Annotated in this window: 52 protein-coding genes, 4 tRNA genes and 1 other RNA gene (1 of these 57 running past the window's edge); 32 read left to right on the top strand and 25 right to left on the bottom strand. The window is 64.9% G+C overall.

Translation table 11 applies throughout. From position 1 onward, the window contains the following. Window positions 1-153, top strand: the end of a protein-coding gene (msrA, locus tag XpruCFBP8353_RS06760; protein ID WP_101362556.1) for a peptide-methionine (S)-S-oxide reductase MsrA. It extends 498 nt beyond the left edge of the window; 153 of the gene's 651 nt are visible here — the last part of the coding sequence; its start codon lies beyond the left edge, outside the window; the stop codon is at window positions 151-153. Window positions 154-572: 419 nt separating this feature from the next. Here msrA and XpruCFBP8353_RS06755 read toward each other — a convergent pair whose 3' ends face one another. The 7 genes from XpruCFBP8353_RS06755 to ahpC form a co-directional block, all read right to left on the bottom strand. Continuing rightward, a complete protein-coding gene (locus tag XpruCFBP8353_RS06755; RefSeq protein WP_101362555.1) occupies window positions 573-1,142 on the bottom strand; it encodes a type 1 glutamine amidotransferase family protein in 570 nt (189 codons plus the stop codon). A 424-nt stretch (window positions 1,143-1,566) separates the two neighbouring features. After that, window positions 1,567-2,535 carry a transaldolase gene (tal, locus tag XpruCFBP8353_RS06750; protein WP_101362554.1) on the bottom strand — a complete coding sequence of 323 codons (969 nt, stop codon included), beginning with the start codon at window positions 2,533-2,535 and terminating at the stop codon, window positions 1,567-1,569. 62 nt (window positions 2,536-2,597) lie between these two features. Next, window positions 2,598-3,029, bottom strand: a complete 432-nt coding sequence (gene rnk / locus XpruCFBP8353_RS06745; protein ID WP_101363059.1) for a nucleoside diphosphate kinase regulator — start codon at window positions 3,027-3,029, stop codon at window positions 2,598-2,600. 426 nt (window positions 3,030-3,455) lie between these two features. Then, a non-coding RNA gene (locus tag XpruCFBP8353_RS06740) (sX9 sRNA) lies at window positions 3,456-3,532 on the bottom strand. A 61-nt stretch (window positions 3,533-3,593) separates the two neighbouring features. Beyond that, window positions 3,594-4,535, bottom strand: coding sequence for a LysR substrate-binding domain-containing protein (locus XpruCFBP8353_RS06735; RefSeq protein WP_101362553.1), 942 nt, complete (start codon window positions 4,533-4,535; stop codon window positions 3,594-3,596). A gap of 91 nt (window positions 4,536-4,626) precedes the next feature. Next, a complete protein-coding gene (gene ahpF / locus XpruCFBP8353_RS06730) occupies window positions 4,627-6,219 on the bottom strand; it encodes an alkyl hydroperoxide reductase subunit F (RefSeq protein ID WP_101362552.1) in 1,593 nt (530 codons plus the stop codon). Window positions 6,220-6,409: 190 nt separating this feature from the next. Beyond that, complete coding sequence (gene ahpC / locus XpruCFBP8353_RS06725; RefSeq protein ID WP_010381556.1) at window positions 6,410-6,973, bottom strand: alkyl hydroperoxide reductase subunit C; 564 nt, start codon at window positions 6,971-6,973, stop codon at window positions 6,410-6,412. A gap of 201 nt (window positions 6,974-7,174) precedes the next feature. Here ahpC and prmC point away from each other — a divergent pair, with 201 nt between their 5' ends. The 4 genes from prmC (at window position 7,175) to pip (ending at window position 12,374) form a co-directional block, all read left to right on the top strand. Then, on the top strand, window positions 7,175-8,020 hold the full coding sequence (prmC, locus tag XpruCFBP8353_RS06720) for a peptide chain release factor N(5)-glutamine methyltransferase (protein WP_101362551.1): 846 nt from the start codon (window positions 7,175-7,177) through the stop codon (window positions 8,018-8,020). Between the two features lie 505 nt (window positions 8,021-8,525). Continuing rightward, window positions 8,526-9,140, top strand: a complete 615-nt coding sequence (locus XpruCFBP8353_RS23700; RefSeq protein ID WP_162300974.1) for a hypothetical protein — start codon at window positions 8,526-8,528, stop codon at window positions 9,138-9,140. Continuing rightward, the gene (locus tag XpruCFBP8353_RS23225) at window positions 9,137-11,332 is read left to right on the top strand and encodes a lipase family protein (RefSeq protein WP_165786153.1); all 2,196 of its coding nucleotides are present in this window, start codon (window positions 9,137-9,139) and stop codon (window positions 11,330-11,332) included. The genes XpruCFBP8353_RS23700 and XpruCFBP8353_RS23225 overlap by 4 nt, the downstream gene beginning before the upstream one ends. 100 nt (window positions 11,333-11,432) lie before the next feature. Continuing rightward, window positions 11,433-12,374 carry a prolyl aminopeptidase gene (gene pip, locus XpruCFBP8353_RS06685; protein ID WP_101362548.1) on the top strand — a complete coding sequence of 314 codons (942 nt, stop codon included), beginning with the start codon at window positions 11,433-11,435 and terminating at the stop codon, window positions 12,372-12,374. A gap of 208 nt (window positions 12,375-12,582) precedes the next feature. On the opposite strand, the gene XpruCFBP8353_RS06680 is transcribed toward pip, so the two are convergent. Genes XpruCFBP8353_RS06680 through XpruCFBP8353_RS06665 form a run of 4 tightly spaced genes read right to left on the bottom strand, consistent with a single transcriptional unit; the run spans window position 12,583 to window position 15,467 of the window. Continuing rightward, the gene (locus tag XpruCFBP8353_RS06680) at window positions 12,583-13,380 is read right to left on the bottom strand and encodes an N-formylglutamate amidohydrolase (RefSeq protein ID WP_101362547.1); all 798 of its coding nucleotides are present in this window, start codon (window positions 13,378-13,380) and stop codon (window positions 12,583-12,585) included. Further along, on the bottom strand, window positions 13,361-13,912 hold the full coding sequence (locus tag XpruCFBP8353_RS06675) for an NUDIX hydrolase (protein ID WP_162300973.1): 552 nt from the start codon (window positions 13,910-13,912) through the stop codon (window positions 13,361-13,363). The genes XpruCFBP8353_RS06680 and XpruCFBP8353_RS06675 overlap by 20 nt, the downstream gene beginning before the upstream one ends. Next, the gene (locus XpruCFBP8353_RS06670; protein WP_162300972.1) at window positions 13,909-14,895 is read right to left on the bottom strand and encodes a 5'-3' exonuclease; all 987 of its coding nucleotides are present in this window, start codon (window positions 14,893-14,895) and stop codon (window positions 13,909-13,911) included. Before XpruCFBP8353_RS06670 ends, XpruCFBP8353_RS06675 begins: the two co-directional genes overlap by 4 nt. After that, a complete protein-coding gene (locus XpruCFBP8353_RS06665) occupies window positions 14,892-15,467 on the bottom strand; it encodes a nitroreductase family protein (protein ID WP_101362545.1) in 576 nt (191 codons plus the stop codon). The genes XpruCFBP8353_RS06670 and XpruCFBP8353_RS06665 overlap by 4 nt, the downstream gene beginning before the upstream one ends. Window positions 15,468-15,834: 367 nt before the next feature. Here XpruCFBP8353_RS06665 and XpruCFBP8353_RS06660 point away from each other — a divergent pair, with 367 nt between their 5' ends. Then, the gene (locus XpruCFBP8353_RS06660; protein ID WP_101362544.1) at window positions 15,835-18,189 is read left to right on the top strand and encodes a DUF1631 domain-containing protein; all 2,355 of its coding nucleotides are present in this window, start codon (window positions 15,835-15,837) and stop codon (window positions 18,187-18,189) included. A gap of 368 nt (window positions 18,190-18,557) precedes the next feature. On the opposite strand, the gene XpruCFBP8353_RS06655 is transcribed toward XpruCFBP8353_RS06660, so the two are convergent. Further along, window positions 18,558-19,415, bottom strand: coding sequence for an alpha/beta hydrolase (locus tag XpruCFBP8353_RS06655; protein WP_101362543.1), 858 nt, complete (start codon window positions 19,413-19,415; stop codon window positions 18,558-18,560). 125 nt (window positions 19,416-19,540) lie between these two features. Here XpruCFBP8353_RS06655 and XpruCFBP8353_RS06650 point away from each other — a divergent pair, with 125 nt between their 5' ends. Beyond that, entirely contained in the window at window positions 19,541-20,140 is a 600-nt protein-coding gene (locus tag XpruCFBP8353_RS06650) for a TetR/AcrR family transcriptional regulator (RefSeq protein WP_101362542.1), read from the top strand. 621 nt (window positions 20,141-20,761) lie between these two features. Next, a complete protein-coding gene (locus XpruCFBP8353_RS06645) occupies window positions 20,762-21,859 on the top strand; it encodes an NAD(P) transhydrogenase subunit alpha (protein WP_101362541.1) in 1,098 nt (365 codons plus the stop codon). A gap of 505 nt (window positions 21,860-22,364) precedes the next feature. Here the strand turns inward: XpruCFBP8353_RS06645 and XpruCFBP8353_RS06640 are convergent. Genes XpruCFBP8353_RS06640 through XpruCFBP8353_RS06630 form a run of 3 tightly spaced genes read right to left on the bottom strand, consistent with a single transcriptional unit; the run spans window position 22,365 to window position 23,769 of the window. Beyond that, window positions 22,365-22,853 carry a DUF3106 domain-containing protein gene (locus tag XpruCFBP8353_RS06640; RefSeq protein WP_101363055.1) on the bottom strand — a complete coding sequence of 163 codons (489 nt, stop codon included), beginning with the start codon at window positions 22,851-22,853 and terminating at the stop codon, window positions 22,365-22,367. A 5-nt stretch (window positions 22,854-22,858) separates the two neighbouring features. Then, window positions 22,859-23,209, bottom strand: a complete 351-nt coding sequence (locus tag XpruCFBP8353_RS06635; protein ID WP_101362540.1) for a hypothetical protein — start codon at window positions 23,207-23,209, stop codon at window positions 22,859-22,861. Further along, a complete protein-coding gene (locus tag XpruCFBP8353_RS06630; RefSeq protein WP_162300971.1) occupies window positions 23,206-23,769 on the bottom strand; it encodes an RNA polymerase sigma factor in 564 nt (187 codons plus the stop codon). Before XpruCFBP8353_RS06630 ends, XpruCFBP8353_RS06635 begins: the two co-directional genes overlap by 4 nt. A 123-nt stretch (window positions 23,770-23,892) precedes the next feature. Here XpruCFBP8353_RS06630 and XpruCFBP8353_RS06625 point away from each other — a divergent pair, with 123 nt between their 5' ends. The 3 genes from XpruCFBP8353_RS06625 to XpruCFBP8353_RS06615 are packed head-to-tail and all read left to right on the top strand — an operon-like array spanning window position 23,893 to window position 26,112. Further along, window positions 23,893-24,198 carry an NAD(P) transhydrogenase subunit alpha gene (locus XpruCFBP8353_RS06625; protein WP_008578134.1) on the top strand — a complete coding sequence of 102 codons (306 nt, stop codon included), beginning with the start codon at window positions 23,893-23,895 and terminating at the stop codon, window positions 24,196-24,198. After that, a complete protein-coding gene (locus XpruCFBP8353_RS06620) occupies window positions 24,195-25,652 on the top strand; it encodes an NAD(P)(+) transhydrogenase (Re/Si-specific) subunit beta (RefSeq protein WP_101362538.1) in 1,458 nt (485 codons plus the stop codon). The genes XpruCFBP8353_RS06625 and XpruCFBP8353_RS06620 overlap by 4 nt, the downstream gene beginning before the upstream one ends. Before the next feature lie 49 nt (window positions 25,653-25,701). Continuing rightward, window positions 25,702-26,112, top strand: a complete 411-nt coding sequence (locus tag XpruCFBP8353_RS06615) for a DUF6714 family protein (RefSeq protein WP_133125627.1) — start codon at window positions 25,702-25,704, stop codon at window positions 26,110-26,112. A gap of 122 nt (window positions 26,113-26,234) precedes the next feature. On the opposite strand, the gene XpruCFBP8353_RS06610 is transcribed toward XpruCFBP8353_RS06615, so the two are convergent. Then, window positions 26,235-26,654: a hypothetical protein gene (locus XpruCFBP8353_RS06610; protein WP_010381522.1), complete on the bottom strand. Its 420-nt coding sequence runs from the start codon at window positions 26,652-26,654 to the stop codon at window positions 26,235-26,237. A gap of 186 nt (window positions 26,655-26,840) precedes the next feature. Here XpruCFBP8353_RS06610 and sufT point away from each other — a divergent pair, with 186 nt between their 5' ends. The 5 genes from sufT to XpruCFBP8353_RS06585 all read left to right on the top strand — a co-directional run bounded on the left by sufT (window position 26,841) and on the right by XpruCFBP8353_RS06585 (window position 34,276). Continuing rightward, a complete protein-coding gene (gene sufT, locus XpruCFBP8353_RS06605) occupies window positions 26,841-27,395 on the top strand; it encodes a putative Fe-S cluster assembly protein SufT (protein WP_064508622.1) in 555 nt (184 codons plus the stop codon). Window positions 27,396-27,460: 65 nt separating this feature from the next. Continuing rightward, on the top strand, window positions 27,461-28,546 hold the full coding sequence (locus XpruCFBP8353_RS06600; protein ID WP_101362536.1) for a branched-chain amino acid aminotransferase: 1,086 nt from the start codon (window positions 27,461-27,463) through the stop codon (window positions 28,544-28,546). A gap of 309 nt (window positions 28,547-28,855) precedes the next feature. Further along, window positions 28,856-30,589, top strand: a complete 1,734-nt coding sequence (locus XpruCFBP8353_RS06595) for a S8 family peptidase (protein ID WP_101362535.1) — start codon at window positions 28,856-28,858, stop codon at window positions 30,587-30,589. Between the two features lie 259 nt (window positions 30,590-30,848). Further along, the gene (locus XpruCFBP8353_RS06590) at window positions 30,849-32,258 is read left to right on the top strand and encodes a S8 family peptidase (protein ID WP_162300969.1); all 1,410 of its coding nucleotides are present in this window, start codon (window positions 30,849-30,851) and stop codon (window positions 32,256-32,258) included. Between the two features lie 320 nt (window positions 32,259-32,578). Then, window positions 32,579-34,276 carry a S8 family peptidase gene (locus tag XpruCFBP8353_RS06585; protein ID WP_101362534.1) on the top strand — a complete coding sequence of 566 codons (1,698 nt, stop codon included), beginning with the start codon at window positions 32,579-32,581 and terminating at the stop codon, window positions 34,274-34,276. A gap of 202 nt (window positions 34,277-34,478) precedes the next feature. Here XpruCFBP8353_RS06585 and ybaK read toward each other — a convergent pair whose 3' ends face one another. Together ybaK and XpruCFBP8353_RS06575 are read right to left on the bottom strand one after the other, a co-directional pair. Next, complete coding sequence (ybaK, locus tag XpruCFBP8353_RS06580; RefSeq protein ID WP_101362533.1) at window positions 34,479-34,952, bottom strand: Cys-tRNA(Pro) deacylase; 474 nt, start codon at window positions 34,950-34,952, stop codon at window positions 34,479-34,481. Between the two features lie 4 nt (window positions 34,953-34,956). After that, window positions 34,957-35,442 (bottom strand): asparaginase domain-containing protein, encoded by a 486-nt coding sequence (locus XpruCFBP8353_RS06575; RefSeq protein WP_101362532.1) that lies wholly within the window; start codon window positions 35,440-35,442, stop codon window positions 34,957-34,959. A 513-nt stretch (window positions 35,443-35,955) separates the two neighbouring features. On the opposite strand from XpruCFBP8353_RS06575, the gene XpruCFBP8353_RS06570 reads away from it, so the two are divergent. Then, complete coding sequence (locus XpruCFBP8353_RS06570; protein WP_101362531.1) at window positions 35,956-37,110, top strand: glycoside hydrolase family 30 beta sandwich domain-containing protein; 1,155 nt, start codon at window positions 35,956-35,958, stop codon at window positions 37,108-37,110. 224 nt (window positions 37,111-37,334) lie between these two features. Here XpruCFBP8353_RS06570 and XpruCFBP8353_RS06565 read toward each other — a convergent pair whose 3' ends face one another. After that, window positions 37,335-37,679, bottom strand: a complete 345-nt coding sequence (locus XpruCFBP8353_RS06565) for a DUF2069 domain-containing protein (protein WP_101362530.1) — start codon at window positions 37,677-37,679, stop codon at window positions 37,335-37,337. Further along, window positions 37,676-38,272: an NAD(P)H:quinone oxidoreductase gene (gene wrbA / locus XpruCFBP8353_RS06560; RefSeq protein WP_101362529.1), complete on the bottom strand. Its 597-nt coding sequence runs from the start codon at window positions 38,270-38,272 to the stop codon at window positions 37,676-37,678. Before wrbA ends, XpruCFBP8353_RS06565 begins: the two co-directional genes overlap by 4 nt. A 111-nt stretch (window positions 38,273-38,383) precedes the next feature. Here wrbA and XpruCFBP8353_RS06555 point away from each other — a divergent pair, with 111 nt between their 5' ends. The 4 genes from XpruCFBP8353_RS06555 to XpruCFBP8353_RS06540 all read left to right on the top strand — a co-directional run bounded on the left by XpruCFBP8353_RS06555 (window position 38,384) and on the right by XpruCFBP8353_RS06540 (window position 41,850). Further along, entirely contained in the window at window positions 38,384-39,661 is a 1,278-nt protein-coding gene (locus XpruCFBP8353_RS06555; RefSeq protein WP_101362528.1) for a YihY family inner membrane protein, read from the top strand. After that, the gene (locus XpruCFBP8353_RS06550; protein WP_101362527.1) at window positions 39,658-40,269 is read left to right on the top strand and encodes a TlpA family protein disulfide reductase; all 612 of its coding nucleotides are present in this window, start codon (window positions 39,658-39,660) and stop codon (window positions 40,267-40,269) included. The genes XpruCFBP8353_RS06555 and XpruCFBP8353_RS06550 overlap by 4 nt, the downstream gene beginning before the upstream one ends. Continuing rightward, complete coding sequence (locus XpruCFBP8353_RS06545) at window positions 40,269-40,535, top strand: acylphosphatase (RefSeq protein WP_101362526.1); 267 nt, start codon at window positions 40,269-40,271, stop codon at window positions 40,533-40,535. Before XpruCFBP8353_RS06550 ends, XpruCFBP8353_RS06545 begins: the two co-directional genes overlap by 1 nt. An 85-nt stretch (window positions 40,536-40,620) precedes the next feature. Beyond that, window positions 40,621-41,850 carry a hypothetical protein gene (locus tag XpruCFBP8353_RS06540; protein WP_101362525.1) on the top strand — a complete coding sequence of 410 codons (1,230 nt, stop codon included), beginning with the start codon at window positions 40,621-40,623 and terminating at the stop codon, window positions 41,848-41,850. On the opposite strand, the gene ppk2 is transcribed toward XpruCFBP8353_RS06540, so the two are convergent. The 5 genes from ppk2 to hemA form a co-directional block, all read right to left on the bottom strand. After that, on the bottom strand, window positions 41,832-42,614 hold the full coding sequence (ppk2, locus tag XpruCFBP8353_RS06535) for a polyphosphate kinase 2 (RefSeq protein ID WP_101362524.1): 783 nt from the start codon (window positions 42,612-42,614) through the stop codon (window positions 41,832-41,834). The two genes, XpruCFBP8353_RS06540 and ppk2, sit on opposite strands and share 19 nt — an antisense overlap. 30 nt (window positions 42,615-42,644) lie before the next feature. After that, window positions 42,645-43,163 carry a molybdenum cofactor biosynthesis protein B gene (gene moaB / locus XpruCFBP8353_RS06530; protein WP_101362523.1) on the bottom strand — a complete coding sequence of 173 codons (519 nt, stop codon included), beginning with the start codon at window positions 43,161-43,163 and terminating at the stop codon, window positions 42,645-42,647. Between the two features lie 326 nt (window positions 43,164-43,489). Next, window positions 43,490-45,196: an O-linked N-acetylglucosamine transferase, SPINDLY family protein gene (locus XpruCFBP8353_RS06525; RefSeq protein ID WP_101362522.1), complete on the bottom strand. Its 1,707-nt coding sequence runs from the start codon at window positions 45,194-45,196 to the stop codon at window positions 43,490-43,492. Further along, complete coding sequence (prfA, locus tag XpruCFBP8353_RS06520) at window positions 45,193-46,278, bottom strand: peptide chain release factor 1 (protein WP_101362521.1); 1,086 nt, start codon at window positions 46,276-46,278, stop codon at window positions 45,193-45,195. The genes XpruCFBP8353_RS06525 and prfA overlap by 4 nt, the downstream gene beginning before the upstream one ends. Beyond that, a complete protein-coding gene (gene hemA / locus XpruCFBP8353_RS06515; protein ID WP_101362520.1) occupies window positions 46,256-47,554 on the bottom strand; it encodes a glutamyl-tRNA reductase in 1,299 nt (432 codons plus the stop codon). The genes prfA and hemA overlap by 23 nt, the downstream gene beginning before the upstream one ends. Before the next feature lie 65 nt (window positions 47,555-47,619). On the opposite strand from hemA, the gene XpruCFBP8353_RS06510 reads away from it, so the two are divergent. The 11 genes from XpruCFBP8353_RS06510 (at window position 47,620) to XpruCFBP8353_RS06460 (ending at window position 55,028) form a co-directional block, all read left to right on the top strand. Next, window positions 47,620-49,308 carry a tetratricopeptide repeat protein gene (locus XpruCFBP8353_RS06510; protein ID WP_101362519.1) on the top strand — a complete coding sequence of 563 codons (1,689 nt, stop codon included), beginning with the start codon at window positions 47,620-47,622 and terminating at the stop codon, window positions 49,306-49,308. Next, entirely contained in the window at window positions 49,305-49,958 is a 654-nt protein-coding gene (gene lolB, locus XpruCFBP8353_RS06505; protein WP_101362518.1) for a lipoprotein insertase outer membrane protein LolB, read from the top strand. The genes XpruCFBP8353_RS06510 and lolB overlap by 4 nt, the downstream gene beginning before the upstream one ends. Next, entirely contained in the window at window positions 49,940-50,827 is an 888-nt protein-coding gene (ispE, locus tag XpruCFBP8353_RS06500) for a 4-(cytidine 5'-diphospho)-2-C-methyl-D-erythritol kinase (protein ID WP_101362517.1), read from the top strand. The genes lolB and ispE overlap by 19 nt, the downstream gene beginning before the upstream one ends. A 3-nt stretch (window positions 50,828-50,830) precedes the next feature. After that, window positions 50,831-50,907: transfer RNA gene (locus tag XpruCFBP8353_RS06495), tRNA-Gln, on the top strand. A 164-nt stretch (window positions 50,908-51,071) separates the two neighbouring features. Further along, window positions 51,072-52,031, top strand: a complete 960-nt coding sequence (locus tag XpruCFBP8353_RS06490) for a ribose-phosphate diphosphokinase (protein WP_010367308.1) — start codon at window positions 51,072-51,074, stop codon at window positions 52,029-52,031. 110 nt (window positions 52,032-52,141) lie between these two features. Further along, a complete protein-coding gene (locus XpruCFBP8353_RS06485) occupies window positions 52,142-52,777 on the top strand; it encodes a 50S ribosomal protein L25/general stress protein Ctc (RefSeq protein WP_101362516.1) in 636 nt (211 codons plus the stop codon). Between the two features lie 50 nt (window positions 52,778-52,827). Further along, entirely contained in the window at window positions 52,828-53,412 is a 585-nt protein-coding gene (pth, locus tag XpruCFBP8353_RS06480; protein WP_101362515.1) for an aminoacyl-tRNA hydrolase, read from the top strand. Window positions 53,413-53,485: 73 nt separating this feature from the next. After that, window positions 53,486-54,577, top strand: coding sequence for a redox-regulated ATPase YchF (ychF, locus tag XpruCFBP8353_RS06475; protein WP_010376337.1), 1,092 nt, complete (start codon window positions 53,486-53,488; stop codon window positions 54,575-54,577). Window positions 54,578-54,730: 153 nt separating this feature from the next. Beyond that, a tRNA-Tyr gene (locus XpruCFBP8353_RS06470) sits at window positions 54,731-54,816 on the top strand. A gap of 29 nt (window positions 54,817-54,845) precedes the next feature. After that, window positions 54,846-54,919: transfer RNA gene (locus XpruCFBP8353_RS06465), tRNA-Gly, on the top strand. Window positions 54,920-54,952: 33 nt separating this feature from the next. Further along, a tRNA-Thr gene (locus tag XpruCFBP8353_RS06460) sits at window positions 54,953-55,028 on the top strand. Window positions 55,029-55,103 lie beyond the last annotated feature (75 nt).

Genomic DNA, 55,103 nt, shown 5'->3' with positions numbered 1-55,103 from the left:
GGGTATGGCGCAATCACCACGGAGATCCTCTTCCCGGCGCCCGCGTTCTACTACGCCGAAGACGATCACCAGCAATATCTCGCCAAGCATCCCAATGGCTATTGCGGGCTTGGCGGCACGGGAGTGAGCTGCCCGATCGGGCTGGATGCCTGACGGAAAGGCGGGCCGGATTGAAGCGCTGTCGTCCACATGATCGTGGCAGCGCGCCGATGGCCAACAGTGACCGGCAGCGTTATCACGATCAGGCAGCGCATGGGAGTGCATGCCGGGCAACTTGAATGGCCACGTCGGAGACGACGTGGTCATCTTTTTGCGCCGCGTCCGCCAGGCATGCTTGCGATGGCGGGGTGTGTCTATGAAGCGAATCGGTTTGGTGAAGCTGCGCAGCGATCCACATGAGCCAGTCGCCACGGCAAGTGATGCAGACAACCGTTCAATGCATCCCCGCCGCTGCTCGGTGCGCGATCGACAGCACGAGAGAGTTGCTGCGGCGCGCGTGCAGGAACCGGTTTGGTGAATCATTGCAGCGAGCCAATGCCGTGCATCAGCTATACCGGCCTGAATCGGTTGGATTAAACAAATTCCCCGGCGAACATGCCGCGCAGTTGGGCAAGCGTATCAGTGCGCTCCGGATGCAATTGCCGCATGCAAGCCAGCGAAAAGCCCACCGGGCTGGTGCCAGGTGCGGTGATGACGCCATCGGCGCTGACAACTTTTTCGTGGCGATAGTGCGCCGCGCCCGCGTACGGCACCACGTGCTCCTGCAGGAATGCCAGCGCGTTGCTGGTGTGCGCGCGCTCATCGAGCAGGCCTGCATAGGCGAAGGCGAGGGTGGCGCCGCAGATCGCGGCGACCGGGCGCTGCTGCTGCACGCGCTCGGCCAGCAGACCGCTCAGCCCAGGGATCTCGCCGGCCTGCCAGCGCTCGCTGCCGGGCAGGATCCACAGGTCGGCCTCAAGCGGCGCCAGATCCGAGAGGGCAAATTCCGGGGTGATGCGCAGGCCACCGATGGACTGCACCGGCTGTCCATCGATGCTGGCGATCGCGACCTCGTCGCCGAACCACTCGCGTGCCGCCGGCAGCACCACGCCGATTTCCCAATCGGCCACGCCGTCGACCATCACCACTGCAATGTTTGCCATTGTCGGTTACGCCAGTTGAGGGAACCCGGATTCTAGGCAGTGCGCGTGCGCCGGGTGTAAGCGATATGTGGAGAGAGGTATTGCTGCAGACGCCGGTCGGTCCTGGGCCGGTGCTCGGCACAGTCGCCAGCATGCTGGGCCCTGTGGTCGCCTGTCTATGTGCGTGGCAGGTGCGGATGTGGCACTCGCTGCAAGTGGCGGTACAGATCTAGGTGCAGGCAGCGATGCGCCAGCAGGTACCGCTATCGATACGTTTCGATGCGGGTGGGCGAGGCATCGCGCGCTGCTGCCGCCGTGGACCTTTCGGCGTGTCTGCCAATACCTGGATCCGGCCGTCAATCTCACGAAAACCAGACCCCAGAAACGACAACGCCCACAGCCAGAAGGCTGCGGGCGTCGATGTGGCAGAACAACGTTGCTGCGATCAGCCGGCGAGCTTGTCGGCGATGGTCTTGCGCAGGGCCTGTAGATCCTTGGCGAACGTGTCGATGCCGCCGGCCAGCTTTTCGGTGGCCATCGGGTCGGCGGCCAGGCCAGAAGCGAAGCTATCGCTGTCGATCGGGGTGATCTGCGCGTTGTCGGCGTCGGCCGGCGAGAGCTTGCGCGGCAACTCGCCGTGTTCGGCGTCGAGCTTTTCCAGCAGATCCGGCGAGATGGTCAGGCGGTCGCAGCCGGCCAGCGCTTCGATCTGCGCGGTGGAGCGGAACGAGGCGCCCATCACCACGGTGGACGAGCCACGCCGCTTGAATTCGTTGTAGACGGTGCGCACGAACACCACGCCCGGATCTTCGTCGATGCTGGCCGGGGTCTGCCCCTGGGCGACGTAGTAATCCAGGATGCGGCCCACGAACGGGGAAATCAGGAACACGCCGGCTTCTGCGCAGGCCAGTGCCTGGGAGCGATTGAAGATCAGCGTGAGGTTGCAGTCGATGCCTTCGCGCTGCAGCTGACGGGCGGCTTCGATGCCTTCCCAGGTCGCGGCAATCTTGATCAGGATCTTGTCCTTGGACACGCCACGCTCGGCGTACATCGCGATGAACTTGCGCGCCTTGGCGATGGTGGCCTGCGTGTCGTGGGCCAGGTCGGCGTCCACCTCGGTGGAGACGCGGCCCGGCACCAGTTCGGCCAGCTTGACGCCCACGCCGATGGTCAGGCGGTCGGCGACCTCGTGGATGGTGGCGGTGCGATCGTCGCCGCCGTGCTCGCGGCCCCAGGCCAGTTCGCGTTCGATCAGATCGGCATAGACCGGCAGGTCCAGCGCCTTTTTGACCAGTGTGGGATTGGTGGTGCAGTCGACCGGCTTCAGTCGCTTGATGGCATCGTAATCGCCGGTGTCGGCAACGACGACAGACAGGTCGCGCAGTTGGGCAAGCTTGGAGGGGGATGCGGTCATGCGGGTTCTCTCGAATCGTGGAACGGGTCGTGGATAGGACGCAGCGCGCTACGTTAGCGCGCTTAGCGCGGGAAGTCGCCCGCAGCTGCAGGTTGATCGTGCACGGCAGTCACGCGCAGGCGCAGGTCGCGTCCGTCGGGCGTGCGCCAATCAATGCTCTGACCGACCGACAGGCCAAGCAGCGCACTGCCGACCGGCGCAAGCACCGAGATGCGGCCGTGCTGCACATCGGCCTCGTGCGGATACACGAGGGTGAGCGTATGCCGTTCGCCATGCAGTTCGTCTTCGCATTCGATGCGTGAGTGCATGGTGACAACATCGCCAGGAATTTGGTCGGGCGGCAGCACGCGGGCGCGGCCCAGTTCATCGCTCAGCGCAGTGGCGGCGGGGTGCTTGTTGAAGGTCGGCGAATCGAGCAATGCCTCAAGCCGGGCAAGGTCGTGGCTGGATACCAGAATGGATGGCGGCAAGCCGCTGTTGTGTTGCGAAGTCATGGCAGTCTCCTGACGAATACGGCTTGCCAAGACGGCAAGCAGCATCGGCAAGATGAGGGCGCCATGGGCAGATCGCAATGCGGGGCCGCGTACCCGACTGCCTAGCTTCGAGCGAGGCACTGGAGCGCTAGGCCAGGCTCCCAGTAGTGCGGCGATCTCATGAGGATCCTGCTTCGATCAGAACAGAACGGTGACGTAGAAGAACGTCGCGCATGCGAGCGCAACGCTTGCCGTGTGCGCTGATTGCTCACCTGTCTCAAGCGAGCTTTACCACACGGCTGTTGTACGTTGTGTCCCGTAAACACCAGACAAACAAAAGGCGACACTCTCGCGTCGCCTTCGTACAACACTGGCAGTCCTCGCACCAAGCGCCCGCAACCCTGGTGCAACGCATCCCGACTCTCAAAATTCCAAATCCCTAAGAGCGGCTAACAAAATGTAGCGCGCAGTCGTCAGGTGGGCGTGGACGGCGCGCTCAGGACCGCAGTGTCCGCGTGGTACATGCCGATTCCGAGCACCGGCCGCGCCCGCCTGGCGGTGAGCGCAGTCGTTCTGTTGGCTGCTCTAAGCGGCAACCGCCTTCGGTCCCGCTGCAGGCTGATCCAGCGTGAACAGGCTATCGGGCAGTTCCTTGAACAGCTGCGATAGCTGCTCCAGAAAAGCGGTCATCGCCGAGCTACGCCGCCAGGCCATCGCAATACGGCGGCTGGGCTGCTTGTCTTCGCGGAAGCGGATCAGGCGGATATTGTCCGAGCGTGCGACCGGCGGCTTGACCGCGAGCAGGGGCAACAACGTCACGCCGACATTGGCAGCCACCATCTGACGCAGGGTTTCCAGGCTGGTGGCCTGAAATTCGGATTTTTCCAGCGCGCCGGCCAGATGGCAGACATCCAGTGCCTGGTCGCGCAAGCAGTGGCCATCTTCCAGCAGCAACAGACGCTGCTCGGACAGATCGTCCAGGGTCATGCTGTCGTGGCGCGCCAATGGGTGGCCTTCCGGCACTGCCAGCACGAAGGGCTCTTCGAACAGAAATTCGGCATGCAGTTGGTCGTCCTGCAATGGCAGGGCAAGCAGCGCAGCATCCAGGCGGCCCTCGCGTAACTGGTGCATCAACTGGTCGCTTTTCTCTTCGATCAGCAACAGTTCCAGGCGCGGAAAACGCTCACGGATGCGCGGCACCACATGCGGCAACAGGTATGGCGCCAACGTGGGAAAGATGCCCAGACGCACGGTGCCCGCTTCCGGGTCCTGGCTGCGGCGTGCGGCTTCCTTCATCTGTTCTACTTCGGCCACGATGCTACGCGCACGCACGGCGGCTTCGCGGCCGGCCGGGGTCAGCATGACCTTGCGCGGCGCGCGCTCCACCAGCGATACGCCGAGCTCGTCTTCGAGTTTCTTGATCTGGGTAGACAGTGTTGGCTGGCTCACGAAACACGCCGTCGCGGCGCGTCCGAAGTGCTTGTGGTCGGCCAGGGCTACCAGATATTTCAGGTCACGCAGGTTCATATGCAGCAGCCTTCATTGCGGTGACGGGGAACGACTGGAGCGTGCTGCGAGCTTAGCGCCCGGGCTGGCCGGGTGTTAAGCAGGCGCTCGCTCATGCGGCCTGGGCCACGTTATCGGCAGTGGCAGGTGCGCTGGAGCGGATCAGATGATCGAATGCGCTCAAGGCCGCCTTGGAACCTTCACCCATCGCGATCACGATCTGCTTGTACGGCACCGTGGTGGCGTCGCCAGCGGCGAACACGCCCGGCACATCGGTCTGGCCGCGGTCGTCGACGATGATCTCGCCGCGCGGCGACAGCGCTACCGTGCCACGCAGGAACTCGGTGTTCGGCAGCAGGCCGATCTGGACGAAGACACCCTCCAGATCGATGTGCTGGATGTCGCCGCCGGTACGGTCCTTGTAAACCAGGCCGGTCACCTTCTGCCCGTCGCCGAGCACTTCGGTGGTTTGTGCGCTGGTGATGATGCGCACGTTGTGCAGGCTGCGCAGCTTGCGTTGCAGCACTTCATCGGCGCGCAGCTTGTCGTCGAATTCCACCAGCGTGACATGCGCCACGATGCCGGCCAGATCGATCGCCGCTTCCACGCCGGAGTTGCCGCCACCGATCACTGCCACGCGCTTGCCCTTGAACAGCGGGCCGTCGCAATGCGGGCAATACGCAACACCCTTGTTCTTGTACTGGTCTTCGCCGGGCACATTCATTTGCCTCCAGCGCGCACCGGTGGACAGAATCACGGTCTTGCTCTTGAGCGAGGCGCCATTGGCCAGCTTGATTTCGATCAGGCCATCGGCGCCGGCTGGAATCAGCTGCTCGGCGCGCTGCAGGTTCATGATGTCCACCTCGTACTGGCGCACGTGCTGCTCAAGCGCGGCGGCCATCTTCGGGCCTTCGGTTTCCTGCACGGAGATGAAGTTTTCGATCGACATGGTGTCCAGCACCTGGCCACCGAAACGCTCGGCCGCCACGCCGGTGCGGATGCCCTTGCGCGCGGCATACACCGCTGCTGCAGCACCAGCCGGGCCGCCGCCAACCACCAGCACGTCGAACGCCTCTTTCGCGGCGATTTTCGCAGCGTCGCGCTTGGACGCGTTGGTGTCGAGCTTGGCGACGATCTGCTCCAGCGTCATGCGGCCTTGGTCGAACAGCTCGCCGTTCAAATACACGGTGGGCACTGACATGATCTGGCGGGTTTCCACTTCGTCCTGGAACCACGCACCGTCGATGGCCACGTGCTTGATGCGCGGGTTGAGCACGGCGGCAAGATTCAGCGCCTGCACCACGTCCGGGCAGTTCTGGCACGACAGCGAGAAATAGGTTTCGAACTGGTAATCGCCATCCAGGTGCTGCACCTGCTCGATCAGTTCGGCAGCCGCCTTGGACGGGTGGCCGCCCACCTGCAGCAGCGCCAGCACCAGCGAGGTGAATTCATGGCCCATCGGCAGCCCGGCAAAGCGCAACGAGATGTCCTGCCCCGGCGTGGTCAGCGCGAACGAGGGCTTGCGCTGGTTGTCGTCGCGGTGGATGTCCAGGCTGATCTTGTCCGAGAGCAGCACCAACTCTTCCAGCAGGTCGAGCATTTCGCGCGAACCAGGGCTTTCGTCGATCGATGCGTTGATTTGAATCGGCCGCGTCACCCGTTCCAGGTAGGCGGTCAGCTGGGTCTTGAGATTGGCATCCAACATGGAAAACTCCTGGGAATGGGCAAGGGGAGGGCGTGGCGTCGCTGCGCAAACGCAGGTCGCCGGGGAGGAAGGAGGTGAACCGCAGCCGGCGCGATGTCGGTAATGCGTGCTGGCGATGGCTGGCGTGCAGCCCTGCACCGGCTCCGGTTCACCCCCGGCCCGATGAACCGGGCCGGGGATGCGCGGCAGCTTAGATCTTGCCGACCAGGTCCAGCGACGGAGCCAGGGTCTTGGCGCCTTCCTTCCACTTGGCCGGGCAGACCTGGCCAGGATTGTTGGCCACGAACTGTGCCGCCGTCAGCTTGCGCAGCGTCTCGGTGACGTCGCGGGCAATGGAGTTGTCGTGGATTTCCAGGGTCTTGATCACGCCTTCCGGATTGATGATGAAGGTGCCGCGCAGGGCCAGGCCTTCTTCTTCGATATGCACGCCGAAGGCGCGGGTCAGCTTGTGGGCCGGGTCGCCGATCAACGGGAACTTCGCCTTGCCCACGGCCGGGGAGGTTTCGTGCCACACCTTGTGCGAGAAGTGCGTGTCCGTGGTGACGATGTACACCTCGGCGCCAGCCTTCTGGAAGGCAGCATAGTTGTCGGCGGCGTCTTCCACTTCGGTCGGGCAGTTGAAGGTGAATGCGGCCGGCATGAAGATCAGCACGGACCACTTGCCCTTCAGGCTGGCCTCGGTGACTTCGATGAAGTTGCCATTGTGGTACGCATTCGCCTTGAACGGCTGAACCTGGGTGTTGATGAGAGACATTGCGTTTCCTCGTGCGGTGAAAGGGGGCGGGGGATGGAACAGACGCCATAGTAGGCAGGAGCGATAGATTCCTCAAATCGATTGATGGAATTATATAGATAGGCTGGAGCTATCGATTCTTCAGGCGGAATCTAGTGCAACCGTGGCGTACGCCATCGTCGATAATGGCCAGCCGATGTTGCGCATGAGTGAACAGTCCGTATGTCCGACGATCTCGCTGCCATTCCAGCCGATCAGGTGCTGCGGCGCGCCGCCGAACGGATCGAGCGCTGCGATGCCGAGGCGCTGCTGCTGCATGCGCTGGGGCGTGATCGCGCCTGGTTGTTCATGCACGGGCGCGATGCGGTGCCTCTATCGGTCGCGCAGGCTTTCGAGGCGTTGGTGCAGCGCCGCGAGGCCGGCGAGCCGGTCGCCTACCTGACCGGCTCGCGCGGATTCTGGACGCTGGACCTGGCCGTCTCGCCGGCCACGCTGATCCCGCGCGCTGACACTGAGCTGCTGGTGGAGCTGGCGCTAGAGCGCTTGGACACCTCGCCGGGCCGTCGAGCCGCCGATCTGGGCACCGGCAGCGGTGCGATTGCGCTGGCCATCGCCAGCGAACGTCCGCAGTCGCAGCTGATCGCCACCGATGCCAGCGCAGCGGCGCTGGGGATGGCGCGTCGCAACGCGGATCGCCACAGCTTGCCCAATGTCGATTTCCGGCTGGGCAACTGGTTCGCGCCATTGGCGGGGGAGGCCTTCGACTTAATTGCCAGCAACCCGCCGTATATCGCCGCGCACGACCCGCATCTACAGCAGGGCGATCTGCGCTATGAACCGGGTAGTGCGCTGGCCTCCGGCAGCGACGGGCTGGACGATATCCGCCTGATCGTGGCCGATGCGCCTGTGCATCTGCTACCGGGCGGCTGGTTGCTGCTGGAACATGGCTGGGACCAGGGGGCTGCAGTGCGGACATTGCTTGCCACAGCCGGTTTCGACACGGTAGCGACCTACCAGGACCTGGAGCAGCGCGACCGGGTCACGCTGGGGCGCAAACCGCTGGCCTAGTTTTGTGGAGGCCAGTGTATGGCGCACCTGTCAGGGTGCCTGACAGGCATGTCCCGTGGTGTTCATCTCGGCCGCTTTCGAGAGCGCGCCTGAGGTATCGCTTTTCCTGCTGCGTTGCAGGAATACGGTGCCAACCGCGATTAGCGACCTAGCGTGCATGGGAATGACCATCACCGGCGCTGATTTCGCCGCCACCACAGCACTGGCTTTGCGGATGTCGAAGAGTAGTATCGCCAGCGTAGCTTGGAGGCCTGAATAACAAGGCAGGATGCGCGTGATGAACCCTGAAAAGACCGAGAGCCGCGACACCTCCTACCGTGCACGCGCAGCGCGCGATGCGCAGATCTTGCGCGGGATGGTGAGTAGCGATGCCCACCTCGACACCAGGCTGGGCAGGTTGCCGCATGACGAGTTTCCACTAACGCCCACGCGCGGATCGCTACTGCCGCTCCCACCCGTACGCCCTGCCGCAACCCCTGCGGCTTATCCCCCTGAGGACGATCTAATGAAACTGCACCATTTGGCCGCTGCCGCCATCATGCCCCTGGCTGCTGCGACCACCGCCGGCTGTTCGAAAGGTATCGATGTCGGCAACGATGGCGCAACCGGTCACCTCAATCCACACCCGGTTAAGCGCTACGAAGTCATCGCCACATCGCACGCACCGGGACCGTGGGATTCGTTCGAAGGTGCCTACATCGGGTATGACGTAATTAATACGGAATGCGTTCCAATGATTCCGGTCATCGGCGAGCAACATGTGCCCAATACCTCGCTGGATGTGCCAATGGTTCGTGTGGATGACCACACGTGGAAAGGCTATTTCTACCGTGATGCTTTGCTGGACGAGGACTACTTCAAGCTTGGCGTGTGCCACTGGGATGTAACAAGCGTGGGCGTCAGCGCGATGGCGCAAGGGGTAAGGTTTGGATGGGGCGGCTTGCTAAACGAGCTTCTGCGTGACAGTCCTGAGACCAGCTATTTCAAGAAGAATGTGTATGGAGACCGGTCTTTTTCTCGCGATGGAGCACCTAATTATTCTCCTCTTCGGCCAGAGTACAAAAGCAGCCCGGATGATTTCTTTCCGGTAACCATAGCTATCAGGGAAGCTAAGCCATGAAAGTAAACGATCAAGTGCTTGCCGATGCCGCCAACGACTCATACGCCAATCGGTTGCAAAGTGATGTCGAGAAAAATAATAAGTACGTTTCCTTGGATGGCGGCAAATATCAGCTATTTGGGTATGCGAATGATGCTGCGACTGGGTTTCACGCGACCGCGTATCAGAACGTAGCAACGGGTGAGGTTGTCATCGCCTATCGCGGAACCGACCCTGGATTGTTCTCTGGCGAAACCAAATCGGAAAAAGCTGATCACGCGCTCACGACGTTGCAGGATATCGCCGTCGACGCCAAGATGGTGCGCGACACTGTCAATGCGCAAAAGCCAGCAGCCGATGCATTCACCGAGCAGATGATTGCCAAGGCGGCTAAGCAAGGTATTCCAAAGAGCCAGGTATTCGTCGCCGGCCACTCGCTGGGCGGCGCAGTGGCGGAAATTGAGGCTGCTGAGCACGGCCTGCGTGGCGCCACCTTCAATGCCTTCGGTGCTGCAGAAATGATCAATGGTTCACCGCAGCCGGGTTTTCACCTCACCAATTACCGTATGGCCGGCGACGTGGTGAGCGCAGCGAGTCCGCATGTCGGTGAGGTGGTGTCGCTGGCTAGCAAAGAGGATATCCAGAGCCTGCGTGCCGGTCGGTATCTGGATGCGCCGGCCGGGTCCGCGCCGCCCAATGCGTTGATCGCGATGCGGCTGAGCGACCACGGCGGGCAGCAGCATTTCCACAGCAAGAGCCCGGACAACATCCTGGAGCCACATCGCTTCCAGGAGGCTGTGCAACGCTACGCCGAGCACAAGGCCGGCATCGACCATTTCGGCAGAGATGTATCGCAAGCGCGCGCGGAACTATCCGAATCGCTGCGCCAGATGCACGGTAACGGCGGCCAGGGCGAGTTATCGCCGAATCTCCGGCGGCAATTGAATGAATATCTGGCCCTGAATGCCGATCCGGCCATCCGCGACAACATTGAGCGCAACGCTCCTGTACAAGGCGTCGGGTACGGCCTTCAATACGGTGCCGATCTTGTCCGTGCGAGCGGCCAGGCCGTGAAGGGTGTAGACGAGGGCGTGGAGGCGGTAGCGCGCAAAGCTGGCGTCTATATCGCTCCAATCTTGCCTGCGGTCAGTCTCGTGGGTGACGCGGCGCATCTGCACGGGCAGAGCATCGATGCAGCGGGCCGCATTGTGGGTGATGGCCTGGAATCAGCCAAAGGTCTTGTTGAGCGAGGCGCCCACGCTGCAGCCGAGGCCGTGGTGCAGCGTGTCCATGATCCTCGCTTCCAGGCTGGCGCTGCCAACGCCGTCAACCACATCGTCGATACCTATGACGCCGCTAGGGTTGCGTCGCACACGGTTGCGCAAAAATACCAGGACGGCGTGCATGCGGTCACCGAGGGAATTGATCGGACCGAGCGCACCGTGAAGCAGGCCTACGGCACGACCAAGCACGCGCTTTCCGAAGGCGTGGAGCGGGCCGAACACGTTGCCACAAAGACCTACGACGCCTCCAGGCACGCAGTCTCGCAAGCCGCAGACACGGCCGTGCGAAGCGGCACGCAGATGTACGAATCCGCCAAGCATAGTGCCTCGCAGGGCATCGACGCCGCCAAGCATGCGGCAGGTCAGGCCTATGACACCCTGACCCATCCTGGTCAATGGTTTCAGCGTGAGGCGCCAGCGCATGCACCGACGCAACCGCAAGCGCCTGCGCCCGCCGCGGTGCATCCTCAGGCTACGCCGCACGCTCCAGCTGCACACTCTTCCACGGCGCCCGCTCCCGGCCACCATGGAGCTCCCTCCGGTGCGCATCGTGCGCCTCACGCCAATGGACACGGCATCGCCGCGCTGTCGGCGGCAGATCAGGCCATGTTTGCGCGCATCCGTCAGGACGCGCCGGCACATGTAGGCGACGCGCATGTCGCGCAGGCGATGCTCGACGCCAAGCGGAATGGCATCACCGACGCCGGCAAGATTGACCGCGTGGCAATGGTCGGCGACACCATGTGGGTGGCCGGCACCACCCCGGGTTTCCGCGCCGCCACGGATATATCGCAGCAGCCAGCACCGATGCATGACACGTTGCAGCAAGCGCAGGGGCTCAATCAGCAGCGTGAGCAGCAGGTGGCGATGGATGCACAGCAACGCCAACACGATGGTGCCAGCGCCAGAGGCGCGTCGGCAATGGTGTAGCCGGTTCGGCGCCGCGGACGCCGCAGGTCATTGCAACCTGCTCAGGCAGGTCGGCATGCGCTAAGTTGGTTAAAATCCAGGTCTTTGCGTCGGAGCCACCATGCGCGCGCTATATCCCAAGATCGAACCGTTCGACAGCGGCATGCTGAAGGTCGACGACCGCCACACGCTGTACTTCGAACAGTGCGGCAATCCGCAGGGCAAGCCGGTGGTGATGTTGCACGGCGGCCCGGGCGGCGGGTGCAACAACAAGATGCGGCGCTTCCACGACCCGGCCAAGTACCGCATCGTGTTGTTCGATCAGCGCGGTTCCGGCCGCTCCACGCCGCATGCCGATCTGGTCGACAACACCACCTGGGATCTGGTCGCCGACATCGAGCGCCTGCGCACGCATCTGGGCATCGATCGCTGGCAGGTGTTCGGTGGCAGCTGGGGTTCCACATTGGCACTGGCCTACGCGCAGACCCATCCGCAGCAGGTCACCGAGTTGGTACTGCGCGGCATTTTCCTGCTGCGTCGCTTCGAGCTGGAATGGTTCTATCAGCAAGGCGCCAGCCGTTTGTTCCCGGATGCCTGGGAGCATTACGTCACTGCGATTCCGCCGGTGGAACGCGCCGATCTGATGTCTGCGTTTCATCGCCGCCTCACCAGCGATGACGAGGCCACGCGTCTGGCTGCAGCCAAGGCCTGGAGCGTATGGGAAGGCGCCACCAGCTTCCTGCATGTGGACGAGGACTTCGTTACCGGACACGAGGACGCGCATTTCGCCCTGGCGTTCGCGCGCATCGAGAACCATTACTTCGTCAACGGTGGTTTCTTCGAGGTCGAAGATCAGTTGCTGCGCGACGCGCATCGCATTGCCGACATTCCCGGTGTGATCGTGCACGGCCGCTACGATGTGGTGTGTCCTCTGCAAAGCGCATGGGATCTGCACAAGGTGTGGCCCAAGGCGCAGCTGCAGATCAGCCCGGCCTCGGGGCACTCGGCGTTCGAGCCGGAAAATGTCGATGCCTTGGTGCGTGCGACCGACGGGTTTGCCTAAGTGATTGCTTGCGTGTCGATCGGGGTTCGCTTCGGTCGACGTGCTTGATCAACCCGCGGGTGCGCTGAAGTGCAATGCAGTGAAACCCAGGTAGGAGCGCGCTTGCGCCCGATGCAGCCCTGCCGGTAACGCTCCGTCACGCGTAAGCGCGCTCCTGCTGATTGCTGATGCTCAACGCGTCGGTGATGCAGTTGCCAATCGCCGCGATTCAGGGCACCAACAATGCCTGCGCCAGCGGCGGCAAGATGCGCGCTAACCGCGCTGCCCAGGCCTGTTGTCCGGCCGCATCGGCAATCAAGTCCTGGCGGATTTCCAGTTCCACATGCAGCAGGCCGCGGCCTTCGCCATGGACCGGGATGGCGTAGTCGGTGGCATCGCTGACCGCATACGGCTGATTGTCGCCAACCACCAAGTCCGGTTCCGCACGCAAGGCATCCAGCAAGCGATGCGCCAGCCGCGTGTCGCGGTGGTACAGCACGCCGGCATGCCAGGGCCGCGCGGTGCCGGCCATCACCGGGGTGAAGCTGTGCATCGACACCAGCAGCGTCGGTTGGGCGCGCTGCGCGCGTGCATCCAGTTCGGCGGCGATGCGCGCGTGGTATGGCGCGAAGATTGCATCGATACGTTGCTGGCGATCGGCGCCGGTCAACGCCAGGTTGGCGGGAATCGACGTGCCGTCGCTGATGTCCGGCATCCGGCTGGCCGCGCCATCGGGCCGGTTGCAGTCGATCACCAGGCGCGAATAGGTCTGCGCGATGGCGATGGCATCCAGCGCCTCGGCCAGCAGATCGGTGACCTGCGCAATGCCGATATCCCAGCCGATATGGCGGTCCAGTTCAAACTGCGGCAGTCCCAGGTTGGCCAGCCGTGCCGGCACGCGCTGCCCGGCGTGGTCGGCGATCAGCAACCATGGCGATGCCGCCTGCGGGTTGTGCACAGTAAATGGCGCCGGATCGTCGGCACCGAGCAATGGTTCGATTGCGTCCTCAGCCACGCGCAGTGCCATCCAACGCGTGATCGACCAGATACAGGCCGGCCCACAGTTTGGGATCCATCTGATAGCCCTCGGCCATCTTCTGCACCAGCCAGGCACCGACCTGCGCCCGTGGGATTTCGTGCACGGTGATGTCTTCGCTGGCATCGCCGCCGCCGTCGCCGACCTTGCGCAAGCCGGTGGCGCGCACGAAGGCGATCTTCTCGCTGCTGGCACCAGCCGAGGTGGGGCCGATCATCAGCACTTCGGCGTGCGCGGCGGTCCAGCCGGTTTCTTCTTCCAGTTCGCGGATCGCCGACAGCTCGATCGACTCGTCGGCATGCACATCGCCCACCAGCCCGGCCGGCATTTCGATGGTGCGCGCCTGCAGCGGCACGCGGAACTGTTCGACGAACAACATCGCATCGTCCGGGGTCACCGCCACGATGATCGCGGCCAGGCCGCCGGCATGCACACGCTCGGAATACTCCCAGGTGCCACGCACGACCATGCGCTGATACTTGCCTTCGTAAACCACGGTGGGCGGGGTGTCGTGTCGGTTCATGGGTTCGGACCTTGTGCAAGGGAAACGGGAGGAAACGGTGCGGGGACGCTGGTGGCCGCGTCCAGCAGGCGGCGCCGGGTGAGCGGGCCGAAGCGCAGGCTCTCGCACAAGCCAGTCAGCATGTCCGCATCGGCGTGTGCACGCGTGAAGCCGGTTTCGGTAAGCGCCAGCGGCGCATCGAGCGCAATGGTGGTCAGCTGCCGCCACAGCAGCGCGTGTTCGCGCTGTTCGCGCAGCCGCACCGCCATTTGCGCAGCGCCACGTAAGCGCAGGAACGGAATTTCGTCGATGCGCTCCAACAGCGCATCCAGGCTACCGAAGTGCGCCAACAGCACCGCCGCCGATTTGGCCCCGATGCCGGTGATGCCGGGAATGTTGTCGATGGCATCGCCGCACAGCGCCAGATAGTCGGCGATCTGGTGTGCATGCACGCCGTGGCGCGCCTTCACGCCGTCCATGCCCCAACGCTGGTTGCGCGCGTAATCCCATTGCTCGTCATGTTCGAGCAATAGCTGCGATAAGTCCTTGTCGGCCGACACGATCACCCCGCGCAGGCCTTGCGCGCGCACGCTGTGCAACGCGCTACCGATCAGGTCGTCGGCCTCGTACTCGCGGTGGGCCAGCACGCTCAGGCCCAGCGCCGCGCACAGCGCCTTGCAATGCGCAAACTGGCGTCGCAGTGCATCCGGTGCCGGCTCGCGATTGCCCTTGTAAGCGGGGTAGATCGCATGCCGAAAACAGCTGTCCAGTGCTTCGTCGAAGGCGATGGTGATGTGCTGCGGGCGCTCGCGTTCCAGCAGGTCCAGCAGAAAACGCGCAAAGCCGTGCACCGCATTGGTCGGCCAGCCTTGCGCGTCCTGAAACTCGTCCGGAATCGAGTGCCAGGCACGGAACACGTACAGGCTGGCATCGATCAGGTACAGCGGCTCCGGGCGCGGGCCGCCTGGCAGCGCCGCGGCAATGGCGCCCGGCAGCGTGCTCACGGGGTCCAGTCGCGCAGCAAGACGCGCGGGTCCGGACGCTCGCGCTCGGGCACCTGCATGCGCGGCGTGCCGATATGGATGAAACCGGCGATGCGCTCGTGTTCGCCCAGGCCCAGATAGCCGGTCACGGCCGGGTCGTAGGCCATCCAGGCAGTCAGCCACTGCGCGCCGAAGCCATGCGCCTGTGCGGCCTGCAGCAATGCAAAACAGACGCAACCGGCGGTGAGCAGTTGCTCCTGCTCGGGCACCTTGTGTTCGGGGCGCAGCGAGGCGATCACCACGATCACGACCGGCGCGTCGCCGAAGCGCCCACGTTCCTTGGCAATGGCTGCGGGCGATGCCAGCGGGTCGGCGGCCAGAGTGCGCTCGGCGAGGAAATCGCCCAGTGCGGCGCGCGCGTCGCCGCCGATGCGCAGAAAGCGGAACGGCACCAGCTTGCCATGGTCGGGCACACGCACTGCCGAGGTCAGCATGCGCAGCAGGGTGTCTTCATCGGGCCCAGGCGCACCGAGTTGTTTGGATGGAACCGAACGGCGCGCGTCCAGCGCCTGAAGTGAATAGGGTGCGTGCATAAATCCGGGTCGGAGCAACGAGGCATTGAATTATAGACGGCCCCTTCCTAACGCTCGCCGCATCATGGCCGGCAGAGGCCGTGGACCCTGGCGAGATGCAAGGCGTGTGGATTGTCCGGAAGAGCTCGCCACGCTCAAGGCTTAACCCACGCGTGCGGATAATGCCGGTCGGCAAGCTCCACCGCGGCATAGCGAGCTAGGATGGCTGCTCGACGCGCAAACCCTGGGCGGTCACGAGTAAAGTGAGAGCTGAGTCACACTTAACAAACGAACGAACCGCCTACCATGCGAAGGCGGAATTTGGGGCCGCGTCTGTTTTTCCTCGTTTGAATATTTTCACGCCTGCAGAGGCGGGGAGCCTTTGCGCATGACTTTTCAGCCCAGTCCGTCGGGACACCCGGGCCGTGACCAACGCTTGCTCGAGCAGGCGCACGACGTGTTCGTGCCGGCGCTCGCGCAGGTGTTTGCTGCTGCAGTCGCGCATTTCGACGATGTGCTGTTTGACCGTGCCGAATCCGCTGGCGCGTCGCAGTTGCTGTTTCTCGATGGCATGCGCGAATTGCGTCGCAAGCGCGAAGAGGTTGCCAGCCAGTTCCGCCAACAGCTGGAAGACGGCTGGCAGGCGCTGGTGCTGGGCACGCCGTTGTCGGCCGAAGTGGTGCTGGCCGGCGACATGGGCACCGGCCCGCTGAGTCTGGTACCCGAGCACGTGCTGGAATCGCGGCTGGCGGTGCGCAATCTGGCCACCGTGCTGTTGCGTGAATTCAAGCAGGTGCTGGCGCGGGTCGACCGCCGCCTGGGCTGGATCGCCGGTGGGCTGGAATTGATGGCCGACACCAACCCGATTGGTCCGGAACATCTGGGTGTGGCGATTCACGAAGCCTTCGCCACCTGCGACCTGGCGCCGGAAGTACGGCTGGTGCTGATCAAGCTGTGCGAACGCGATCTGGCCGAGCCGATCGGCAAGTTGTATGCGCGCCTGGACGAGACCCTGGCCAAGGCCGGCGTGATGCCGGAGATGTCGCAGCCCAAGCGCGCGCCACCGCGCATGCAGCCGCGCGGCGACACGCCCGAAGAGCGGGCCCAGGCCCAGGCTCAGGGCGGTCATGCCGGGATGGGCGGCGACGACCCGGGCGATCAGTACGCGCCTGCCTGGGCCAACCGGTTCCTAGACCGCTGGGCGCATAGCCGCGGACGCATGCAGGCCGCGACGCAGCGCGGCCATGCCGACGGCGGCAGTGCTGGCGGCATGGACGGCGAGGCCGATCATCCGGGCGGTAGCCAGGGCATGCTGCTCGAAGCGCTGCACGAGTTGCTGCAGCAGACGCGCAGCGTGCGCGACACTGCTGCGTCCGCAGCAACGGTAGCGGTCGGCCAGCAACGCCCGTTGAGCCAGCGCGAAATGATGTCGGTGCTGTCGCTGCTGCAGGCCACGCCGAGCGCGACGCTGCAGGCGGCCATCGGCGACGACGACGAATCGTTGGCGCAGCGGCTGAAGAACGAAGTGCTGTCCAGCGCCACGCGGCTGGGCGTGGACCCGGCCACCGCAAAACTCGACCCGATGGACGAAGATGCCATCGACCTGGTCGGCATGCTATTCGACGTGATGCTGGACGAGCGCGATCTGGAAAATCGCTCGCGCGAAATGATCGGCCGTCTGGTGGTGCCGTTCGTCAAGGTCGCACTGCTGGACCGCAAGATGTTCGTGCAGAAGACCCACCCCGCGCGGCGTCTGCTCAACTCGTTGGCCGAGGCCTGCGAAGGCAACAACGGCGACAGCGCTGCCGAGCGCGTGCTGATGGGCAAGGTCGAAGAAATCGTCGACCGCCTGGTGGCCGAGTTCAACGAGAACCTGGCGATCTTCCTCACGTTAGAAGAAGAATTCCGCGACTTCCTGTCGCAGCATCGGCGTCGGGTAGAAATTGCCGAACGTCGTGCCACTGAAACCCAACGCGGGCAAGAAAAGCTGGAACTGGCCCGCAGCCGCGCGCTGTCGGAGCTGGAGCAGCGCGTGCCCGAAGGGGCCGGCCTGCCGAGGGCCGTGGAAGATTTCCTGCGCCAGCCGTGGCTGCACCACCTGACCATGGCGATCCTGCGTGATGGCGACGAAGGTCCGGGCACCATCGAAGCGCTGGCAGTGGCCGATGGCGTGCTGGAGGAACTGGCAGAAGCGCGCCGGCATATCGTCGGCAAGCCATGGCTGCAGGTCTGGCAGCCGGCGTTGCACCGCGTGTTCGCGAGCGTAGGCCTGCACGGCGATGCGGTGGTGGTGGCGATTACGGCGCTGCACGATACCTTGCAGGCGATTGCCGAAGCGCGCCCGGAGCTGGAAAAAGCCCTGCCGGAACTACCCCAGGTCAACCTGCCGCCACCGGCCGCCGAAAGCGTCAGCGTGGTGCTGGGTGCCGAAGCGGTGGCGCAGAGCATCGACAGTGCCGATGCCGAACGTTTCCGTGCGATGGACATCGGTACCTGGCTGGATTTTGTCGACAAGGATGGCAAGGTCCAGGCCGGCAAGCTGTCGTGGGTGAGCCCGATCTCGCAGCGGCTGTTGTTCGTCAACCGCCGCGGTGTGCGTTTCTGCGTTGCCTCGCCCGAAGAGCTGGCAGTGATGGTGCGGCTGGGCCGCCTGCGCGAACACATCAACGATGGCGCGTTCGACAGTGCGATGCAGGGCGTGATCGATCGGCTGGACCCGCAGCACAGCGGCACCGTGCACTGAGTAATTCAAACCGCGTATGCAGCCGCCCCCGGCCGCGTCCTTTCGACGGTGCGGTTTATGGCTTGATCGACCGGCTGGACGCTTTGCACAACACGAATAATCCGGTGCGCTGAGCAATCCAGCGCGTTTGTGCAGTGGCCTGGCCACCCGGTGGAGTAGGGCAGCGCGTTATATGGCGCGAGGCTTTGCTAGTGGGTCCATGCGGCTGAGGTGTCGCTATGCTAAGTAGCTCACTTGCAGGTGCAAAACACTGCTATTACCCAGACCTTCCACCACTTGCCCGGCTAAAAAGTCATCGATGCGCGCTGTCATGCTTGCTGCCGTGGGGCGCGGCAGCAATGACGGATGTTTATGTGGTTTTCTTCAGATCATGCCGGGCCGATGAACTGCATTGCCCGCTCGATTACCGAGCCGTGGTCGACCATGCGGTTGTGGCCTAGCCCGTCGGTGCTGAAGAGCTGCGCGCCCGGCCACAGGCTGGCAAAACGCGCACCTTCGTCCCACGGTGTTTCGCGGTCGCGACGGTCGTGGATGATCAGCGCCGGGCGGTCGAACTGAGGCAGGTGTGCCGTCGCATCGAAGTCAGCAAAACGCTTGCCCGTGAGGTCTTCCAGCCAGCTTTCGAACGGTGCGAACGCGGCAGGCGCAATGCCGAATGCGCGAAATTGGCGCTGCGCACTGGCGGCTGGCGCCAGCAACGGTGCGATCAGCACATAGCGCGCGGGGCGCCACACCGGGTCGTCGGCAAATACCACCGAGGCCGCGCCGAGCGAGTGGCCAATAAACGCGGCCGGGCGGCCGAAGCGGCTGCCGAGGGCACGCACCATTTTGACAAAATGCGGCATATGGCTGATTCGCCCGCCGCTCAAGCCGTGCGCCGCCTGATCGAACGCCACGACCGCATAGCCGAGTGCGCGCAACTTCGGCACCCAGGCCGCAAAGCGCAGCGCGTAACTGGCCCAGCCATGCGACAGCAGCACATACGGCTGCTGCGCCGGATCGCCCCACTGATACACCGCGATGTCGATGTCATCGATTCGCAGCGTGTGACGCTGCATATCAGTCAATGTGGCCGCGATCGTGGCCGCCTGCCGGCGCCCAAGTGCTGTCGGGATGACGAAGCGACGTGCCAGATAGCGGCCGGTGGGGCCAGGAGCGAGCCGACTGGCGCAGGCCAGGGCGCCGCGTAACAGGCGCGCGCGCAGCGGGGCGATGGATGAGCTCATGAGGCATTTCCTGCGAAGAGAGGGCAGCATCTAGTCGATGACAAGATGGCGAGCAGTCTCGTGCGCGCATCTTGTCAACGTCAAGATGATTTGCTCCACTGCTGTCTCCATAAGCGAAGCTGCCCATGCCGCCCTCGTCCACCACCGCCGCCTACCACCACGGTGATCTGCCGGCCGCGCTGCGGCGGGCGGGCTGGGACTTGCTGGGCGAGTCCGGTTTGCGCGGGCTCACCTTGCGTGCCTGCGCCCGCCGCGCCGGTGTGTCGCACGCTGCCCCCGCGCACCACTTCGGCTCGCTGGACGGACTTCTGGCGGACGTGGCGGCTGACGGTTACGAGCGCATGCTCGCGCGCATTCTCGCCACGCAGCGTGAGGTGGACGACCCGTTGATGGGTTGCGGGCTGGGCTATATCCGGTTTGCGCTGGAGTTTCCGCAGCATTTCCGGCTGATGTTGGGCTTGGATGCGCGCGCGTTGCGCTGGCCACGCTTGACCGAAGCCAGCGCTGCGGCGATGGCGTGCCTGCGCGAGACGGTGCGTGCGCAATGGATTGCCCGGCACGCTAGCGACCCGGGCGCCGCGTTGCTAGAGCAGCGCACCGTGCTCGCTTGGAGCGCCGTACATGGTTACGCCTCCCTTGCCATCGACGGGAAGCATGAGGCGTTGCTGGGCATTGCCCCTGAGCTGGTTTTTGCGCCGCTGCTGAAAGGGTTGCTTGAGCCTTAGTGCGCCCTCTTCGACGATTTTCGGAGCTTCGACGGTCAGGCCGTGACTGCAAGGCGCTAGGAGAATGGGCTGGGAGCGCGATGAGGCATGCGCTCAACTTCGGCATTGCCTGCACTTGCATAGCCGCAAGGGTCTCGAATGCGATCTGACGCCGGCATGACGTGTTTGAAGCGGAATACGCATTCGACGCGGAATACGGTCGGGTTGCGCTCTTGTATGCGGCAGCCGGCCCCCGTTTCCCAGCGAGCCGCTGCGGCCACACGGCCGTTGATTTGCAGGTCAGGGCGATCACGCGTGCGTGTGACGCCGGAATCAGCGCTGTGCTGCAGGCGACATCCTTGATCTGCGTATCGTGCCGCTGGTGTGCCGGCGCGTATCGCGCAGTACAGCTGCAGCGCCGTCGTCCAGAACGATTCTGCAAGTTGCCTCAGGCAACTCCCCGAAACTCGTCATCCGGCTCACGGGTGCCACCAAGCCAAAATGGGCGCTGGACCGATGCATCAGCGGCTGCTCACCCTCAGCCACTGACGCTCTCGCCGAGAGAATGATCCAAGCTTCGCCACCTGCGCGCGCCGCGCTCTGCTAGCATCGCCGCGACTGGGCGCAAGACCGGAGCAACGCATGGCTCTGCAGGTGCTGGTGCTGAAAGAACGGGCCGATGGCGAACGCCGCGTGGCGGCGACGCCGGAAACGGTCAAGAAACTGGTTACGCTCGGTGCCGGCGTGTGGATCGAGCCGGGGGCCGGCCGGGCCAGCAGCATGGACGATGCCGCGTATCTGCAGGCCGGTGCGCAGCTTGCCGGCGTCGATGCCGTGGCGCAGGCCGATGTGGTGCTGTGTGTGCAGGCGCCCTCCACTGACACATTGCTTCAGTGCAAGCCACACACGGTGGTGATCGGCATGCTGGCGCCAGACGCGGATCCGGCGCGTGCGCAGGCATTTGTCGCGCGCGAGTTGATCGCATTCCCATTGGAGCGCCTGCCGCGCACCACGCGTGCGCAATCGATGGACGTGCTGAGTTCGCAGGCCGGCATGGCCGGCTACAAGGCGGTGCTGATAGCCGCGCAACTGGCACCGCGCTTTTTCCCGATGCTGACGACTGCGGCCGGCACCATGCGTCCGTGCAAGGTGCTGGTAATCGGCGCGGGTGTGGCCGGGCTGCAGGCGATCGCCACGGCCAAACGATTGGGCGCGCAGGTGGAAGGCTTCGATGTGCGACCGGAAACGCGTGAGCAGATCGCCTCGCTGGGCGCGCGGTTTCTGGACCTGGGCGTGAGCGCGGCCGGTGAAGGCGGCTACGCGCGCCAGCTCACCGATGACGAATGCGCGGAACAGCAGCGCCGTCTGGCCGAACATCTCAAAAGCGTGGACGTGGTGGTGTGCACCGCCGCAGTGCCAGGCCGGCCGGCGCCGAAGATCGTGACCGCCGAGATGGCGCGCGGTATGCGCACCGGCAGCGTGATCGTGGATCTGGCGGCGGAAACCGGTGGCAACTGCGCCGCCACCCGCCCGGGCGAGACCTATGATCTCGACGGCGTGGTCGTCGCCGGCCCGCTCAATCTCGCCAGCCAGGGCGCCGTGCATGCCAGCGAGATGTTCGCGCGCAACGTCTACGCATTCGCGGCCTTGTTGATCAAGGACGGCGCGCTGACCTTCGATTGGGACGATGAGTTGCTGGCGAAGACGCGGTGGTCGGCGCAGGCAGCGAGCAACGGGTAGCTGCGGCAGAAACTACATCGCGAGCGATCAGCCCAGCACGGTGCACAGCGGATCGTGAGCAGCCATCGGGCGGTGCGGATGTCCTGCAAGTCATCTGATCTTGTCGCTCGCAGAGGTGTTGCCGTTCGCGCTACCGCAAGAGGTGGCGGTTCCATTTGTGCCGCCGGACATTGGGCGTTGGTCGGCGTCTTCAGTGCCGCGTTTCGGGGTACTGGCAGTGTCGTGATGGTGGATGCAGCCCGCCAGGGCCGCGAGTGGGGAGACGCTGTTGCCCAGCGTTTGCGGTCGAAAGCGTTGCAGCGCTGTGCGCTACCCGCCGTACCCGTCTTGCCGTAAGAGGGTATGACCGACACCGGCCAGTGCGCGTGGCTGACGTTAGCGGCGGTGGCGCTGCAAGACGCGATGCATCGCCCGTGATGGATGGCGACCGTCCACGAACACAATGCATAGCGCCTGATCACTCAAGACCGTCTGCTATGTGCGCTGTCCCGTTTCCCATCGCGCATCAGTCCTGGACCGGCGGATGCTCGCGTAGCCAGGTGCTGCGCTCGGTCGGGCTCATCTTCTGCCAGCGCTGCTGCAGTTCGTTGCGCTGCTGCGGGTTAAGCGTGCGCATGCGGTCGAACAAGGCCTTGGCCTCACGACGTTGCTCCGGGGTCATGTTGCGGAAGCGGTCCATGCCGGCCTTGGCCTGCTTGCGCTGCTCCGGCGTCATGTCCAGCCAGCGGCGAGCGTGCCGGTACATCCTGGGGCGTTCTTCGGGCACGTCGTTCCAGCGCTCGCGTAGCGCATCGATCATGACCTGGCGCTGCTGCTGGGTCAGTTGGTCCCACTCAGGCATCGGGGTCTCGTCATGCGGACCCTGGCCGCGTGGGCCAGGTCCATCCATGGGTGGGCCCGGTGGCGGTCCGGGCGGGCGGTCCTGGGCCAGCGTCAAGGCGCACGGCCCGGCGCACAGCAGCAGGGTCAACAACAGGCGGGTGGTGTGGGTCATCGTGCTCATTCCATGGCCAGGGCAGTGTCGGACCCGAGCCAGACGTAGAGGTCCGGGTTCTGGGTCAGCAGGTCGTCGGTATCGGTCGTGGCACTGCCGCTGGCAACCAACTGCGTCGGCGCGGTGCCAGACGGAGCGCTCTGGCTCGGACGCAATTGCAGGCCAATGCCGATCGCCAGCAGGCCCGAGCACGCGGTGGCCAGTAACCAGTAGCCGCGCCGGCTACGCGTGGTGGCCGACGCGTGGCGGGCCTGACGCAGGCGCGCCAACGTCTGCGGCGGCAGGCTGGTCAGCGCCGTGGCATGCAGCTGACGCAGTTGCGCATCCAGCCGAGCGGTGTCGTGGGAGCGGTTCACAGGAAATCCTCGAACTGTTTTTGCAACGCGTCGCGCGCGCGCGACAGGTGGGTTTTGACCGAGCCTTCGGAGCAGCCCATCGCCTTGGCGGTGGTGGCCACGTCCAGGTCTTCGAGCACGCGCAGGGTGAATGCTTCGCGCTGGCGTGCCGGCAGTGTGCGCAGTGCATCGACCAGCCGTTGGTAGGCCTGCTGATGCTGGTGTTCGTCGACCGGCCCGGTGCCGGGGTCGGCCCAGTCGATGGGGCCTTCGTCGTCGGCGCGCTCGGCCGGCGCCCAGAATTTCAGGCGAAAGCTGCGCCGCCGCTGCAGGTCGATGATGCGGCTGCGCAGGATGCTCCAGAACAGCGGCGTCCATTCGGCGGCCGGGCGCTCGCGGTAGCCGAGCAGCTTCACCATGGCGTCCTGCACCGCGTCCAGCGCATCTTCGCGGTGCCGCAAGCCGGCCTCGGCAAAGCGGAACGCACGCGGCCCGATGCCGGCCAGGAAGGCGTCCAGCGAAACCGGCGCGGTGGCGGCCGGTGCGGCAGGTTGTGGATCGAAAGGGGTTCCCACCAACACAGCGTAGCTTCCGCGGGGACGATACGACGTCAACGGGCGAGCGCGGATTCGGTTGACAGGCGCCTGCACGCGCGCGGCGTGGGTATGATCGGCGGGCCGCACCGGCCAGTGGAGCGAAAGACGATGAGCGACGGATTCGTAGCGCTGTACATCTTCATGCTGGCGGCCATCGCCGGCCACGTGATCATCTCGCGGGTGCCGGTGATCCTGCATACGCCGCTGATGTCCGGATCCAACTTCATCCACGGCATCGTGCTGATCGGCGCGATGGTGGTGCTCGGGCATGCCGACACCACGTTGGAAAAAGCGCTGGGTTTTGTCGCAGTGGCGCTGGGCGCGGGCAACGCAGCGGGTGGTTACGTCGTCACCGAGCGGATGCTGGAGATGTTCAAGTCCAGCAAGAAGCCGCCGGGCGGGGATGCGCCATGAACGTGTCCACCGTCGCGCTGCTGTCGTGGTTGGTGAAGGCCAGTTACCTGGTCGCCGCGACCTTGTTCCTGCTCGGCCTGCAGCGGATGGCGTCGCCACTGACCGCGCGCAGCGGTATCCGCTGGGCCGGGTTGGGCATGTTGATCGCCACTGTGGCCACGTTCTTCCTGCCCGAGTTGCACAACGTGCCGCTGATTTTGGCCGCGTTGGCGATCGGCACCGGCGTGGCGTGGTGGTCGGCCAAGAAGGTCGCCATCACCGACATGCCGCAGATGGTGGCGCTGTACAACGGCATGGGCGGCGGGTCGGCGGCGGCGATCGGGGCGGTGGAGCTGCTGCGGTTTTCGTTCTTCGCCAACCGTGACACGGCGCACTGGAGCGCGCAGGCGATTGCCGAACTGGCAGCGCGGCGGCCGGACATCACCACCGTGGTGCTGGCGGTGATCGGGTCGGCGATCGGGGCGGTGTCGTTGTCGGGGTCGATCATTGCCTGGGCCAAGCTCGACGGCCGGCTCGACCGGCGGGTGACCTTCCCCGGCCAGCAAGTCTTCAACCTGGTGGTGGCAGTGGCGGTGCTGGTGCTCGGCAGTTGGGCCGCGAGCAGTCTGCAGCCGCTGGCGATCATCGCGTTCTTCGTCGTGGCGTTGGCGTTGGGCGTACTGATGACGCTGCCGATCGGCGGCGCCGACATGCCGGTGGTGATTTCGCTCTACAACGCGTTTACCGGGTTGGCGGTGGCGTTCGAGGGGTATGTGCTCGGCAATGAGGCATTGATCATCGCCGGCATGATGGTGGGCGCGGCCGGTATCTTGCTGACGCGGTTGATGGCCAAGGCGATGAATCGGCCGATCAGCGGTGTGCTGTTTTCCAACTTCGGCGGTGGCGGACAGGCGCAGGAAATCAGCGGGACGCAAAAGCCGATCGAGGCCGGCGATGTGGCGGCGATGATGGCCTTTGCCGAGCGGGTGGTGATCGTGCCCGGTTACGGCATGGCGGTGGCGCAGGCACAGCACAAGATCTGGGAGCTGGCGCAACGGTTGATCGCGCGCGGGGTCAAGGTGAAGTTCGCGATTCACCCGGTCGCCGGGCGCATGCCCGGGCACATGAACGTGCTGCTGGCCGAGGCCGGCGTGCCCTACGACCTGATCGCCGATATGGACGATATCAATCCGGAATTTGCGAGTACGGATGTGTCGTTGGTGATCGGTGCCAACGACGTGGTCAATCCTGTCGCAAAAACCGATCCGGCCAGCCCGATCTACGGGATGCCGATCCTGGATGTGGTCAATTCGCATAACACGGTGGTGATCAAGCGTGGCAAGGGGACTGGGTTTGCCGGCATCGAGAACGCGCTGTTCTATGCCGACAACACGCGCATGTTGTACGGCGATGGAGCAGAAGCGGCAGGCGCGCTGGTCAGCGAATTGAAGGCGCTGGATGGGGGCGGGCATTGATGTGCAGGGCGCTGCGCGCCTGGCCCCGCACGACGCAGGTGTGCCTGCGATGAGCGAACGTCCACCCATGTCCCTGCGTGCCGGGAACGCGATTGACGATCATGCCGAGGTGCCGCCGTTCGACACGGTACGTGACGAGGTAACGGCACAGTATCTCGAGCGTTACTGTTGCGGGATCCATCACCTGGACAGTGTTTCGTGGCGTTTCTATTTGCCACATCTGCTGCAGCACGCGCTGCGCAATTGTGCAAATGCGGCATCCAATGCCACGGATGCATTGTTGGAGTCGCTTCGACCGCCGGATCGGGAGCCACCCCGCTTCGGCAGCCTGTCCGCTGCCGAAGAACGCATGGTCATCGCGACCTTGGACACGCTGGCATTTACCGACGGATCCGAATGGACCGAATCTGCGCAATGCGCGCTCGAGGAGTACTGGGCACCCGGCGCCATCTATCGCTGAGGTCTTCGGGTCCTTGAGCAACGCCGAACGCGTCCGGACGCGCGTTCGTGGCTGTGGCATGTCAGCGCTTGTCAGCCGGTGATCACACCAGCCTGGCAGTGGCCGCTACGCTGCAATCAGACTCAGCGCGCCGCCCACCACGCCACCAGCAGGGCTGCGACGTAGCACAGCAGGTCGAAGCCGTTGTTGGCCAGTTGCAGCAGCGTCCAGGCCAGGCCGGTGCCCATCTTCTGTGCCGAGGTCCACGGATCCAGGCCGAGCGGTCCGCCCAGTTGCGCCGAGGCGATGCCCCAGTTGGTGCCGATGATGATCAGCGCTGTCGTCACCACGGCCACGCCGATGCGCAACCGGCCGGCGTGCAGGGTGCCCAGGCGCAGCATCCAGACGATCTCCAGGGCTGCGACCACGGCCATCCAGCCGGCCTGGTTGCCCAGCGCGAGTGCGATGAGCAGCCAGGCGATGAGGGCGGTGACGCATCCCAGCAGCAGGAGCGGGGGCCAGAGCCAGTGGGCAGTTCTGGCGGACGCGGTGGTGGGCGGCATTGGAGCTCCTGACAGTGCGCACATGATAGAGCGCAAGCCGGCGTTTGCGACGCGTGGCGCGCCACGGCAGTGCGGCTGATGGAATGCAGCGTCGTCGTCGCTTGGCGGGGCGGCCGGCGGCGACGCCGTCGTGGTCGGCTAGAATGGCCGACTTGCGCGCGACCTGCGCGGCCCCATATCCAGCTCATGTACTCCCGTAGCAGCGAACCCGTCCAGTTCGAACGCGATTGCGATGCCGTCATGGTGCCGCAGGGCGATTCGGTGACCCTGCCCGCAGGCAGTTACGGCTATATCACCCAGGCGCTGGGTGGCAGCTATACCGTCTTCGTCGAAGGCAATCTGTTCCGCATTGCCGGCAAGGATGGCGATGCGATCGGCAAAGAGGCCCCGCCGGGGCTGGAACTGCCCGACAACGCCAGCGACGAGGAAGTGGAAGCCCTGGTGTGGCAGCAGCTGCGCACCTGTTTCGACCCGGAAATTCCGTTCAACATCGTCGATCTCGGGCTGGTTTACGAGGCAGTGGTCAGCCATCGCGAGGAAGACAATCAGCGCCGGGTCGACGTCAAGATGACGCTGACCGCGCCCGGCTGCGGCATGGGTGAGATCCTGGTCGATGACGTGCGCAGCAAGGTCGAAATGATCCCGACCATTGCCGAGGCCGACGTCGAATTGGTGTTCGACCCGCCGTGGGGCCGGCATATGATGTCCGAAGCGGCCCGTCTCGAGACCGGCATGCTCTGATCGTCAGGCGCCATGTCCGTAGATGTGGCGCCGCGTCCTTTCGCCCGCCATACAGGAATCTTCCGGTGTCCGTGTCCTTCGCTTCCACCCGTTCTCCGTCGCCGCGCAGCGCCGACGAACTGTCCGTGATCCTGGCCGCGCCCGGTTTCGGGCTGCATTTCACCGACCACATGGTCGCCATTTCCTGGAACAACGAGCAGGGCTGGCATGACGCCCAGGTGCGCGCCTACGGGCCGCTGCAGCTGGACCCAGCCGCCTCGGTGCTGCATTACGGCCAGGAAATCTTCGAAGGCATCAAGGCCTACCGGCATGCCGACGGCTCGATCTGGACCTTCCGCCCACAGGCCAATGGCGAGCGCCTGCAGCGCTCGGCGCGCCGTCTGGCGCTGCCGGAACTGCCGGTGGACCTGTTTGTCGAATCGCTGCGTCAGCTGGTCGCCGTGGACGGCAATTGGGTGCCGTCGGCGCCGGAAACCAGCCTGTATTTCCGCCCGTTCATGATTGCCGACGAGGCGTTCCTGGGTGTGCGTGCGGCGCACAAGGCGTCGTACTACGTGATCGCCAGCCCGGCTGGCCCGTATTTCGCCAAGGGCGTGGCGCCGGTGTCGATCTGGTTGTCCACCGAATATGCGCGTGCGGCCAAGGGCGGCACCGGCGCGGCCAAGTGCGGCGGCAATTACGCCGCCTCGTTGCTGCCGCAGCAGAAGGCCTACGCGCAGGGCTGCTCGCAGGTGCTGTTCCTGGACCCGGTGGAAGGCAAATACATCGAAGAACTGGGCGGCATGAACGTGTTCCTGGTCTACAAGGACGGCACGCTGGTGACACCGGAACTGTCCGGCAGCATCCTGGAGGGCATCACCCGTGACAGCATCCTGCAACTGGCCCGCGACCGCGGCATGCAGGTGATCGAGCGCAAGGTCGCTATCGATGAGTGGAAGCAGGGCGTGGCGTCGGGTGAAATCACCGAGGTGTTCGCCTGCGGTACGGCGGCAGTGGTGACTCCGATCGGCGAGTTGAAGGGCGATGGCTTTACGGTGGGCGATCTGTCCGCGCCGGCGGGCGAGGTGACGATGTCCCTGCGCCAGGAACTGACCGACATCCAGTACGGACGCCTGCCGGATCGTCACGGCTGGCTGGTGCGTTTGTCGTAAGCCGACATAGTTCGTCAAACAAGGGCCTCCGTGTGTCAACGCGGGGGCTTTTTTGTTTGCAAAACAGCAAAAACGACGTTTTTTGACCTGGGATACGTCGAAGTCAGCATGAGTCCGATGTGAATTACGTCACATATACGTAACTTAATTCTGCAAATGACCAACTGTGTATTGTCCAGTTTGGTTTATTTGGGATAGGTTCGCTGAACGGATCGATAACAGGGGGCGATCCGGGCCTCTGGGGCATTCGCCATTGCGACGGTTCCGGAAATACCGCTTCGGCGGTTCTCTTGACTGGAAGGGAATTCGATGTCTAACGCGTCGTTTCGTCCGCGCCACCGTGCGCTCTGCATCCTGGGTGCCTCCGCACTGACCTCCCTGCTGCTGGCAACGCCGGCGTTCGCCGGCGATGTCTACCTCGATGGCCTGGCCACCGCGCAGACCCATCAGAAGTTCATCGTGACCTACAAGAACGGCAGCAGCGCCCTCAGTAGCGCGAGCGTGTTGACCAACTCGTTGCGTACAGCAGCGCGTGCGCTGCCGACCAAAGCCGGCAAGCCGCTGGGCCTGAACAGCGTGCGCCGCCTGGCGGTGGGACCGGAGCTGGTGCAGGCCGACCGCGCGCTGGATCGTGCCGAAGCCGAAACCCTGATGCGTCAACTGGCCGCCGACCCCAACGTGCAGAGCGTGGAAGTGGATCAGATGCTGCACGCCGTCCTGACCCCCAACGACTCTCGCCTTTCCGAGCAATGGGCCTTCGGCACCACGAACGCCGGTCTCAACATCCGCTCGGCCTGGGACAAGTCCACCGGTGCCAACGTCGTGGTCGCGGTGATCGACACCGGCATCGTCAGCCATCCCGATCTCGACGCCAACATCCTGCCCGGCTACGACTTCATCAGCGATGCCACCGCCGCGCGCGACGGCAACGGGCGTGACAGCAATCCTGCGGACGAAGGCGACTGGAACTCGACCAGTGGGTGCTCCACATCCAATTCCAGCTGGCATGGGACCCATGTCGCCGGCACGGTGGCAGCGGTGACCAACAACACCACCGGTGTCGCCGGCACTGCGTTCAATGCCAAGGTGGTGCCGGTGCGCGTGCTGGGGCGGTGCGGTGGCTCGCTGTCGGATATCGCCGATGCCATCATTTGGGCGTCCGGCGGCAGCGTCAACGGCGTGCCGGCCAATGCCAACGTGGCCGAAGTCATCAACATGTCGCTGGGCGGCGGCGGCAGCTGTTCGTCCACCATGCAGAGTGCGATCAACGGTGCGGTCTCGCGTGGCACCACGGTGGTGGTGGCGGCTGGCAACAGTTCGGCCAACGTGTCCGGCTCGTTGCCGGCCAACTGCGCCAACGTGATCGCGGTGGCGGCCACCACCTCGGCCGGTGCCAAGGCCAGCTATTCCAACTTCGGCGCCGGAATCGATGTCTCCGCACCGGGTTCGGGCATTCTATCCACACTCAATAGCGGCACCACCACCCCGGGCAATCCCAGCTACGCCTCGTACAACGGTACCTCGATGGCGGCCCCGCACGTTGCCGGCGTTGTTGCCCTGGTGCAGTCGGTTGCACCGACCACGTTGACGCCTGCCGATGTAGAAACGCTGCTGAAGAACACCGCGCGCGCCTTGCCGGGCGCCTGTTCGGGTGGTTGCGGTGCGGGCATCGTCGACGCCGACGCGGCAGTGACCGCGGCCATCGCCGGCAGTAATGGCGGTGGTGGTGGCGGAACCGGCAACACCCTGACCAATGGCACGCCGGTAAGCGGCCTTGGCGCGACCGCAGGCGCGGAGTTGAACTACACCATCACGGTGCCGGCCGGCAGCGGCACGCTGACCGTCACCACCAATGGTGGTAGCGGCGATGCGGACCTGTACGTGCGGGCCGGCAGCGCGCCGACCGACACCGTTTACGCTTGCCGTCCGTATCTCGATGGCAACAACGAAACCTGCAACATCACCTCGCCGTCGGGCATCTACTACGTGCGGATCAAGGCCTACAGCACGTTCTCCGGCGTGACCCTGACAGCGAGCTACTAAACGCGCGCTCGCTGGGTGCGTTCCCTGGCCATGCCGCCAGGGAACGCTGCCTCCTTCGCGTCACCTCATCTGCAATGTCTCGTAAAGGTCTGCCGTTTCGGCAGGCGCGGGCGAGCTGTTGCCGCTCGGCCGGAAGGGACACCGGTCAATCGTTTTCATGGGCCTGGCGCCCGTGCAGTTGCCGGCTCCGATCCGCTGCATGCGGCGAAGGCCGGTCCTCTCGCCGCAGCTGCGGCACCTCTCCAATAAGGAACGATCGATGTCCAATGTGTCGCAACCTCGTGCGCCCAGGTGCGCGCTGGTGGTGTTGGGTGTTTCCGCGCTGACGTCCCTGCTGGCCGTGCCGGCATTCGCCGGTCAGGTCAATCTCTCTGGCTTGGATTCGCAACCCACGCTGGAACGCTTCATCGTCAAATACAAAGACGGCTCCAGTGCGGCGGTGAGTCCCACCTCGATGCGCGCATCGCTCAATTCCGTTGCCAGTGCGATGCCGGCGCGCGCCGGTCGTGCGCTGGGCCTGAACCACGTGCGCCGTACTGCGCTGGGTTCGGAGGTGCTCAAGACCGACCGTGGCCTGGACCGCGCCGAAGCCGAAACGCTGATGCGCCGCATCGCGGCCGACCCCAGCGTGGACTATGTGGAGGTCGACCAGATCATGTACCCGGTGCTGACCCCGAACGACACGCGTCTGTCCGAGCAGTGGGGCTTGGGCACCTCTTCGTCCAGCATCAACGTGCGCCCGGCTTGGGACACCGCCACCGGGACCGGCGTGGTGGTGGCGGTGATCGACACCGGCATCACCAGCCACCCGGATCTCAATGCCAACGTGTTGCCGGGCTACGATTTCATCAGCGATGCCACGCGTGCGCGCGACAACAATGGGCGTGACAGCAATCCGGCCGATCAGGGCGACTGGACCACTGCTGGCCAATGCCGCTCCGGTTCGTCGGCCTCCAATTCCAGCTGGCACGGCACCCATGTGGCCGGCACCATTGCGGCGGTCACCAACAACAGTACCGGCGTCGCCGGCACTGCGTTCAATGCGCGCATCGTGCCGATCCGTGCACTGGGCGCATGCGGTGGCTCCACCTCCGATATCGTCGATGCGATCGTGTGGGCCTCGGGTGGCGCTGTGTCCGGTGTGCCGGCCAATGCCAACCCGGCCGAAGTGATCAACATGTCGCTGGGCGGCAGCGGCAGTTGTTCGAGCAGTTACCAGAACGCGATCAACAGCGCGGTGTCGCGTGGCACCACCGTGGTGGTTGCTGCCGGCAACAGCAATGCCAACGTGGCCAATTTCACCCCCGCCAGCTGCGCCAACGTGATTTCGGTGGCGTCGATCACCTCGGCCGGCGCGCGTTCGAGCTTCTCCAACTTCGGCAGCACCATCGATATCTCCGGCCCTGGCTCGGCGATCCTGTCGACCTTGAACAGCGGCACCACCACGCCGGGTTCGGCCAGTTACGCCAGCTACAACGGCACCTCGATGGCGGCCCCGCATGTGGCCGGTGTGGTGGCGCTGGTGCAGTCGGTCGCCAGCCGTCCGCTGACGCCGGCGGCGGTGGAAACGCTGTTGAAGAACACTGCGCGTCCGTTACCGGGCGCTTGCTCGGGCGGCTGCGGCGCGGGCATCGTCAACGCGGCCGGTGCAGTCAGCCAGACCCCGTAAGACGGCACCTTGCCGGCATCGCGTCGGGTCTTCCCCGACGTGGCTGTCGGTGGTTTGAAACCTGCATTGCCCCGCTTTGCGCGGGGCAGTGTGCGTTTGGACAGCGGCAATTGCCGGGTCGCCAGATAGGGCTGGCAGCGATGGCTGAATGAAGTGTCCACCCGCACAGGGGGGCCGCTTCAGTGCACCCGATGGCACGCCGATAGCCTCCCCACGTGAGGCATGCACCATCTGCATGCCCGCACATCGGGCACGTCGCATCGCAGTAGCGTTAGCGCGTTGCCATCCAGGTTGCCAGATCCTTGGGGAGGGATGGAGTCATGTCGTATCACTCAGTTGGCGCACTGCGCCGCGTTGCATTCGTCTGCGCGTTGTCGTGCACGTTTCATGCCGTCGCTGGCGAGGTCAGTCTGCAAGGATTGAATTCCAGCAGCACGCATCAGCGCTTTATCGTCAGCTACAAGGACCGCGTCGGCAGCAGCCGGGCGACCGGGTTGTCTGCGCCATGGGGCGACATCGCGCGCGCTGTGCCGGAGGCGCACGGACGTGCGCTGGGTTTGTCGGCCACGCGCCGGCTCAGTGGTGGGCCGATGTTGCTGGTGGCTGACCGCAAGCTGGACCGCGTGGATTCGGAAAGCCTGATGCGGCGCCTGGCCGCGGACCCAGCCGTCAAGCGCGTGGAAGTGGACATCCTGATGCGGCCATTGCTGGTTCCCAACGATCCGGGCGTGCCACAGCAGTGGGCGATGGGCGCGACCGCCGCCAGCCTCAACATCCGTTCGGCCTGGGACCGCTCCACCGGTAAAGGCATCGTGGTGGCGGTGATCGACACCGGCATCACCAATCATCCGGACCTGGCAGCCAATGTGTTGCCCGGCTACGACTTCATCGTCGACCCGGCCACTGCGCGCGATGGCAATGCGCGCGATGCCACTGCCACCGACCAAGGCGACTGGGCTGCGGCCAACGAATGCGGGCCTGGCACGTCGGCATCCAATTCCAGCTGGCATGGCACACATGTGGCAGGCATCGTGGCGGCGGTCGGCAACAACGCGGTGGGCGTGGTCGGGACCGCGTTCAACGCCAAGATTCTGCCCTTGCGGGTGCTGGGCCGATGCGGCGGCTACATGTCCGATATCGCCGATGCGATCGTGTGGGCGGCCGGTGGCAAGGTCAACGGCGTGCCGGCCAATCCGAATCCGGCCACGGTGATCAATCTGTCGCTGGGCGGCGCGGGAACATGCTCGGCGACGCTGAACAACGCCATCACCGCGGCGGTGACACGTGGCAGCGCGGTGGTCGTGGCCGCCGGCAACAGCAATATGGATGTCTCCACCAGTGTGCCGGCCAATTGCGCGAATGTGATCGCAGTGGCGGCCACCACGTCGGCCGGCGCCAGGGCCAGCTTCTCCAACTTCGGCAACGGCGTGGATATCGCGGCGCCCGGGCAATCGATCGTGTCTACGCTCAATACCGGAACCACGGTGCCGGGCAATCCTGCGTATGCGGTCTATAGCGGTACCTCGATGGCGGCACCGCATGTGGCTGGTGTGGTGGCGCTGATGCAGTCGGTGGCCTTGAATCCGCTGACGCCGGCAACGGTGAAAGCCCTGCTCAAGGCCAGCGCACGGCCATTACCGGTGGCCTGCACACAAGGGTGCGGGGCAGGGCTGGTGAATGCTGATGGCGCAGTGGCGGCGGTGATCGCTTCGACCACGTTGACCAGTAATGCGGCACGCACCGGACTGAGCGCAGCGCTCTCCGATTCGCTGTATTACCAAGTCAATGTGCCCGCCGGCACACGTTCGCTCAAGGTCACGCTCGCCGGTGGCAGCGGGAATGCCGACCTCTCGGTACGTGCTGGTGCGTTACCAACCGATGCCGCGTACAGCTGCCGCAGCATGTTGCCGGGCAATGGCGACAGCTGCACGCTGGCGGCGCCGGCAGCGGGTGTCTACTACGTGCGCTTGAAGGCAACGCTGGGCTTTTCCGGCGTTAGCGTCACCGCAGCGTATTGAGTGACCTCGGCGCGGTGTTGCTGGCGCGCCGACAGATGCTGATGACCGCTGGAGTGCGGCCCTCGTCAGCGCATGCGTGCAGTGTGGCGTCAGATCGGCTGGGTGTCGAAGTCCAAGCAGATGATCGACCGTGATGCATCGCGCGAGTCGAATGCTGAGCGAGTGACGCGCGCGCAGGCACGCGTGCGCCGTGGTTAGGCATTCACTCGCACAGTGCGCACGCGCGTGCGGCGAGTGCATGCAACAGCTGGGCGCCCGGCAATTCCAGCAGCAACCCACGCTGGCCGGCATTGATCCATAGCGCGGGTGCGTCCAGTGCGGTGGTTTCGACCAGCACTGGCGCTTGCCGTTGCTGGCCGAGCGGACTGATACCGCCGACCTTGTAGCCGGTGCGACGCTCGGCATCGGCCACCTCCATCATGCGTGCCGACTTGCCTCCGTAGGCGCTGGCCAATTTCTTCAACGACACCCGGCGGTCGCATGGGATCACCACGCAGACCGCCTTGTCGTCGACCCAGGCCATCAGCGTCTTCAACACCGTGTGCGGCTGCAGGCCCAATGCACGTGCGGCTTGCAATCCCTTCGCATCGGCATCGGCCTGATAGTCGTACGGGTGCAACACGTAACGCACGCCCACAGCCTCCAATGCCTTGGTCGCGCGGGTGGCCTTGCTCATGGCGTCAAACCGATTCGAAGCGGTTGGCGGCTACGTTCTTGCGCACCTTTTCCGGATTCCAGATGCGGCCGTTCATGGCAATGTAGACGCCTGCCGGCAGCGATTGCACCGCACCGACTGCGCAACCGATATTGAATTCGGCGTCCGAGCCGCGGAAGCGCGCCGGGTTCAACGCACCGGTCATCACGATGGTCTTGTCGGTGATCGTCTGCAGCACCTTGCCGGTCTCCACCATCGAATCGGTGCCGTGGGTGATCAGCACGTGGCGGGTGGGCTGGGCGGCGATGGTGGCGCGGATCAGCTCGCGATCGGCATCGGTGATGTGCAACGAATCCTTGCGGATGATCGGAATCACCGAAAAACGGAAGGTCACGCCCAGTTCTTTCAAGATCTGGCCGATCTGCGGGTCGCCGATCTGGTAGTCCGATTTATCGTCGAAGTAGATCTTGTCGATCGTGCCACCGGTGGTGACGATCAGGAGGTCTTCCATTGCTACGAATCCTGTAGGGCAAACGCGGTGCAGGCCGCGTGCGGGTCGCCATGATACCGCCCGGCCAGGAGGCTGGCAGTCAGGTGGCGATCGCAATGAACGGGAGTGGTCGAGACTTGCGCTTGGTTGCCCAAGGTGTGGCGGCGCTGCATGCGATTGAGATGCCTTGGCGTAGTCGTACGCCGACACGAGGAAGGGTGACTGCACGTTCGAGGCGCAGCGATCGTTGTGCACGCTGCGCGCATCCCCGCCCAGGTACCGCGTGCGCCGAGCCAGCGTGCACGTAGAGCTGGCATTGAACGCGTTGCCTGCGCGTCGCCAGCGCCCAGCTTCCGCATGCCGCAGCGCAAAACGCAGTGTGATCCACGCACTGCCCCACTGCGCTGGGTGCGTGTGCTACGTCACTAACTTAACAATTAGACATTACAGAAATTGATTTGACATTTCTGCGGTCGATAGTCGGCGGGCCGTCGGTGCAGCGTTGCCGTCGCCATCCCTTTCCCGGAGACACTCATGAAAAAGCCCTTGTCGATGTTGCGCGCGCTCATCTGCGCGATGGCCGTGCTACTTGCGGGCCCAGTTGCCGCGCAGACGGTGACGATCACGCCCACGCAGACCTACCAGACAGTGCGCGGTTTCGGCGGCATGAATGGCGTCGGCTGGATCAACGACCTGACGCCAGCGCAGGTGGATCTTGCCTATGGCAGTGGTAGCGGGCAGATCGGGCTGTCGATCCTGCGCATGCGTATCGACCCGTCCAGCTCAGGCTGGGCAGCCCAGGTGCCCACGGCGACGCGCGTGCGTGCGCTGGGCGGGCTGGTGTTCGCAAGCCCGTGGACGCCGCCGGCCTACATGAAGTCCAACAACAGCTTGATCAATGGCGGCAAACTGCTGCCGCGCTACTACGCCGCTTACACCCAGCACCTGCTGGATTTCTCCAATTACATGTCTGGCAAGGGAGCGCCTCTGTACGCAATTTCCCTGCAAAACGAGCCGGATTGGCATCCCGATTATGAGTCGGCCGACTGGAGCGGCAGCGACTTCGTCAACTACCTCGTGAGCGAAGGCAGCAAGTTCGGCAGCCTCAAGGTCATTGTCGGCGAGTCGGTGGGGTTCAACTTCTCCATCACCGATCCGGTCCTCAACAACGCCGCTGCCAATCAGGCCACCTCCATCGTGGCCGGCCATCTGTATGGCGCGACGCCGCGCGACTATGCCTTGGCGCGCAGCAAGGGCAAACAGATCTGGATGACCGAGCACTACATGGCGGCCAATTTCAATGCCTATGTCTGGTGGTACATCCGGCGCAGCTATGGGTTGATCAGCGAAAACGGCGCAGTGAGCAAGCGTGGCTACGCGATGTCGCAGTTCGCACGCTTCGTGCGTCCCGGATCGGTGCGCATCGGCGCCACCGAGCACCCGTATTCCGATGTCTCCGTCACCGCCTACCGCACACCGGACAACAAGCTGGTGCTGGTGGCGGTCAACACCGGCACCGGCCATCAGCGCCTGGATCTGACGCTACCGTCCGGCGCTGCCGCTCAGTTCGCCAAATACAGCACCTCAAGCACACTCAATGTGGGGTTCGGCGGCAACTACAGCGTGGTCAACGGCAAGACCTCGCTGTATGTCGACCCGCAGAGCGTGACCACGCTGGTCGGAAACTGACAGCGGCAGCCGAAATCCTGCAAGTCGTCGTCAGGTGGCGTGGACGGCGCGCAGGGACCAGAGTGGAGGCGTGTGCATGCCACCCCGATCGCCGGCCGCGTTCGCCTGACGATGATCGAAGTTGGTGTCGTGGCTGCGTTGGGGTGGTCGCGGCTGACCACCTCAGCCAAACGCATGCGCAGCTGCATCGCGCAGGTGTGCATATGGTTTGTTCGACACGCCGATCAACGTGGCGGGCGCTTCCTGCCCAAGCGCGCCGCCATGCCGGGGCCGCCTACCAGGCCCACCACGGCCAGGGCGAGCAGTAGTTCCAGCCACGCCATTCCACGTGCCTGCGGCTGGCTCCAGGCGGCCATGACGCCGTGGCTGAACCAGCCCAGCGCAAACACGCCTGCCCAGAAGCGTGCACGCGCGCTGCGCACTGCCAGTACACCGGTCAGTGCGGCCGGCAGCACGAAGACGATGAGCGCGGCGAGCGGGCGCGGGTCGTCGTGAAACCAGGCCGCGAACAACATCGCCAGTGCCAGCAGCGCGGCGCTCAGCAGCCAATGCATGGCGCGCACGTTCACGGGCTTGCCAGCCGCCGCGCGATATCGGCCACCCGGCGGCCCAGCGCACGCGCCAGCAGCGCTTCGTCCTCGCTCGGTTGCGGGTCGCCGCCAGCGCCGGAAACATGGCTGGCGCCATACGGCGTTCCGCCACTGGTGGTGTGGCTGAGCGCAGCTTCGGTAAACGGAATCCCCACGATCAGGCAACCGTGATGCAGCAGCGGCAGATGCATCGACAGCAAGGTGGATTCCTGCCCGCCATGCATCGACGCGGTGGAGGTGAACACGCCGGCCGGTTTGCCGGCCAGGGTGCCGCTGGCCCATTCGGCGCCCAGGCCGTCGAGGAAATGCTTCATCGGCGCAGCCATGTTGCCGAAGCGGGTGGGGCTGCCCAGCAATAGGCCGCTGCACTCGGCCAGGTCGGCGCGGTCCACGTACGGCGCGCCTTCGTCCGGCACCGGCGGGGCGCTGGTCTGGGTGACCGCAGCCACCGGCGGCACGGTGCGCAGTCGCGCGCTCATGCCGGGCACTTCGCCGATGCCGCGCGCGATCTGCCGCGCCAGCCGCGCCACCGAACCGCCCCGGCTGTAATACAGCACCAGAATCTCCGCCATCGTGTCGTTGCCGCCTGTGTGAGTTGCCGCAGTATCGACCAAGCCAGCCCGTTGCTGCACGCTGCAGGCGCGGCAAGGCCGCGACGACGGCGCATCGGGTACCCTTGCGCGATGTCGCGTGTGAACAAACTCCACCAATGGAAAGAACGTCTGCGCGACCGTGCGCGGACGGTGAGCTTCGGGCGCTTTCTGTGGCGCCGCTTCCTGGACGACCGGCTGTTCCAGGCCGCTGCCTCGCTCGCCTACACCACCGTGTTCGCGCTGGTGCCATTGGCGATCGTGGTGTTCGGTGTGTTGTCGGCGTTTCCCGCATTCAACGAGTGGAAGGACGCGCTGACCGACTTCATCTTCAATAATTTCGTGCCCGGCGCCGCGCGCTCGGTGCAGAACTATCTCAACCGCTCGCTGGAAGACCTGGGCAAGTTCACCGTGGCCGGTATGGTCGCGCTGGTGGCCTCGCTGCTGATCACCCTGCACAGCATCGAGCAGACCTTCAACAGCATCTGGCGGGTGGCAGCCGCCCGGCCCAAGGTGACACGTTTCCTGATTTACTGGACGGTGCTCACCCTGGGCACGATGCTCGCCGCCGCCTCGATGGCGATGGCCGCCTATGTGTTCGCGCTGCCGCTGTTCCGCACCACCGAAGGCCAATGGCTGGCCGAATTCGCCTGGCGGCTGGCGCCGATGGCGGTGGAGTTCGTCTGTATCGTGCTGATCTACCGCGTGGTGCCGCAGCACGTGGTGCGGCTGCGGCACGCGCTGCCGGGCGCGCTGCTGGCGGTGATCCTGATGGAAATCGTCAAGTGGGGCTTCGGCTTCTATCTGGGAAATTTCCAGACCTATCAACGCATCTACGGCGCACTGTCGGCGCTGCCGATCCTGCTGTTGTGGATCTACCTGAGCTGGGTCTCGGTGCTGCTGGGCGCCTCGCTGGCATCGTCGATGTCGGCGTTTCGCTATCAGCCCGAAGCCATGCGCCTGCCGCCGGGTTTCGAAATCTACGGCCTGCTGCGTCTGCTCGGCCGGTTCCGCCAGGCGCGCATCCACGGCGAAGGTCTGGACGAAGACCGCATCCTGGCGCTGGAACCCATGCTCACCGACACGCTGATGCAGGAGTTGCTGTGCGAGCTCAAACGCATCCGCCTGCTGCGGCGCGACGAGCGCGGCCAATGGCTGTTGGCACGCGACCTGGATGTGGTGCCATTGGCCGAACTTTACGAAAACTGCCAGCTGCGCGTGCCGATCGATGACCGCCCGCTGCCGTGCCGCGACGATGCCTACGGCCAGGCCGCCGCCGCCGCGCTGGAACAATTGCGTCAACCGTTGCGCGGCGTGCTGGCGCAACCGGTCGGCGACCTTTACACCCACCTTCCCGGAGATCCTCCATGACTGTGCGTCTTGTCCGCGGCGCCTGTGCGCTGCTGTTGCCATTGATGTTGCTGACCGCCTGCAAGCCCGCCAACGAGGGCACCCCCGCCGCCGGCAACGATGCCGTGCCTGCTGCCGCCACCCAGGCGCCGACTGCGCCGGCCAAGCCCGCCGACCCGGCCGCACCGCCCAACAGCTCGGTGGTGCAGCAGACCGCCGAAATGCCCAAGCTCTCGCTGCCGACCGTGACCGGCGAGACCTACGACCTGACCGCGCACCGCGGCAAGTGGGTGGTGGTGAACTTCTGGGCCACCTGGTGCGCCCCGTGTCTGAAGGAAATGCCCGAGCTGTCGGCGCTGCACACCATGCGCGACACCATCGAAGTGGTGGGTCTGGCCTATGAAGACATCACCAGTGCCGACATGCAGGCATTTTTGAAGGATCACCCGGTCTCGTATCCGATCGCGATCCTTGACCCGTACCAGCCGCCACAGGACTTCGCCACGCCGCGCGGCCTGCCGATGACCTATCTGATCGGTCCGGACGGCAAGGTTGCCAAGCAATTCCTCGGCCCGGTCACTGCGCGCGATATCGAAGCCGCCGTCGGCATCACCGGCAAGGCGGGTTAATGCAGGGGGCGCGTTTCGTGGTGAGCGGGGTGGTGCAGGGTGTGTGGTATCGCGCTTCCACCCGCGAACGCGCGGTCGCACTCGGCCTGGTTGGGCATGCGCGCAACCAGGCGGACGGCAGCGTGGAAGTGGTCGCCGCCGGCAGCGCGGCGGCGCTGGAGGCCTTGGAAGCATGGCTGTGGCAGGGCCCCCCTGCCGCGACGGTCGAGGCGGTGACGCGCACGCCGTGCGCCGTTGCGCCGACTGAAGACTTTGTAACTGGATGAGCGTGCGCCACTGAAGCAGGCCAACAGAGTTGGATTGCCTCGCCGATAACCCTGTCAACGCGATCAGGCGTGTACGGGGAATGTAATGGCCGCTCCATCTCAAGACCGCAACGACGGGCACGACCTGCCCGCCCATCGCCGCAACCGCCAGATGGCGCAGCTGGCACCGTGGCTGTATCTCGGTGTCCTGCTGGGCAGCGGCTGGTTGTTGTTTCTGCACCCGCAAACCCGCGTGCTGCAGCCCGAACAGGCATCAACCAGCTGGCTGCTGGCCTGGATCTTCGGCGGCATCGTCGTCGGCGCGGTGGTCTGGAGCCTGCGTCTGGCACGCCAGGGGCTGGGTCAGCCCTCGGCGAGCTATCCGTTGTCGGCACGCCTGCCCGATTCGTGGGCCGATGCCTATGCCGCGCTCCTGCGTCCGGCCACCGCAGCCCCGTTCGCCGCGGCCAGGCCGGACCCGGCCAGCGCCCAGCGCGGCGCAGCCTGGCACCGCTTCGGCGGCGGCATGCTCAGCGCGGAAACGTTCGACCCCAACGACGCCACCCGCGCACCGTGGGACGGGCTGGATGCGCAGTCCTGCATCGTGCGCCTGGACGATCTGCGCCAGGCCTGGCACAACGCCGCCGCCAACCGCACGCTGCAGCAGGAACGTCGCTACTGGCTGGATGTGGTGCTGTCACTGCTCGACCACGGCGTGATGCGACCGCTGCAGGACGGTTATCTGCCCGACACCGCTGCGCTGCGCACCGAACGTTTCCTGCTCGGTGCCGATGCCGGCCCGATCGTGCTGTCCGAAGTGCCGGCGCTGTTTGCCCGGCGTCTGGCGCTGGCCATCGAAGCGATGCCGACCGCCCAGCGCGAGGCCGCTGGCGTGCAATGGCGTCTGCTGCAGCAGCTGCACGCGCTGGTCGCCGAAGGCCGCATGCTGGACGAGCGTTCGCAGGTGATCCAGGTGCTGGCATGGAACCCGGATGTGGACCTGGACCAGGTCGAAGTGGCCTACATCCTGGCCGCCGAATACCGCCAAGGCATGCGCGACTGGCTACGCCGTGCCGCACTGGTGCGCCTGCCCGACAGCGCATTGCGTCTGGACGAAGTGTTGCTGTCGTCCTGCAGCCCGCTCGGTGCGCAGGCCGATGACGTCGACTACATGGAGGCGATGCGCCCGCTGCATCGCGGTTTCATGCAGTTGTTCAGTCAGCGCCTGAGCCAGTTGGTGCTGCAGGCCGAGCAGGCCGAACGTCAGGCCGGCCTGCATCCGCTGCCGCGTGCCACTGCGGCCAGCGACGAACTCTCTCAGGATTGGGCGGCGTAATCGTCGATCGGTTCCAGAACGCCATAGCGTTCCTTGTGCAGCTTGCCGGGCAATGGCGGCAGCTGCACCAACGTATCGGGCACTGCGGTGTCCGGTAGCCGGTCCAGCAAATCGCGGATCAGGCTCAAGCGGCCCCGTTTCTGGTCGTTGAAATCCACCAGCGTCCACGGTGTATCGGGCGTATGCGTCGCTTCCAGCATACGTTCGCGCGCAGCGGTGTAGTCGTCGTACTTGGCGCGTGACTGCAGGTCGACCGGCGACAGCTTCCAGCCCTTGAGCGGATCTTCGCGGCGTTCGGCAAAACGCTTTTCCTGCTCGGCCTGGTCCACGCACAACCAGTACTTGAACAGCAGGATGCCGTCGTCGACCAGCATCTGTTCGAAACGCGGTGTCTGCTCCAGGAACAGGTCGTATTGCGCGTCGGTGCAATAGCCCATCACCTTTTCGACGCCGGCGCGGTTGTACCAGCTGCGATCCATCAGCACCAATTCGCCGGCCGCCGGCAAGTGCGTCACGTAGCGCTGGAAATACCACTGCGTGCTTTCACGATCATTCGGCTTGGGCAGCGCCACCACACGGCATTGGCGCGGGTTCAGATGGCTGGCGATGGTCTGGATCACGCCGCCCTTGCCGGCGGTGTCGCGACCTTCCATCAGCACCAGGGCACGCTGGTTGGTGTGGCGCAGCCAACGCGCCATGTTGACCAGCTCCAATTGCATCGGCGCCAGCAACGTTTTGTAAGCCTTGCGTTTCAGGTGCGACATGCGTGTTCCAACAGCGATGGAGCGCGCAGGCTATTCGCCCAGACGTGGACGCAGTGTCGCCAGATTGCAGGGTTGGGTGCGCGCATCCAGCTGCGCACGCACAATCTTTTCCCATGCCGTGCGGCAGGCCGAGGTGGAGCCGGGCAGGCAGAACACGAAGCTGTGATTGGCAAGCCCGGCAAACGCGCGCGACTGCAACGAGGAGGTGCCGATTTCGTCCACGCTGATCGCGCGGAACATCTCGCCGAACCCAGGCATGACCTTGTCCAGCAGCGGGGTGATCGCTTCCGGCGTGCTGTCGCGCCCCGTGAAGCCGGTGCCACCGGTGATCAGGATGCCGTCGACCACCGCATCGGCGATCCAGCCGGACACGATCGCACGCATGCGGTAACGGTCGTCGGGGCAGAGTGCACGTTCGTGCAGAACGTGACCTTCGTGGGTGAGGGCATCGGCCAGGTAATCGCCGGAGCGGTCATCGGCGAGCGTGCGGCTGTCGGACACGGTCAGTACGCACAGGCGCAGGGGGATGAAGTCGAGAGCGGAAGGCATGCACGCAGCCTAGCGAGCCTGGACGGCCGGGTACAGCGCCGCGGTGTGAAGTTGCACGCAGCGCCTAACCGCCAGGCATTGACCGACGTGTTGCTGTTAGCCCCTCTCCCGCCGGGAGAGGGGTTGGGGTGAGGGTATGGTTAGCCAGTGCTACTGCCGCACACTTACCCTCATCCGGCGCGACGCGCCACTTTCTCCCGATGGGAGAAGGGACTCTAGCATCCATGTTTATCTGTCGCTCTTGACTGGTGCCGGCGAAAGATGTCGCGCCGCGACCCACACCATCTCGCGCAAACCATGACGATGCAGCATCTGACAACCAACGTCTAAACCCCCAGCCATCCACTACGCTGAGCAACGCCACGCAGCAGCGCGGCCAGATCATCAGCAAACCTGTCCATATCGAAAACGCCACTGCGCAGGCGTTGCTCCGCCAAACGCACGCGTACGCCACCCAAGGCATCCGCATCGCTCGCCAACGCAATCGCCCTGGCCACAAACGCAGCGTCGTCGGCCACGTTCATCTCTTCCATCCCCAGGTGCTGGTTGAGGCTACCCGCCACCCGTGCGGCAAACGTCTCGCCGGGCGTGGTCAGCACCGGACAACCCGCCCATAACGCATCGGAGGCGGTGGTATGCGCGTTGTATGGATGCGTATCCAGAAACAGATCGGCGTGCCGGTAACGTGCCAGATACTGCGGGTGGGGCAATTTCGGCATGAAGACCAGGCGCTGCGCATCCACGCCCTGCGCCTGTGCTGCCGCACGCAAGCGCGCATCCGCCTGGCCCGGCCCCGACAATAACCACAGCACACTGCCGGGTACCGCACGCAATACCGCCAGCATGCGCGCCATGCTGCGCGGGTTGAGTTTGTAGTTGTTGTTGAAGCAGCACAACACCACGCCGTGCTCAGGCAGGCTGCACTGCGCGCGCGATGGCGGCTCGGCAACCGTGCGCGAGGTGTCAGAGGGCTGAAACACGCGCGGCAGGCGCAGGACTTTTTCGCTGTAAAACGGCTCCAACGACGGTGGCAATGCAAATGCATCGCCCAACACATAGTCCATCCACGGCGCGCCCGAGGTGCCTGGATACGCCAGCCAGTTGAGTTGTACCGGTGCCGGTCGTAACGCAAAGACTTCCGGGCGTCCGCCACCGCCCCAGCCGCGCAGATCGAACAGCAGATCGATGCCCTGGTCGCGGATGTGCTGCGCGGTTGCTAGATGCCCCCGCGTGGTGACGTCGTGGATGCGCGTCGCCGTTGCCAGGCGTGCACGAATCTCGCTGCCATCGTCACGGCTGGTCGCAAATAGATGCACTTGTATGTCCGGCTGGCGGCGCTGCAACGCTTCGAACAAGGCCACGGTCAGCAACCCGGTGGGGTGCGCGCCAAAGCCGTTGGAGACGAAGCCGAGCTGCAGTGCGCCGCGGCTGCGCACCGTTGCCGCTGGCAGCGGGCGCAGGGAGGCGGCAATCCCCTGCGCACGCGTGCGGGCACAGGCCAGTTGTTCGGCCGCAGTGGCGTCTTCGCTCAGAAACGCGAACGGCTCCACCGCCGCTGCGCCGTGCGCCACGGCGTTGCGGACCTGCGCGGCCAAGACATCCAGATCGCGCCAATCGCATAAACGACGGCGCCAGTTGAGCAGCTGCGCGGCGATGTACGGCTCGTCGGGCAGCAACTGATGCGCGCGCGTGTAAGCGGCCGCCGCCTGCTCGGCTTGGCCTGCATCTTCGAGCGCATGCCCAAGCCACAAGGCGATGCCCGGGTGCTGCGGCACCAGATCCGAGGCCTGCTGCAGCAACGTGGCGGCTTCTACATGGCGCTGCTGCGTCCAGCGTACCCGGCCCAACCGTGCCACCGCTTCCGGATGCCCTGGATACAGCACCAGCGCGCGCTGCACGGCGGCTTCGCCGGCAGCGGTAACGCCCATGCCGAGCTCGGCATCGGCCAGCATCAACCAGGCGACGAAATCGCCGGGCTGGCGTCGCACTGCCTCGCGCAGCTGCAACAGCTCGCGCGGGACTTGCGCACTCATGGGCTGTCGCTCAACCGTGCCAGTTCGTCGGCTTGATGCTCGTGTAGCAGCCGCGCGATCAATGCATCCAGATCGCCTTCGATGATGTTGGGCAGGTCGTACAAGGTCAGCCCTTCGACGCGATGATCGGTGATGCGGCCCTGCGGAAAGCTGTAGGTGCGGATGCGCTGGCTGCGATCGCCACTGCCCACCTGCAACTTGCGCGTCTGCGCTTCGGCCGCTGCGGCCTTGCTACGTTCGGCTTCCACCAACTGCGCTTTCAGCCGCTTCATCGCCTTGTCGCGATTGGCGTGCTGGCTGCGCTCGGTCTGGCATTCCACCACCACGCCGCTGGGCACGTGAGTGATGCGGATCGCCGATTCGGTCTTGTTGACGTGCTGGCCGCCTGCACCGGACGAGCGAAACGTATCGACCTTCAGATCGGCCGGATTGATCACGATCTCTTCCACGTCATCGGCTTCGGGAATGATGGCCACCGTCGCGGCCGAGGTGTGGATACGGCCCTGCGATTCGGTCGCCGGCACGCGTTGCACGCGGTGGGTGCCGGATTCGAATTTCAGGCGCGAATACGCGCCGCGCCCGACCACGCGCGCCACCACTTCCTTGTAACCGCCGTGTTCGCCGGGGCTGTCGGATTCGATTTCCACCTTCCATCCCTGGCGTTCGGCGTAGCGCGCGTACATGCGGAACAGATCGCCGGCAAAGATCGCCGCTTCGTCGCCGCCGGTGCCAGCGCGCACTTCCAGAAACAGGTTGCCGTCGTCGCGTGGGTCGCGCGGTACCAGCAGCAATGCCAGCTGCGCGTCGAGGTCTTCCAGGCGCGCCTGTGCGGCGGCGATTTCCTCTTCGGCCAGCTCGCGCATTTCCGGATCGCTACGCATGGCTTCGGCTGCGGCCAGGTCGGCCTTGGCACGCGCCTCGTCTTCCAGCGCCACCGCGACCGGCTCCAGTTGCGACAGTTCGCGCGAGAACGTGCGGAACTTGTCGTTGTTATTGACCACGTCCGGGTCGGAGAGCAGGTGCTGCAGTTCTTCGCGGCGCTCGGCCAGCGCTTCGAGCTTACGGCGCAGGGTCGGCGTCATCGGTCCTCACGATCGGGGTAGCTATAGGGGGATGTTGATAACCCGGTTTTTCCGGAAACAGCCGGTCGGCCGCAGTGGTCAAATCCAGGTCGTTGTTGCGCGCTGCATCGCGCAGTGCGGCAGTGGGCGGATGCAGCAAGCGGTTGGTCAGCGCGTGCGCCAACTGCTCCAGCACTTCGTCGGCTGGTTTGCCGTTGTGCAATTGCTGACGTGCCTTGGCCAGTAGCTCGTCGCGGGTGCTGTCGCCAAAGGCGCGCAGCCGCTTGAGCGGTGCCTGCCGTGCGGTGGCCTGCAAGGTTTCGACATAGCGCGCCACCTGCAGGTCGATGATGGCCTCGGCCTGGTCGGCGGCTTCGCGGCGGCCGCGGCGGTTGTCTTCGACCGCGCGTTCCAGATCGTCCACCGTGTACAGGTAGGCATCGCTCAACTCGCCCACCGAGGCCTCGATATCGCGTGGCACTGCCAGGTCGAACAGCAGCATCGGTTTGCGTTTGCGCGTGCGCAACGCCTGTTCCACCTGCATGCGGGTGACCAGCGGCTCGCGTGCAGCGGTGGCCGAAAACACCACGTCGGCTTCGGCCAGGTGGCGTTCCAGATCGGTCAGCGGCAGCGCGTAACCGCCGTGCTGGCTGGCCAGCGTCTGTGCGTGGGCGAGGGTGCGGTTGGCGATCAATAGGCGGCGCACGCGGCCTTCGCTCAGATGCTTGGCCGCCAGTTCGATGGTCTCGCCGGCGCCGATCAGCAGCACGGTGGATTCGTTGAGCCGGGCAAACGATTCCTGCGCCAGCCGCACCGCGGTGGACGCCACCGAGACTGGATTGGCGCCGACGCGGGTATCGGTACGCGCACGCTTGGCCACCGAAAAGGTCTGCTGGAATAGCCGGTCCAGGCCGCTGCCCAGCGCACCATGTGCGCGCGCCACCGCCCAGGCGTCCTTCACCTGACCCAGGATCTGTGGCTCGCCCAGCACCATCGAGTCCAGCCCGGTGGCGACGCGGAACAGGTGGCGCACCGCCTCGGCCTCCTGGTGCTGGTACAGATAACCGCTCAGCCCGGGCGCATGCGTTTCCAGCCAGTTGACCAGGCTGTGCGCCTCGTCGGCCATCGCATACAACTCGGTGCGGTTGCAGGTGGACAGCAGCGCTGCCTCGCTCACCTGCGGTAGCGCACGCAACGATTCGAGCGCGCGCGGCAGCGCGTCACCTGCGAACGCCGCGCGTTCGCGCAGGTCCACAGGTGCGGTCTGGTGATTCAGTCCGAGCACCCACAACGTCATTGTTCAGTTGCTTGCGATAAGCTGGCGGCCATTCAGGGCCCCATTTTACGGCCCGGTTGCCCCCGATGCCTGTACCGATTCGCATCCTGAGTGTTCTTTTGCTGGTCGCAGTCTCCGCCAGTGCCACCGCAGCACCCAAGAAAGCACCGCCCGCTCCGCCGACCGGCAGTGCCGGCGCCACCTCGCTGGAACCCGTACTGGCCGGCGAATTCGCCTTGCAGGCCGGACAGCTGGACGATGCCGCGCGTGCCTACCTGGACGCAGCCAAGGCCGAAGCCGGCGATGCCGGCCTGGCCGAGCGCGCCGCCCGCATCGCCATGCTGGCCAATGACGACCCGCGCGCGATCGAAGCGCTGGCGCTATGGCGCGCCCGCGCGCCGTCGTCGATGTCCATGCGCAGCACCGAGGCCTCGCTGGCCCTGCGCCGCAACGATCTGCGCACCGCCCGCCGCGATCTGCTGGGCCTGCTCAAGGAGCCTGATCCGCGTGGCTGGCGCTTTGCGTTGATCGCGCTGGCCAACGGTGGCCGCGAGCCGGAAGCCTCGGCCGACGTGCTCGAAGACCTGGTCAAGGCCGGTGCCATCCCGAATCAGATCGAAGCCTGGCAGGAATTTGGCCGGCTCGCGCTGCGCATGGAGCGCCCGGCGCTGGCCAAGCGCATCGTCGACGAAGTGGTGCGCCGCTTCCCCGAAGAGCCGCGCGTAGCCTTGTTGCACGCCACCCAGCTGCAGCAGGAAGGCAAGAACGACGAAGCGCTGGCGCTGCTGAAGAACATCGAGCCGAAGGCGGTCAAGGATTCGGAGCTGCGCGGCGCGCTGGCCTTTGCCTACGACGCCATGGGCCAGACTGAAGCCGCCGCGCGCGTGCTCTCGACTGGACCGCAGGACACCCAGACCTACGGCTTGCGCGCCTCGATGCTGGCCAAGGAAAAAGACCGCAGCTCGCTAGAGGCGCTGTACGGCGAGCTGAAAAGCAATGCCACCAAGCCCGATCCGGACCGCCGTCTGCTGCTGGGCAAGATCGCCGAATTCCTCAAGCGTTACGACGAGGCGTTGGAGTGGTATCGCGGCGTGCCGGGTGGCCCGCAGGTGAGCGAGGCGCGTCTGCGCGCCGCCAGCGCGTTGTACGAACTGGGCCGCAAACCCGAAGCGCTTGCCGAAGCGCGTGCCCTGCAGGGCGACGCCAGTGCCGACGATGACGCCCGCCGCGACGCCTACGTGCTCGAAGCCGAGCTGCATCAGCGGGCCGACGATGCGCCTGGTGAGCTGGACGCTTTCGAACGTGGCTTGGCGGCCTATCCGGACGACAGCGCGCTGCTGTATGCCCGCGGGCTGGCCTGGGAGCGGCGCGACGATGTCCCGCGGGCCGAGGCCGATCTACGCAAGATCCTGGTGGCCGAACCGGAAAACGTCGCAGCGCTGAACGCGCTGGGCTACACGCTTGCCGACCGCACCACCCGCTACAAGGAAGCGTTGGCGCTGATCGACCGGGCCCGCACCGCCGACCCGGACAACCCAGCCATCGTCGATAGCTATGGCTGGGTGTTGTACCGCATGGGTCGCACCAAGGAAGCACTGGTGCAGCTGCGCCGCGCCTGGGCGCTGGTCAAGGACCCGGAAATCGCCGCTCATGTGGGCGAAGTCCTCTGGGTCAGCGGCAAGCAGGACGAGGCGCGGCGTTACTTCGACGAAGCGCGCCGCCTCGACCCGGACAACCGTGCGCTGCAACGCGCTGTGGAAAAGTTCGGGCTATGAGCACGGCGTTCCGGACGCTGGCCCTGAGCGGGCTGGTGCTGGTCGGGCTGTCGGCGTGCGTCAGTGTGCCGCGCGGGCAAGGCAGTGGCGCGGCGGTAGTCGAGCAAGTCTCCGATAGCGCCCGTCAGGCCGAAGCCGCCCGCCAAGCCTGGCTGCAGGCGCATCCCAACTGGTCGTTCCAGGGTCGGGTGGCGATCAGTAAGGACCGCAATGGCGGTAGCGGCCGTATCGACTGGCAGCAGGAGGGCCCGCGCTACCGCGTACAACTCAGCGCACCGGTCACCCGGCAAAGCTGGGTGCTCACCGGCGATACCGCCAGCGGCGCCGGCCGGCTGGAAGGGCTGGACGGCGGCCCGCGTAGCGGCCCCGATGCAGAGCAGGTGTTGCTGGAAGCAACCGGCTGGACGATTCCGGTCAATCAGATGCCGGACTGGGTGTGCGCGCTGCGCATCGCCGACGCTGGGGCGGCACGTGTCGACCTGGATGCCGCCGGGCGCCCGCGTACCGTGCAGCAGGATGGCTGGACGATCGACTTTCTGGCCTGGACGCCCGCCAGCGCCGACCAGCCCGAGCTGCCGCAGCGGATCGAAGCCCGTAACGGTGAGGCCAAGGTGCGTCTGCTGGTCGATCAATGGACCGTATCCCCCTGATGGACGCGCCGGGCAATGATTGGTCGGCGTGGCCTGCGCCAGCCAAGCTCAACCTGTTTTTGCAGATCACCGGGCGCCGCGCCGATGGCTACCACCTGCTGCAGACCGTGTTCCGCCTGCTGGATTGGGGGGATACCATTCATCTTCGCCTGCGCAGCGATGGCCGGATCCTGCGCATTGGCGAGAGTTTGCCTGGCGTGGCCGAAGACGATGACCTGGTGATCCGCGCCGCGCGCCTGCTGCAATCGGCAGCCGGCGCTGGGTCGGGTGCGGAGATTCGGATCGATAAGTGCATTCCCGCTGGCGGCGGTTTCGGTGGGGGCTCCTCGGACGCGGCGACCGTGCTGGTGGCGCTCAATGCCTTGTGGGGCTTGGGTCTGGCGGCGGAGGTGCTGGCCGAATTGGGCCTGCAGCTGGGTGCGGATGTGCCGGTCTTCGTGCGCGGCCGCAATGCCTGGGCCGAAGGCGTGGGCGAACAGCTGACCCCGATTGCCCTCCCGGAAGCGGCTTATCTGCTGGTCGATCCGGGCGTTCACGTGCCGACACCGGTGTTATTTCGATCACAGGAATTGACGCGGGATGCTGCGCCCGCGAAAATAGCGGACTTCGCTTCCGGTTCTCTGCTCGACAATGCGTTCGAGCCGGTTCTGCGGCGCCGCGAACCCGCCGTTGAGGCAGTGTTCCAGGCGCTTTCCAGGGTCGGCGCACCGCGATTGACCGGGTCGGGAAGTGGCTGTTTCGTCGAATTCGCCACGCGCGCTGCTGCAGAGCAGGCCCTGGCGCAGTTGCCGGGCAGTCTGCGGGCGTGGGTGGTGGAGGGTGCAGCGCACTCACCATTGCTCGACGCACGGGACGCGATGAAGTTTTGATGCAGGGGCGTCGCCAAGAGGCCCAAGGCACCAGGTTTTGATCCTGGCATTCGTAGGTTCGAATCCTACCGCCCCTGCCAGTTTGTCGAGAAAAGCAGGTCCACCCGCAAGAGTTTTAACAGCAGATCCCTCTGCAATACCTCGCGCATCCTTGCGCGGATTGAACGAAAAGCCCGGCATTGGTTCGGCTTTGTCCTGCTCCATCATCGACCCGCACGCTCTTCGCCGCAGCCCGAGAGATCTCATGCAAGACCAACGTAATCTGCTGGTGTTCTCCGGCAATGCCAACAAGCCGCTTGCCCAGAGCATCTGCAAGGAACTGGGCGTTCGCATGGGCAAGGCGCTGGTCACGCGCTTTTCCGATGGCGAAGTGCAGGTGGAGATCGAAGAGAGCGTGCGCCGGCAGGAAGTGTTCGTCATCCAGCCGACCTGCGCGCCGAGCGCCGAAAATCTGATGGAACTGCTGGTGCTGATCGACGCGCTCAAGCGCGCCAGCGCCCAGTCCGTCACTGCGGTGATCCCGTATTTCGGTTATTCGCGTCAGGACCGCCGCATGCGCTCCTCGCGCGTGCCGATCACCGCCAAGGTCGCTGCCAAGATGATTTGCGCGATGGAGGCCGACCGTGTGTTGACGGTCGACCTGCATGCCGACCAGATCCAGGGCTTCTTCGATGTGCCGGTCGACAACGTCTATGCCTCACCGCTGCTGCTGGCCGATATCTGGCGCGCCTACGGCACCGACAACCTGATCGTGGTGTCCCCGGACGTGGGTGGTGTGGTGCGTGCGCGCGCCGTCGCCAAGCGTCTGGACGATGCCGACCTGGCCATCATCGACAAGCGCCGTCCGCGCGCCAACGTCGCCACGGTGATGAACATCATCGGCGACGTGCAGGGCAAGACCTGTGTGCTGGTCGACGATCTGGTCGATACCGCCGGCACCTTGTGCGCCGCCGCAGCAGCGCTGAAGCAGCGCGGCGCCCTCAAGGTCGTGGCCTACATCACCCACCCGGTGCTGTCCGGCCCGGCCGTGGACAACATCAACAATTCGCAGCTCGACGAGCTGGTGGTCACCGACACGATTCCGCTGAACGAAGCCGCGCGCACCTGCGCCAAGATTCGTCAGCTGAGCGTGGCCGAGCTACTGGCCGAGACCATCCGCCGCATCGCCTTCGGCGAATCGGTCAGCTCGCTCTACGTCGACTGATCCCGCATTCGGTGCCCGGATCCCCGGGTGCCGGTACTACGTCTCTCCTGGTCGCGGGTGAGACGCTTCATCGCCGCGAGGCGGTATTCCAATCTAGGTAGTGAAACAACATGGCAAAGACTCACGAAATCAAGGTCGAGCGCCGCGCAGACGAGGGGAAGGGTGCGAGCCGCCGCCTGCGTCACGCTGGCGTCATTCCGGCCATCGTCTACGGTGGCGAACTCGAGCCGGTCAGCATCCAGCTCAACCATGAGCAGATCTGGCTCGCCCAGCAGAACGAGTGGTTCTACTCGTCGATCCTGGACCTGAACCTCAATGGCGACGTGCAGCAGGTACTGCTGCGTGACATGCAGCGCCATCCGTTCAAGCAGTTGATCATGCACATCGACTTCCAGCGCGTCAGCGCCAACGAGAAGCTGAGCGCTGCTGTGCCGCTGCACTTCATCAACGAAGCAAGCTCGCCGGCCGGCAAGTCGAGCGAAGTGGTCGTGACCCACGAGCTCAACGAAGTCCAGGTGGTCTGCCTGCCGAAGGACCTGCCGGAGTTCATCGAAGTCGACCTCGGTGCCCTGGAAGTGGGCAACGTGATCCACTTGTCCGAAATCAAGCTGCCGGCTGGCGTCGAGATCCCCGAGCTGAAGCTGGGTAAGGAACATGACGTTGCCGTGGTTGCCGCCAAGCACGTGCGCGTCGAAGAAGAAGACGCTGCCGGTGAAGAAGGCAGCGAAGGCGCAGAGACCAAGTAATCCGTCGGCCGATTCCTCGCCTGCGCGGGGAATCGGCTGCGGTGACTGGCATGTCTGCACTTCGCCTGATCGTCGGACTCGGGAATCCGGGTCCGGAACACGCGCAAACCCGGCACAACGCCGGGTTTCGTTTCGTCGATGCCCTCGTCGAGCGCAGTGGCGCCCGCTGGGGTCTGGACAGCAAGTTGTTCGGCGAAACCGCCAAGGTCGATATCGCAGGACAGCCGGTCTGGCTGCTCAAGCCGGCCACCTTCATGAATCTCAGCGGCAAGTCGATCACCGCCGCCCTGCGGTTCTGGAAGATCGAGCCGGAGCAACTGCTCGTCGCACACGACGAACTGGATCTGGCGCCGGGCACTGCACGGCTCAAGTTCGACGGCGGACATGGTGGTCAGAATGGCCTGCGTGACACGATCCGCCTGCTCGGGCATGGCAAATTTCACCGTTTGCGCGTTGGCATCGGCCATCCCGGTCACAAGGACCGTGTGGTGCCGTGGGTGCTGGGACGGGCAGGGCGCGAGGATGACGCCGCGATCGGCATGGCAATCGACGCTGCCATCGACGTGTTGCCGTTGGCGATGGAAGGCAATTTCAGCGAGGCGATGAAACGGCTGCATACCAGCCGGGATGCGTGATTGGGGATTGGGGATTTGTGGCCGTGCAGCGCTGCGAATCTCCAATCCCGAATCCCAAATCCGGATGTGACTCATGGGTATCAAATGCGGCATCGTCGGCCTGCCCAACGTCGGCAAGTCGACCCTGTTCAATGCGCTGACCAAGGCTGGCATCGCTGCGGCCAACTTTCCGTTCTGCACCATCGAGCCGAACGTGGGCATCGTGCCGGTGCCAGATCCGCGCCTCAATCAACTGGCTGACATCGTCAAGCCGCAAAAGCTGATTCCCACCGCCGTCGAGTTCGTCGATATCGCCGGTCTGGTTGCCGGCGCGGCGAGCGGCGAAGGCCTGGGTAACAAGTTCCTTGCGCACATCCGCGAAGTCGATGCGATCACCCACGTGGTGCGTTGCTTCGAGAACGACGACGTCATCCACGTCAATAACAAGGTCGACCCGATCGCCGATATCGAAACCATCGATACCGAGCTGGCGCTGGCCGATCTGGATAGCGTGGAAAAGGCCCTCAACCGTGCAGAACGCAGCGCCAAGGGCGGGGACAAGGATGCAGCGGCGCGCAAGCCGGTGCTGGCCAAGTTGCAGGCCGCGCTGGCCGACGGCAAGGCCGGACGTGCGGCCGGGCTGGATGAGGAAGAGAAGGCGCTGGTGCGCGATCTGTTCCTGCTGACGCTCAAACCGGTGCTGTACATCGCCAACGTGCTCGAGGACGGTTTCGAGAACAATCCGCACCTGGATGCGGTTCGCGCACATGCGTTGACCGAAGGTGCGGAAGTGGTGCCGGTGTCGGCCGCCATCGAAGAAGAGCTGTCCCAACTCGACGACGAAGACCGCGACACCTTCTTGGCGGATCTTGGCTTGGAGGAGCCGGGCCTGAATCGCGTCATCCGCGCGGCTTACACGCTGTTGGGCCTGCAGACTTACTTCACCGCGGGCGTCAAGGAAGTGCGCGCCTGGACGGTTCGGGCCGGTTCGACGGCACCGCAGGCTGCTGCCGTGATCCACACCGATTTCGAAAAGGGCTTCATCCGCGCCGAGACAATTGGCTTTGACGACTTCATCAAGTATCGCGGTGAAGCCGGTGCCCGCGATGCGGGGCGTCTGCGCCTGGAAGGCAAGGAATACCGCGTCCAGGAAGGCGATGTGCTGCACTTCCGCTTCAACGTCTGATCGGCTGCGCGTGTCCCCCAAAGTTGCCCGTTGTTGATAGTGAAGATTGCTCAAAATTTTTGTTGACACTGTATGCGTCACACAACAAAATAACGGGCTGCTTCACCCCGAACCGAATTCGCCTCGCGGCGCACCGGTCCGGTAGTAAAAGCTGGAGGGATACCCAAGCGGCCAACGGGGGCAGACTGTAAATCTGCTGGCTTACGCCTTCGGTGGTTCGAATCCACCTCCCTCCACCAGTTTCACGTTGTGGCATGCAGTTCCCGGCGCGGGAGTAGTTCAACGGTAGAACCTCAGCCTTCCAAGCTGATGGTGCGGGTTCGATTCCCGTCTCCCGCTCCATTGAACGTAAATGCATGGCATAATGCAAAACTCGCTCACGTAGCTCAGTCGGTAGAGCACCTCCTTGGTAAGGAGGAGGTCGAAGGTTCGATTCCTTTCGTGAGCACCACTACTCAATCGTCGTCAACTCCAAACGATTACCGAGACACGCACCCATGGCAAAAGCTAAATTCGAGCGCACCAA

Origin of the sequence: Xanthomonas prunicola (genome assembly GCF_002846205.1) — a bacterium.
Lineage (GTDB): Bacteria > Pseudomonadota > Gammaproteobacteria > Xanthomonadales > Xanthomonadaceae > Xanthomonas > Xanthomonas prunicola.
Note: the sequence above shows the minus strand (reverse complement) of the source record. Positions and strands in the feature narration are given on the sequence as shown.

Excerpts from the sequence above, each read along its gene's own strand:
- XpruCFBP8353_RS06755 (WP_101362555.1), bottom strand. The coding sequence starts at position 1,142 with ATGGCAAACATTGCAGTGGTGATGGTCGACGGCGTGGCCGATTGGGAA.
- XpruCFBP8353_RS06590 (WP_162300969.1), top strand. The coding sequence starts at position 30,849 with ATGTCCAATGTGTCGCAACCTCGTGCGCCCAGGTGCGCGCTGGTGGTG.
- ispE (WP_101362517.1), top strand. The coding sequence starts at position 49,940 with ATGGACCGTATCCCCCTGATGGACGCGCCGGGCAATGATTGGTCGGCG.
- XpruCFBP8353_RS06615 (WP_133125627.1), top strand. The coding sequence starts at position 25,702 with ATGAGCGAACGTCCACCCATGTCCCTGCGTGCCGGGAACGCGATTGAC.
- XpruCFBP8353_RS06540 (WP_101362525.1), top strand. The coding sequence starts at position 40,621 with ATGGCCGCTCCATCTCAAGACCGCAACGACGGGCACGACCTGCCCGCC.
- ahpC (WP_010381556.1), bottom strand. The coding sequence starts at position 6,973 with ATGTCTCTCATCAACACCCAGGTTCAGCCGTTCAAGGCGAATGCGTAC.
- ychF (WP_010376337.1), top strand. The coding sequence starts at position 53,486 with ATGGGTATCAAATGCGGCATCGTCGGCCTGCCCAACGTCGGCAAGTCG.
- ybaK (WP_101362533.1), bottom strand. The coding sequence starts at position 34,952 with ATGAGCAAGGCCACCCGCGCGACCAAGGCATTGGAGGCTGTGGGCGTG.
- XpruCFBP8353_RS23225 (WP_165786153.1), top strand. The coding sequence starts at position 9,137 with ATGAAAGTAAACGATCAAGTGCTTGCCGATGCCGCCAACGACTCATAC.
- XpruCFBP8353_RS06490 (WP_010367308.1), top strand. The coding sequence starts at position 51,072 with ATGCAAGACCAACGTAATCTGCTGGTGTTCTCCGGCAATGCCAACAAG.
- pip (WP_101362548.1), top strand. The coding sequence starts at position 11,433 with ATGCGCGCGCTATATCCCAAGATCGAACCGTTCGACAGCGGCATGCTG.
- prfA (WP_101362521.1), bottom strand. The coding sequence starts at position 46,278 with ATGACGCCGACCCTGCGCCGTAAGCTCGAAGCGCTGGCCGAGCGCCGC.
- XpruCFBP8353_RS06735 (WP_101362553.1), bottom strand. The coding sequence starts at position 4,535 with ATGAACCTGCGTGACCTGAAATATCTGGTAGCCCTGGCCGACCACAAG.
- XpruCFBP8353_RS06510 (WP_101362519.1), top strand. The coding sequence starts at position 47,620 with ATGCCTGTACCGATTCGCATCCTGAGTGTTCTTTTGCTGGTCGCAGTC.
- tal (WP_101362554.1), bottom strand. The coding sequence starts at position 2,535 with ATGACCGCATCCCCCTCCAAGCTTGCCCAACTGCGCGACCTGTCTGTC.
- XpruCFBP8353_RS06620 (WP_101362538.1), top strand. The coding sequence starts at position 24,195 with ATGAACGTGTCCACCGTCGCGCTGCTGTCGTGGTTGGTGAAGGCCAGT.
- prmC (WP_101362551.1), top strand. The coding sequence starts at position 7,175 with ATGTCCGACGATCTCGCTGCCATTCCAGCCGATCAGGTGCTGCGGCGC.
- XpruCFBP8353_RS06645 (WP_101362541.1), top strand. The coding sequence starts at position 20,762 with ATGGCTCTGCAGGTGCTGGTGCTGAAAGAACGGGCCGATGGCGAACGC.
- XpruCFBP8353_RS06650 (WP_101362542.1), top strand. The coding sequence starts at position 19,541 with ATGCCGCCCTCGTCCACCACCGCCGCCTACCACCACGGTGATCTGCCG.
- hemA (WP_101362520.1), bottom strand. The coding sequence starts at position 47,554 with ATGACGTTGTGGGTGCTCGGACTGAATCACCAGACCGCACCTGTGGAC.
- ahpF (WP_101362552.1), bottom strand. The coding sequence starts at position 6,219 with ATGTTGGATGCCAATCTCAAGACCCAGCTGACCGCCTACCTGGAACGG.
- XpruCFBP8353_RS06680 (WP_101362547.1), bottom strand. The coding sequence starts at position 13,380 with ATGGCACTGCGCGTGGCTGAGGACGCAATCGAACCATTGCTCGGTGCC.
- XpruCFBP8353_RS06655 (WP_101362543.1), bottom strand. The coding sequence starts at position 19,415 with ATGAGCTCATCCATCGCCCCGCTGCGCGCGCGCCTGTTACGCGGCGCC.
- XpruCFBP8353_RS06525 (WP_101362522.1), bottom strand. The coding sequence starts at position 45,196 with ATGAGTGCGCAAGTCCCGCGCGAGCTGTTGCAGCTGCGCGAGGCAGTG.
- XpruCFBP8353_RS06675 (WP_162300973.1), bottom strand. The coding sequence starts at position 13,912 with ATGAACCGACACGACACCCCGCCCACCGTGGTTTACGAAGGCAAGTAT.
- XpruCFBP8353_RS06660 (WP_101362544.1), top strand. The coding sequence starts at position 15,835 with ATGACTTTTCAGCCCAGTCCGTCGGGACACCCGGGCCGTGACCAACGC.
- XpruCFBP8353_RS06585 (WP_101362534.1), top strand. The coding sequence starts at position 32,579 with ATGTCGTATCACTCAGTTGGCGCACTGCGCCGCGTTGCATTCGTCTGC.
- XpruCFBP8353_RS06640 (WP_101363055.1), bottom strand. The coding sequence starts at position 22,853 with ATGACCCACACCACCCGCCTGTTGTTGACCCTGCTGCTGTGCGCCGGG.
- ppk2 (WP_101362524.1), bottom strand. The coding sequence starts at position 42,614 with ATGTCGCACCTGAAACGCAAGGCTTACAAAACGTTGCTGGCGCCGATG.
- XpruCFBP8353_RS06550 (WP_101362527.1), top strand. The coding sequence starts at position 39,658 with ATGACTGTGCGTCTTGTCCGCGGCGCCTGTGCGCTGCTGTTGCCATTG.
- XpruCFBP8353_RS23700 (WP_162300974.1), top strand. The coding sequence starts at position 8,526 with ATGAAACTGCACCATTTGGCCGCTGCCGCCATCATGCCCCTGGCTGCT.
- XpruCFBP8353_RS06485 (WP_101362516.1), top strand. The coding sequence starts at position 52,142 with ATGGCAAAGACTCACGAAATCAAGGTCGAGCGCCGCGCAGACGAGGGG.
- XpruCFBP8353_RS06575 (WP_101362532.1), bottom strand. The coding sequence starts at position 35,442 with ATGGAAGACCTCCTGATCGTCACCACCGGTGGCACGATCGACAAGATC.
- XpruCFBP8353_RS06595 (WP_101362535.1), top strand. The coding sequence starts at position 28,856 with ATGTCTAACGCGTCGTTTCGTCCGCGCCACCGTGCGCTCTGCATCCTG.
- lolB (WP_101362518.1), top strand. The coding sequence starts at position 49,305 with ATGAGCACGGCGTTCCGGACGCTGGCCCTGAGCGGGCTGGTGCTGGTC.
- XpruCFBP8353_RS06625 (WP_008578134.1), top strand. The coding sequence starts at position 23,893 with ATGAGCGACGGATTCGTAGCGCTGTACATCTTCATGCTGGCGGCCATC.
- sufT (WP_064508622.1), top strand. The coding sequence starts at position 26,841 with ATGTACTCCCGTAGCAGCGAACCCGTCCAGTTCGAACGCGATTGCGAT.
- XpruCFBP8353_RS06610 (WP_010381522.1), bottom strand. The coding sequence starts at position 26,654 with ATGCCGCCCACCACCGCGTCCGCCAGAACTGCCCACTGGCTCTGGCCC.
- moaB (WP_101362523.1), bottom strand. The coding sequence starts at position 43,163 with ATGCCTTCCGCTCTCGACTTCATCCCCCTGCGCCTGTGCGTACTGACC.
- wrbA (WP_101362529.1), bottom strand. The coding sequence starts at position 38,272 with ATGGCGGAGATTCTGGTGCTGTATTACAGCCGGGGCGGTTCGGTGGCG.
- XpruCFBP8353_RS06555 (WP_101362528.1), top strand. The coding sequence starts at position 38,384 with ATGTCGCGTGTGAACAAACTCCACCAATGGAAAGAACGTCTGCGCGAC.
- XpruCFBP8353_RS06570 (WP_101362531.1), top strand. The coding sequence starts at position 35,956 with ATGAAAAAGCCCTTGTCGATGTTGCGCGCGCTCATCTGCGCGATGGCC.
- XpruCFBP8353_RS06545 (WP_101362526.1), top strand. The coding sequence starts at position 40,269 with ATGCAGGGGGCGCGTTTCGTGGTGAGCGGGGTGGTGCAGGGTGTGTGG.
- pth (WP_101362515.1), top strand. The coding sequence starts at position 52,828 with ATGTCTGCACTTCGCCTGATCGTCGGACTCGGGAATCCGGGTCCGGAA.
- rnk (WP_101363059.1), bottom strand. The coding sequence starts at position 3,029 with ATGACTTCGCAACACAACAGCGGCTTGCCGCCATCCATTCTGGTATCC.
- XpruCFBP8353_RS06665 (WP_101362545.1), bottom strand. The coding sequence starts at position 15,467 with ATGCACGCACCCTATTCACTTCAGGCGCTGGACGCGCGCCGTTCGGTT.